The organism is Pseudomonas sp. 3MAES_34.3B (assembly GCF_058145875.1).
The window spans coordinates 1-54354 of sequence record NZ_CM176960.1; the positions used below are offsets into that span (position 1 = coordinate 1).

55 protein-coding genes (1 of these 55 only partly in view) are annotated in these 54354 nt (G+C 60.4%); 29 read left to right on the forward strand and 26 right to left on the reverse strand.

Annotation, left to right across the window (positions count from 1 at the left end; translation table 11 throughout):
* The 4 genes from dnaA to gyrB are packed head-to-tail and all read left to right on the forward strand — an operon-like array spanning position 1 to position 6168.
* Entirely contained in the window at positions 1–1485 is a 1485-nt protein-coding gene (dnaA, locus tag AC3Z8Y_RS00005; RefSeq protein ID WP_490087925.1) for a chromosomal replication initiator protein DnaA, read from the forward strand.
* Between the two features lie 41 nt (positions 1486–1526).
* On the forward strand, positions 1527–2630 hold the full coding sequence (gene dnaN / locus AC3Z8Y_RS00010; protein WP_490087926.1) for a DNA polymerase III subunit beta: 1104 nt from the start codon (positions 1527–1529) through the stop codon (positions 2628–2630).
* Between the two features lie 10 nt (positions 2631–2640).
* Positions 2641–3744, forward strand: coding sequence for a DNA replication/repair protein RecF (gene recF, locus AC3Z8Y_RS00015; RefSeq protein WP_490087927.1), 1104 nt, complete (start codon positions 2641–2643; stop codon positions 3742–3744).
* Positions 3745–3747: 3 nt separating this feature from the next.
* Positions 3748–6168, forward strand: a complete 2421-nt coding sequence (gene gyrB, locus AC3Z8Y_RS00020) for a DNA topoisomerase (ATP-hydrolyzing) subunit B (protein WP_490087928.1) — start codon at positions 3748–3750, stop codon at positions 6166–6168.
* A gap of 62 nt (positions 6169–6230) precedes the next feature.
* Here the strand turns inward: gyrB and AC3Z8Y_RS00025 are convergent, their stop codons facing one another.
* The 3 genes from AC3Z8Y_RS00025 to AC3Z8Y_RS00035 all read right to left on the reverse strand — a co-directional run bounded on the left by AC3Z8Y_RS00025 (position 6231) and on the right by AC3Z8Y_RS00035 (position 8974).
* Positions 6231–7325 (reverse strand): hypothetical protein, encoded by a 1095-nt coding sequence (locus AC3Z8Y_RS00025; RefSeq protein ID WP_490087929.1) that lies wholly within the window; start codon positions 7323–7325, stop codon positions 6231–6233.
* A 98-nt stretch (positions 7326–7423) separates the two neighbouring features.
* Positions 7424–7912 (reverse strand): Lrp/AsnC family transcriptional regulator, encoded by a 489-nt coding sequence (locus tag AC3Z8Y_RS00030; protein WP_181111189.1) that lies wholly within the window; start codon positions 7910–7912, stop codon positions 7424–7426.
* 174 nt (positions 7913–8086) lie between these two features.
* Positions 8087–8974: a LysR family transcriptional regulator gene (locus AC3Z8Y_RS00035; protein WP_490087930.1), complete on the reverse strand. Its 888-nt coding sequence runs from the start codon at positions 8972–8974 to the stop codon at positions 8087–8089.
* A 145-nt stretch (positions 8975–9119) separates the two neighbouring features.
* Between AC3Z8Y_RS00035 and AC3Z8Y_RS00040 the strand changes: the two genes are divergently transcribed.
* Positions 9120–10781 (forward strand): GMC family oxidoreductase, encoded by a 1662-nt coding sequence (locus AC3Z8Y_RS00040; protein WP_490087931.1) that lies wholly within the window; start codon positions 9120–9122, stop codon positions 10779–10781.
* A gap of 127 nt (positions 10782–10908) precedes the next feature.
* Positions 10909–12531 carry an MFS transporter gene (locus AC3Z8Y_RS00045; RefSeq protein WP_490087932.1) on the forward strand — a complete coding sequence of 541 codons (1623 nt, stop codon included), beginning with the start codon at positions 10909–10911 and terminating at the stop codon, positions 12529–12531.
* Positions 12532–12707: 176 nt separating this feature from the next.
* On the opposite strand, the gene AC3Z8Y_RS00050 is transcribed toward AC3Z8Y_RS00045, so the two are convergent.
* From AC3Z8Y_RS00050 to glyQ, 4 genes are read right to left on the reverse strand one after another with little or no spacing between them, the layout of a single operon-like run.
* Positions 12708–13472 carry a lysophospholipid acyltransferase family protein gene (locus tag AC3Z8Y_RS00050; RefSeq protein ID WP_490087933.1) on the reverse strand — a complete coding sequence of 255 codons (765 nt, stop codon included), beginning with the start codon at positions 13470–13472 and terminating at the stop codon, positions 12708–12710.
* Between the two features lie 50 nt (positions 13473–13522).
* Positions 13523–14068, reverse strand: coding sequence for a D-glycero-beta-D-manno-heptose 1,7-bisphosphate 7-phosphatase (gene gmhB, locus AC3Z8Y_RS00055; RefSeq protein ID WP_490087934.1), 546 nt, complete (start codon positions 14066–14068; stop codon positions 13523–13525).
* A gap of 3 nt (positions 14069–14071) precedes the next feature.
* Entirely contained in the window at positions 14072–16126 is a 2055-nt protein-coding gene (gene glyS / locus AC3Z8Y_RS00060) for a glycine--tRNA ligase subunit beta (RefSeq protein WP_490087935.1), read from the reverse strand.
* Positions 16123–17070 (reverse strand): glycine--tRNA ligase subunit alpha, encoded by a 948-nt coding sequence (glyQ, locus tag AC3Z8Y_RS00065; RefSeq protein ID WP_490087936.1) that lies wholly within the window; start codon positions 17068–17070, stop codon positions 16123–16125. Before glyQ ends, glyS begins: the two co-directional genes overlap by 4 nt.
* 79 nt (positions 17071–17149) lie before the next feature.
* Between glyQ and AC3Z8Y_RS00070 the strand changes: the two genes are divergently transcribed.
* Together AC3Z8Y_RS00070 and AC3Z8Y_RS00075 are read left to right on the forward strand one after the other, a co-directional pair.
* Entirely contained in the window at positions 17150–17719 is a 570-nt protein-coding gene (locus AC3Z8Y_RS00070; protein ID WP_490087937.1) for a DNA-3-methyladenine glycosylase I, read from the forward strand.
* Between the two features lie 31 nt (positions 17720–17750).
* The gene (locus AC3Z8Y_RS00075) at positions 17751–18638 is read left to right on the forward strand and encodes a lysophospholipid acyltransferase (protein ID WP_490087938.1); all 888 of its coding nucleotides are present in this window, start codon (positions 17751–17753) and stop codon (positions 18636–18638) included.
* 3 nt (positions 18639–18641) lie between these two features.
* Here the strand turns inward: AC3Z8Y_RS00075 and AC3Z8Y_RS00080 are convergent, their stop codons facing one another.
* The 5 genes from AC3Z8Y_RS00080 to def are packed head-to-tail and all read right to left on the reverse strand — an operon-like array spanning position 18642 to position 23157.
* Positions 18642–18953 (reverse strand): tetratricopeptide repeat protein, encoded by a 312-nt coding sequence (locus tag AC3Z8Y_RS00080; RefSeq protein WP_490087939.1) that lies wholly within the window; start codon positions 18951–18953, stop codon positions 18642–18644.
* A 10-nt stretch (positions 18954–18963) separates the two neighbouring features.
* Complete coding sequence (trkA, locus tag AC3Z8Y_RS00085; RefSeq protein ID WP_181111200.1) at positions 18964–20337, reverse strand: Trk system potassium transporter TrkA; 1374 nt, start codon at positions 20335–20337, stop codon at positions 18964–18966.
* Positions 20338–20348: 11 nt separating this feature from the next.
* Positions 20349–21662: a 16S rRNA (cytosine(967)-C(5))-methyltransferase RsmB gene (gene rsmB / locus AC3Z8Y_RS00090; protein ID WP_490087940.1), complete on the reverse strand. Its 1314-nt coding sequence runs from the start codon at positions 21660–21662 to the stop codon at positions 20349–20351.
* A complete protein-coding gene (gene fmt / locus AC3Z8Y_RS00095; protein WP_490087941.1) occupies positions 21659–22591 on the reverse strand; it encodes a methionyl-tRNA formyltransferase in 933 nt (310 codons plus the stop codon). Before fmt ends, rsmB begins: the two co-directional genes overlap by 4 nt.
* Before the next feature lie 59 nt (positions 22592–22650).
* Positions 22651–23157: a peptide deformylase gene (def, locus tag AC3Z8Y_RS00100; RefSeq protein WP_181111203.1), complete on the reverse strand. Its 507-nt coding sequence runs from the start codon at positions 23155–23157 to the stop codon at positions 22651–22653.
* A gap of 157 nt (positions 23158–23314) precedes the next feature.
* Between def and AC3Z8Y_RS00105 the strand changes: the two genes are divergently transcribed.
* The 3 genes from AC3Z8Y_RS00105 to tsaC all read left to right on the forward strand — a co-directional run bounded on the left by AC3Z8Y_RS00105 (position 23315) and on the right by tsaC (position 26134).
* Positions 23315–24340, forward strand: a complete 1026-nt coding sequence (locus AC3Z8Y_RS00105; protein WP_490087942.1) for a LysM peptidoglycan-binding domain-containing protein — start codon at positions 23315–23317, stop codon at positions 24338–24340.
* 77 nt (positions 24341–24417) lie between these two features.
* Positions 24418–25542, forward strand: coding sequence for a DNA-processing protein DprA (gene dprA / locus AC3Z8Y_RS00110; RefSeq protein WP_490087943.1), 1125 nt, complete (start codon positions 24418–24420; stop codon positions 25540–25542).
* 37 nt (positions 25543–25579) lie between these two features.
* Positions 25580–26134 carry an L-threonylcarbamoyladenylate synthase type 1 TsaC gene (tsaC, locus tag AC3Z8Y_RS00115; RefSeq protein WP_181111206.1) on the forward strand — a complete coding sequence of 185 codons (555 nt, stop codon included), beginning with the start codon at positions 25580–25582 and terminating at the stop codon, positions 26132–26134.
* A gap of 26 nt (positions 26135–26160) precedes the next feature.
* Here the strand turns inward: tsaC and AC3Z8Y_RS00120 are convergent, their stop codons facing one another.
* The gene (locus AC3Z8Y_RS00120) at positions 26161–27135 is read right to left on the reverse strand and encodes an NADPH:quinone reductase (protein WP_490087944.1); all 975 of its coding nucleotides are present in this window, start codon (positions 27133–27135) and stop codon (positions 26161–26163) included.
* 153 nt (positions 27136–27288) lie between these two features.
* On the opposite strand from AC3Z8Y_RS00120, the gene hemF reads away from it, so the two are divergent.
* Positions 27289–28224 carry an oxygen-dependent coproporphyrinogen oxidase gene (gene hemF / locus AC3Z8Y_RS00125; protein WP_490087945.1) on the forward strand — a complete coding sequence of 312 codons (936 nt, stop codon included), beginning with the start codon at positions 27289–27291 and terminating at the stop codon, positions 28222–28224.
* A 174-nt stretch (positions 28225–28398) separates the two neighbouring features.
* Positions 28399–29214: a shikimate dehydrogenase gene (gene aroE, locus AC3Z8Y_RS00130; RefSeq protein ID WP_490087946.1), complete on the forward strand. Its 816-nt coding sequence runs from the start codon at positions 28399–28401 to the stop codon at positions 29212–29214.
* Positions 29215–29231: 17 nt separating this feature from the next.
* On the opposite strand, the gene choX is transcribed toward aroE, so the two are convergent.
* Positions 29232–30152: a choline ABC transporter substrate-binding protein gene (gene choX / locus AC3Z8Y_RS00135; protein WP_490087947.1), complete on the reverse strand. Its 921-nt coding sequence runs from the start codon at positions 30150–30152 to the stop codon at positions 29232–29234.
* Positions 30149–31705: a choline-sulfatase gene (gene betC / locus AC3Z8Y_RS00140; RefSeq protein WP_490087948.1), complete on the reverse strand. Its 1557-nt coding sequence runs from the start codon at positions 31703–31705 to the stop codon at positions 30149–30151. The genes choX and betC overlap by 4 nt, the downstream gene beginning before the upstream one ends.
* Positions 31706–31802: 97 nt before the next feature.
* Between betC and AC3Z8Y_RS00145 the strand changes: the two genes are divergently transcribed.
* Both AC3Z8Y_RS00145 and AC3Z8Y_RS00150 read left to right on the forward strand, forming a co-directional pair.
* On the forward strand, positions 31803–32711 hold the full coding sequence (locus tag AC3Z8Y_RS00145; protein WP_490087949.1) for a choline sulfate utilization transcriptional regulator: 909 nt from the start codon (positions 31803–31805) through the stop codon (positions 32709–32711).
* Positions 32708–33208 (forward strand): hypothetical protein, encoded by a 501-nt coding sequence (locus AC3Z8Y_RS00150; protein WP_490087950.1) that lies wholly within the window; start codon positions 32708–32710, stop codon positions 33206–33208. Before AC3Z8Y_RS00145 ends, AC3Z8Y_RS00150 begins: the two co-directional genes overlap by 4 nt.
* Here the strand turns inward: AC3Z8Y_RS00150 and AC3Z8Y_RS00155 are convergent.
* The 3 genes from AC3Z8Y_RS00155 to trpB form a co-directional block, all read right to left on the reverse strand.
* A complete protein-coding gene (locus tag AC3Z8Y_RS00155; protein ID WP_490087951.1) occupies positions 33189–33650 on the reverse strand; it encodes an anti-virulence regulator CigR family protein in 462 nt (153 codons plus the stop codon). The two genes, AC3Z8Y_RS00150 and AC3Z8Y_RS00155, sit on opposite strands and share 20 nt — an antisense overlap.
* Before the next feature lie 105 nt (positions 33651–33755).
* Positions 33756–34571, reverse strand: a complete 816-nt coding sequence (gene trpA / locus AC3Z8Y_RS00160) for a tryptophan synthase subunit alpha (protein WP_490087952.1) — start codon at positions 34569–34571, stop codon at positions 33756–33758.
* Positions 34568–35788, reverse strand: a complete 1221-nt coding sequence (trpB, locus tag AC3Z8Y_RS00165; protein WP_490087953.1) for a tryptophan synthase subunit beta — start codon at positions 35786–35788, stop codon at positions 34568–34570. Before trpB ends, trpA begins: the two co-directional genes overlap by 4 nt.
* A 102-nt stretch (positions 35789–35890) precedes the next feature.
* On the opposite strand from trpB, the gene AC3Z8Y_RS00170 reads away from it, so the two are divergent.
* Positions 35891–36811, forward strand: coding sequence for a LysR family transcriptional regulator (locus AC3Z8Y_RS00170; RefSeq protein WP_490087954.1), 921 nt, complete (start codon positions 35891–35893; stop codon positions 36809–36811).
* Here the strand turns inward: AC3Z8Y_RS00170 and AC3Z8Y_RS00175 are convergent.
* Positions 36784–37110 (reverse strand): ElaB/YgaM/YqjD family protein, encoded by a 327-nt coding sequence (locus AC3Z8Y_RS00175; protein ID WP_490087955.1) that lies wholly within the window; start codon positions 37108–37110, stop codon positions 36784–36786. The two genes, AC3Z8Y_RS00170 and AC3Z8Y_RS00175, sit on opposite strands and share 28 nt — an antisense overlap.
* 159 nt (positions 37111–37269) lie before the next feature.
* Between AC3Z8Y_RS00175 and AC3Z8Y_RS00180 the strand changes: the two genes are divergently transcribed.
* A complete protein-coding gene (locus AC3Z8Y_RS00180; RefSeq protein WP_181111219.1) occupies positions 37270–37485 on the forward strand; it encodes a dodecin in 216 nt (71 codons plus the stop codon).
* Positions 37486–37571: 86 nt separating this feature from the next.
* Positions 37572–37793, forward strand: coding sequence for a DUF1161 domain-containing protein (locus AC3Z8Y_RS00185; protein WP_181111220.1), 222 nt, complete (start codon positions 37572–37574; stop codon positions 37791–37793).
* Positions 37794–37839: 46 nt separating this feature from the next.
* Here the strand turns inward: AC3Z8Y_RS00185 and AC3Z8Y_RS00190 are convergent, their stop codons facing one another.
* Positions 37840–38841, reverse strand: coding sequence for an LLM class flavin-dependent oxidoreductase (locus AC3Z8Y_RS00190; RefSeq protein ID WP_490087956.1), 1002 nt, complete (start codon positions 38839–38841; stop codon positions 37840–37842).
* Between the two features lie 148 nt (positions 38842–38989).
* Between AC3Z8Y_RS00190 and AC3Z8Y_RS00195 the strand changes: the two genes are divergently transcribed.
* Both AC3Z8Y_RS00195 and AC3Z8Y_RS00200 read left to right on the forward strand, forming a co-directional pair.
* Positions 38990–39415, forward strand: coding sequence for an OsmC family protein (locus AC3Z8Y_RS00195; protein ID WP_490087957.1), 426 nt, complete (start codon positions 38990–38992; stop codon positions 39413–39415).
* A complete protein-coding gene (locus tag AC3Z8Y_RS00200; protein ID WP_490087958.1) occupies positions 39399–39671 on the forward strand; it encodes a DUF1161 domain-containing protein in 273 nt (90 codons plus the stop codon). Before AC3Z8Y_RS00195 ends, AC3Z8Y_RS00200 begins: the two co-directional genes overlap by 17 nt.
* 26 nt (positions 39672–39697) lie before the next feature.
* On the opposite strand, the gene AC3Z8Y_RS00205 is transcribed toward AC3Z8Y_RS00200, so the two are convergent.
* On the reverse strand, positions 39698–40111 hold the full coding sequence (locus AC3Z8Y_RS00205) for a PA0061/PA0062 family lipoprotein (RefSeq protein ID WP_490087959.1): 414 nt from the start codon (positions 40109–40111) through the stop codon (positions 39698–39700).
* 47 nt (positions 40112–40158) lie between these two features.
* A complete protein-coding gene (locus AC3Z8Y_RS00210; protein ID WP_181111225.1) occupies positions 40159–40572 on the reverse strand; it encodes a PA0061/PA0062 family lipoprotein in 414 nt (137 codons plus the stop codon).
* A gap of 73 nt (positions 40573–40645) precedes the next feature.
* On the opposite strand from AC3Z8Y_RS00210, the gene AC3Z8Y_RS00215 reads away from it, so the two are divergent.
* On the forward strand, positions 40646–41740 hold the full coding sequence (locus AC3Z8Y_RS00215) for an aminopeptidase (protein ID WP_490087960.1): 1095 nt from the start codon (positions 40646–40648) through the stop codon (positions 41738–41740).
* Here AC3Z8Y_RS00215 and AC3Z8Y_RS00220 read toward each other — a convergent pair.
* Both AC3Z8Y_RS00220 and AC3Z8Y_RS00225 read right to left on the reverse strand, forming a co-directional pair.
* A complete protein-coding gene (locus tag AC3Z8Y_RS00220) occupies positions 41708–42364 on the reverse strand; it encodes an HAD family hydrolase (protein ID WP_490087961.1) in 657 nt (218 codons plus the stop codon). The two genes, AC3Z8Y_RS00215 and AC3Z8Y_RS00220, sit on opposite strands and share 33 nt — an antisense overlap.
* Before the next feature lie 5 nt (positions 42365–42369).
* Positions 42370–42924, reverse strand: a complete 555-nt coding sequence (locus AC3Z8Y_RS00225; protein WP_490090084.1) for a gamma carbonic anhydrase family protein — start codon at positions 42922–42924, stop codon at positions 42370–42372.
* A 100-nt stretch (positions 42925–43024) separates the two neighbouring features.
* Here AC3Z8Y_RS00225 and prlC point away from each other — a divergent pair, with 100 nt between their 5' ends.
* Positions 43025–45073: an oligopeptidase A gene (prlC, locus tag AC3Z8Y_RS00230; RefSeq protein ID WP_490087962.1), complete on the forward strand. Its 2049-nt coding sequence runs from the start codon at positions 43025–43027 to the stop codon at positions 45071–45073.
* Positions 45073–45345 (forward strand): YheV family putative zinc ribbon protein, encoded by a 273-nt coding sequence (locus tag AC3Z8Y_RS00235; RefSeq protein WP_490087963.1) that lies wholly within the window; start codon positions 45073–45075, stop codon positions 45343–45345. The genes prlC and AC3Z8Y_RS00235 overlap by 1 nt, the downstream gene beginning before the upstream one ends.
* A 51-nt stretch (positions 45346–45396) precedes the next feature.
* Here the strand turns inward: AC3Z8Y_RS00235 and AC3Z8Y_RS00240 are convergent, their stop codons facing one another.
* A complete protein-coding gene (locus tag AC3Z8Y_RS00240) occupies positions 45397–46110 on the reverse strand; it encodes a FadR/GntR family transcriptional regulator (protein ID WP_490087964.1) in 714 nt (237 codons plus the stop codon).
* 259 nt (positions 46111–46369) lie between these two features.
* On the opposite strand from AC3Z8Y_RS00240, the gene AC3Z8Y_RS00245 reads away from it, so the two are divergent.
* From AC3Z8Y_RS00245 to AC3Z8Y_RS00265, 5 genes are all read left to right on the forward strand, one after another.
* Positions 46370–47725, forward strand: a complete 1356-nt coding sequence (locus AC3Z8Y_RS00245) for an MFS transporter (protein WP_490087965.1) — start codon at positions 46370–46372, stop codon at positions 47723–47725.
* Between the two features lie 28 nt (positions 47726–47753).
* The gene (gene gudD, locus AC3Z8Y_RS00250; RefSeq protein WP_490087966.1) at positions 47754–49100 is read left to right on the forward strand and encodes a glucarate dehydratase; all 1347 of its coding nucleotides are present in this window, start codon (positions 47754–47756) and stop codon (positions 49098–49100) included.
* Positions 49101–49168: 68 nt separating this feature from the next.
* Complete coding sequence (locus tag AC3Z8Y_RS00255; protein ID WP_490087967.1) at positions 49169–50227, forward strand: PA0069 family radical SAM protein; 1059 nt, start codon at positions 49169–49171, stop codon at positions 50225–50227.
* Positions 50228–50473: 246 nt separating this feature from the next.
* Positions 50474–51193: a carbonic anhydrase gene (locus AC3Z8Y_RS00260; protein WP_181111234.1), complete on the forward strand. Its 720-nt coding sequence runs from the start codon at positions 50474–50476 to the stop codon at positions 51191–51193.
* Between the two features lie 237 nt (positions 51194–51430).
* A complete protein-coding gene (locus AC3Z8Y_RS00265; RefSeq protein ID WP_490090085.1) occupies positions 51431–52924 on the forward strand; it encodes a SulP family inorganic anion transporter in 1494 nt (497 codons plus the stop codon).
* 5 nt (positions 52925–52929) lie between these two features.
* Here AC3Z8Y_RS00265 and AC3Z8Y_RS00270 read toward each other — a convergent pair whose 3' ends face one another.
* Entirely contained in the window at positions 52930–53574 is a 645-nt protein-coding gene (locus tag AC3Z8Y_RS00270; protein ID WP_490087968.1) for a hypothetical protein, read from the reverse strand.
* A 207-nt stretch (positions 53575–53781) separates the two neighbouring features.
* Here AC3Z8Y_RS00270 and AC3Z8Y_RS00275 point away from each other — a divergent pair, with 207 nt between their 5' ends.
* A protein-coding gene (locus AC3Z8Y_RS00275; RefSeq protein WP_490087969.1) for an SCO family protein crosses the window boundary here: on the forward strand, positions 53782–54354 show its 5' portion. Its footprint extends 60 nt past the window's final position; only the first 573 of its 633 coding nucleotides appear in the window; its start codon is at positions 53782–53784; the stop codon falls past the right edge of the window.

Below are 54354 nucleotides of genomic sequence, written 5' to 3' on the forward strand. Positions count from 1 at the left end.
GTGTCAGTGGAAATCTGGCAGCAGTGCGTGGAATTGCTCCGCGAGGAACTGCCTGCTCAACTGTTCAATACCTGGATACGTCCGCTCCAGGCGGAGGCGGAAGGTGACGAGTTGCGCATCTATGCGCCTAACCGCTTCGTCCTGGATTGGGTCAATGAGAAGTACCTGGGTCGCTTGCTCGAGTTGATGGCGGAACGGGGCGAGGGTTCGGCACCTGCCCTTTCGCTGTTGATCGGTAGCCGTCGCAGTTCTGCTCCGCGCACCGCTGCCAATGCGCCCCTGGCGGCCGCCTCCATGCCAGCGCCTGCGCCAGCCTCTGTTCAGCCTGCTGCCCCGGCGCCGATACCGGCTGCGCCGAAAGCTGCCGATCCGGAGCCATCCCGGGACAGCTTCGATCCAATGAACGCTCCAACCACTGCACGAAGCGAAACGCGCAGTGTTCAGGTTGAAGGTGCGCTCAAGCACACCAGTTACCTCAACCGTACCTTTACCTTCGAAAATTTCGTGGAAGGCAAATCAAACCAGTTGGCGCGAGCAGCGGCATGGCAGGTGGCAGATAACCCCAAGCACGGATACAACCCTCTGTTCCTTTATGGCGGGGTCGGCCTGGGTAAAACGCACCTCATGCATGCAGTGGGCAACCATCTGCTCAAGAAAAATCCAAATGCCAAGGTGGTGTACCTGCATTCGGAGCGATTCGTTGCGGACATGGTCAAGGCGTTGCAATTGAACGCTATCAATGAGTTCAAGCGCTTTTATCGGTCCGTTGACGCGCTGCTGATCGATGACATTCAGTTTTTCGCGCGCAAGGAACGGTCTCAGGAAGAGTTCTTCCATACCTTCAACGCCTTGCTGGAGGGTGGCCAGCAGGTCATCCTCACCAGCGATCGTTATCCCAAGGAAATCGAGGGCCTTGAAGAGCGGTTGAAATCGCGTTTCGGCTGGGGTCTGACGGTTGCCGTCGAACCTCCGGAGCTGGAGACGAGGGTTGCGATCCTCATGAAGAAAGCTGACCAGGCCAAGGTTGACCTGCCTCACGATGCCGCATTCTTCATTGCCCAGCGTATCCGCTCTAATGTGCGCGAGCTTGAAGGCGCCCTCAAGCGGGTGATCGCTCATGCGCACTTCATGGGACGGGACATCACTATTGAGTTGATCCGCGAGTCCTTGAAGGACCTTCTCGCACTGCAGGACAAACTGGTCAGTGTGGATAACATTCAGCGCACAGTTGCTGAGTACTACAAGATCAAGATATCCGATCTGCTTTCCAAGCGTCGGTCGCGATCGGTCGCCCGACCTCGCCAGGTCGCGATGGCCCTGTCCAAGGAACTGACCAATCACAGCTTGCCAGAAATCGGCGATGTGTTCGGCGGACGGGATCATACGACGGTCCTGCATGCCTGCAGAAAGATCAACGAGTTGAAAGAATCTGACGCGGATATTCGCGAGGATTACAAGAACCTGCTCCGTACGCTTACCACTTGACGCTTACGTAGCTGCCACGAAAAAGGCCAGGAACTGACGCCATGCATTTTTCCATTCAACGAGAGGCGCTCCTCAAGCCTCTGCAACTGGTTGCTGGGGTGGTAGAACGCCGCCAGACGCTGCCTGTGCTTTCCAACGTGTTGCTGGTAGTCCAGGGGCAGCAGCTTTCCCTTACCGGTACCGATCTGGAAGTTGAGCTCGTAGGCCGCGTGCAGTTGGAAGAACCTGCGGAACCGGGCGAAATCACCGTGCCGGCCCGCAAGCTGATGGACATTTGCAAAAGCCTTCCCGCTGATGCACAGATTGACGTACGTCTGGATGAGCAAAAGCTTCTGGTAAAGGCAGGTCGCAGTCGCTTCACTTTATCCACATTGCCCGCCAGCGACTTCCCTACGGCCGAAGAAGGTCAAGGTTCACTCACGTGCACCCTTGCCCAAGGCAAGCTGCGTCGCTTGATCGAGCGCACCGGGTTTGCCATGGCCCAACAAGACGTACGTTATTACCTGAACGGGATGTTGCTGGAGGTTTCGACCGGGTTGATTCGTGCGGTCGCCACAGACGGCCACCGGCTGGCCATGTGCTCGATGACTGCTGATCTTGGTCAGGCCGACAAGCACCAGGTTATCGTGCCTCGCAAGGGTATTCTTGAGCTCGCGCGTTTGCTCACCGATCCAGACGGTACCGTCAGCATCGTACTGGGCATGCATCACATTCGTGCCACTACCGGTGAGTTCACGTTCACTTCCAAACTGGTTGACGGCAAATTCCCAGATTACGAGCGTGTGCTGCCCAAAGGCGGTGACAAGGTTGTGCTCGGTGACCGCCAAGCTTTGAAGGAGGCATTCAGCCGTACCGCCATTCTTTCAAACGAAAAATACCGTGGTATCCGGTTGCAGCTTGGCGCTGGCCAGCTGAAGATTCAGGCGAACAATCCAGAGCAGGAAGAGGCTGAGGAAGAAATCAGCGTCGACTATAGCGGTGGTAGCCTGGAGATCGGCTTCAACGTCAGTTACCTTCTGGATGTACTCGGTGTAATGACAACAGAGCAGGTACGGTTGGTGCTCTCCGATTCCAACAGTAGCGCGTTGCTTCAGGAAGCTGATAATGACGACTCTTCCTACGTCGTGATGCCGATGCGGCTTTGATCGCTTATTAATGTCCCTCTCCCGTGTTTCTGTCACTGCGGTGCGTAATCTGCACCCAGTGACATTGTTGCCCTCCCCTCGGATAAACATCCTCCATGGTGCCAACGGCAGCGGTAAAACCAGCGTCCTTGAAGCTATCCATCTGCTTGCCTTGGCCCGCTCCTTCCGCAGCACCCGCCTTCAGCCGGTAATCCAATACGAACAACCCGCCTGTACTGTGTTCGGTCAGGTTTTGGTTGAGAATGACCGCGTATGCAACCTAGGCGTATCTCGCCAGCGGGATGGCGACTTCTTAATCCGTATTGACGGCGAAAATGCCCGCAGCGCTGCACAGCTGGCCGAAGTGCTTCCTTTGCAGTTGATCAACCCGGATAGCTTCAGGCTTCTGGAGGGTGCCCCTAAGGTGAGGCGGCAGTTCCTGGATTGGGGAGTGTTCCACGTGGAACCTCGGTTTCTCCCCGTTTGGCAGCGGCTGCAGAAGGCTTTGAAGCAACGGAACTCATGGCTGCGGCATGGTACAATAGACGCCGTTTCGCAGGCCGCTTGGGACCGGGAGCTGCTGTCGGCCAGTGCGCAGATTGATGAATTCAGACGATCATATATCCAGCAGCTCAAGCCTGTATTTGATCAGATCCTCGGTGAGCTGGTTGATCTACCAGGTCTGTCTCTGAGTTATTTCCGCGGCTGGGACAAGGACCGTGAATTGAGCGAGGTGCTAGCCAGTTCGTTATTGCGCGACCGGCAGCTGGGGCATACGCATTCAGGGCCACAGCGCGCCGATTTACGGCTCCGCCAGGGTAGCCATAACGCTGCCGAAACTCTCTCCCGAGGCCAACAGAAACTGGTGGTCTGCGCTCTACGTATCGCTCAAGGCCACCTGTTAAGCCAAGTCCGCAGAAGTCAGTGTGTTTATCTGGTAGACGACCTGCCCTCTGAACTTGACGAGCAGCACCGTAGAGCTCTTTGCCGGCTGCTTGAAGAACTGAAATGTCAGGTGTTCATCACCTGCGTTAACCACGAATTCCTGGGTAATGATTGGCATGAAGATACGGAGGTATCGTTGTTCCACGTGGAACATGGCCACATCACTCAGACCTCGAAACATCAGGAGTGAAGCATGAGCGACAACCAGACATATGACTCCTCTAGCATCAAGGTACTGAAAGGCCTGGATGCGGTTCGCAAGCGCCCCGGTATGTACATCGGCGACACAGACGATGGAAGCGGCCTGCACCACATGGTGTTCGAGGTGCTGGACAACTCAATTGACGAAGCACTGGCGGGTCACTGTGACGACATCACTGTAACCATTCACCCAGACGAGTCCATCTCCGTTCGCGACAACGGCCGCGGCATTCCGGTAGACGTGCATAAAGAAGAAGGCGTCTCCGCAGCGGAAGTCATCATGACCGTCCTGCATGCCGGCGGTAAATTCGATGACAATTCGTACAAGGTTTCCGGTGGCCTCCACGGTGTAGGTGTGTCGGTTGTAAACGCCTTGTCCGAATCCTTGCTCCTGACCGTGCGCCGCAGTGGCAAAATCTGGGAGCAGCACTACGTTCACGGCGTGCCGCAAGAACCGATGAAGGTTGTTGGGGAAAGCGAAACTACGGGTACCGAAATCCATTTCAAACCGTCAGCTGACACCTTCAAGAACATTCACTTCAGCTGGGATATCCTGGCGAAGCGAATCCGTGAGTTGTCGTTCCTCAATTCGGGGGTCGGGATCTTCCTGAAAGACGAGCGCAGTGGCAAAGAAGAATTCTTCAAATATGAAGGCGGCCTGCGCGCATTCGTTGAATACCTGAACACCAACAAGACCACGGTCAACCAGCAGGTCTTCCACTTTACCGTGCAGCGCGAAGACGGCGTGGGCGTAGAAATCGCCTTGCAGTGGAACGACGGGTTCAACGAGAACCTCCTCTGCTTCACCAACAACATCCCGCAACGCGACGGCGGTACCCACCTCGTAGGCTTCCGCTCGGCCCTCACCCGGAACCTCAATACCTATATTGAGCAGGAAGGCCTGTCGAAGAAGCACAAGGTGGCAACCACGGGTGATGACGCCCGCGAAGGGCTTACAGCGATCATCTCGGTTAAAGTGCCAGATCCCAAGTTCAGTTCACAAACCAAAGACAAGCTGGTTTCTTCCGAAGTGAAGACCGCTGTCGAACAGGAAATGGGTAAATATTTCTCCGACTTCCTGTTGGAGAACCCGAACGAAGCGAAGGCAGTGGTCGGCAAGATGATCGACGCCGCTCGTGCACGCGAAGCAGCCCGCAAGGCCCGTGAAATGACCCGCCGCAAGGGCGCCCTGGACATTGCAGGCTTACCGGGCAAGCTGGCGGATTGTCAGGAAAAGGACCCTGCCCTTTCTGAACTGTACCTGGTGGAGGGTGACTCTGCAGGTGGGTCAGCCAAACAAGGCCGCAATCGTCGTACCCAGGCTATCCTTCCGCTGAAGGGTAAGATCCTCAACGTTGAAAAAGCACGCTTCGACAAGATGATTGCCTCGCAAGAGGTGGGCACGCTGATCACCGCGCTCGGCTGTGGCATTGGTCGTGACGAATACAATATCGATAAATTGCGTTACCACAACATCATCATCATGACCGACGCTGATGTGGACGGTTCGCACATTCGTACCCTGCTGCTGACCTTCTTCTTCCGTCAGCTGCCGGAGCTTATCGAACGGGGCTATGTGTACATTGCCCAGCCACCGCTTTATAAGGTGAAAAAGGGGAAGCAGGAACAGTACATCAAGGACGACGAGGCGATGGAGGAATACCTCACTCAAACCGCCCTTGAGGACGCCAGCCTGCACTTAGGGGAAGACGCGCCAGGTATCAAGGGCGAAGCCCTGGAGCGCCTGGTGAACGACTACCGCATGGTCATGAAAACCCTCAAGCGGCTGTCTCGTTTGTATCCACAGGAAATCACTGAGCACTTCGTTTACTTGCCACCTGTATCGCTCGAGCAACTGGGCGACCATGCGGCAATGCAGGAATGGCTGGAGCGTTTTGCCAATCGCTTGAAGCGGTCGGAGAAGTCAGGCCTTACCTACAAAGCGACCCTGCGCGAAGATCGCGAGCGCAGCGTTTGGCTGCCTGAGGTTGAGGTGCTGTCGCATGGCTTGGCAAGCTACGTAACCTTCAACCGGGACTTCTTCGGTAGCAATGATTACCGTACCGTAACGGCCCTGGGAGCTCAGCTGAACAGCTTGCTCGACGAAGGCGCATACGTTCAGCGCGGTGAGCGTAAAAAGCCCGTAAGCGAGTTCAAGGAAGCCTTGGACTGGCTGATGACCGAGACGGCCAAGCGTTTCAGCATTCAGCGCTATAAAGGGCTTGGTGAGATGAACCCTGATCAGCTCTGGGAAACTACGATGGACCCAACGGTACGTCGTATGTTGAAGGTCACCATCGAAGACGCCATTGGCGCGGATCAGATTTTCAATACCTTGATGGGCGATGCTGTGGAGCCTCGCCGCGATTTCATCGAGAGCAATGCGCTAGCGGTGTCCAACCTGGACTTCTAACCCCTACCAGGCCGACACCCAAAACCCCAGCTTACGCTGGGGTTTTTTTATGCATTGTCGGGTCATATACCAGTATTCAAGTCCTCCCGGATGGTCGCCTTCGGCTGCCCGGGCCAAGTCCCGGTAAGGTCAATATGCATTACACCCGCTGGCCATTGCGCTACAGGGACCGCCCAGGAAAGGGTTTGCCGAACATCCTTGAACACACCCTTGAACACCAGCTCTAGTTGCAACTCCTGCGCGTTTACAGGAATGTTGGCAAAGCTGCCGGAAAGCCCGCCGGAGATGGTCGTTACCGGCTCATTCACACGCTTGCCGTCTACGCTGTAGCTGAGCTTGGCCTTGGTGATGTACGTTGTTGCTTTACTGGCCTTGCTATCCAGAAAGAGCGACAAGCCGTTGATTCGCCCGCGCCACGCCGGCAGCACAGTACGCCCTTCGAAGGACGAAAACGCAAATGCCACCGGGATCAGCTCGCCAGCCACCTCCCCTTCCGCTGCAGGCCAGACGTGCTTGTCCAACGAACGAGTTTCCCGGCTGTAGCTATAGCTGGCGCGTACGGAGCCGCCAGGGCCTTTGTCCCCCAGCAGGGCGTGCAGGCCTTTGACGGTCCCTCCCAAGGTATAGGAAGCGTCCTTATCGTTCGCGCCGATGTTGAGCCCGCTGCTCGCGTACACGACCTCGGTAATAACACCGAAGCCTTGAGCGATCTTGCCATTCTGGGCGAAGCCTACCTTTTCCGCCGCCGCCAATAGCCAAGCATATTGGTCGTTCAGAATCCCCAAGTCAGTGACCGCTACCTCTTTGGCGATGGCGAATTCGGAGGCGATCGAATCTTTGTTTTGAAAGCGCCACACGAATTCAACTTCTGGTTTGAGGCTCAGCCCCGAGTGGGGATCGACTATAGAGGCTTCACCCTTTACGTCCGCCTGCTGCCGGCTTACGCCTTCACTGCTGAGCTTCCAACTCGAAGAAACCAGCTTCTCCTTCACCGAAAGAGAAGGAACGGTTTCCCCTACCAACTTGAAGGCCCCAGTGGAGGTGTCTACGAAGCCGACCGCCCCAGGTTGGATATTCGGAGCTAATGCCCAGTTACCCCAAAGGTTTGGCCGGCTTTGGCGTATCAGATGTGTAAATCGATTGTTCCAGTCCGACATGGTGCACTCCCTTGCGTTTACCAACGAGGGAGCAACCTACCGTTTTCCATACTGGTTCGCGGAGCTGGAACCTGTTCCCCGCTGCCAGGGTCAGTGGGCTATTCTCCGATCATCAGCCCATTTGGAGGCAGGGGCAGCGCGGTTTTATAGCGAACCTGCTTGAGTGCAAAGCTTGAGCGGATATTGGCGACGCCAGGGAACCGCGTGAGGTGATTGATGATAAAACGCTCCAATGCGTGTATGTCTGGAACCAGAACACGGATCAGGTAATCCGCATCGCCGCTCATCAAGTAGCACTCCATTACTTCAGGACGCTGAGAAATAGCCTCTTCAAAGCGCGCCAGGGCCCCGTCCACTTGTTTCTCGAGGCTGACGTGAATAAACACATTGACGTGCAGGCCGAGCATCTCTGGGGCGAGAAGCGTCACCTGCTGCTTTATCAACCCAAGCTCCTCCATCGCTTTAACCCGATTGAAGCATGGCGTAGATGAGAGGTTTACCGTGCGTGCTAGCTCTGCGTTTGTGATACGCGCGTTGTCCTGCAGCGCGTTAAGGATGGAGATATCAGTTCTATCCAGCTTACGCATGGGGTTTTCCTTCAATGCAAAATACGTCCATGACCGTTTTATGGCATTAAGCCATTAGCCACAGCTACTGTTTCTTGTCGTTTTTGGGATGTATTACGTACCACACAGTACGGTATCTAATACAGGTCTCACTGGAGTAAAAGCAGGAACCTTGGTACAGCTGTACAGATCCGGTTAGCTTGCCAAAAGCACGGATGCCTCCCGGTCGCAAAGCTCCATGAGAAAGTCCCAGACCACGCGAAGCCTCACCGACTTATGTAGCTCTTTACGGGTACTTATCCAATACGTTCTCTGGATGCTCTCGGCAGGTAGCACCCGGCGCAATTGGCTGTCTTGGGCCGCCATGTATTGCGGGAGTACTGCGATGCCAAGCCCGGCATGGGCAGCCAGCTGCTGGGCGAGCACGCTTGTGCTGCGAAAAACCACATTGGGTGACCGACAGAAGGCGTTAAGTAGCAACAATTGCTGGCTGAACAGCAAATCGTCTACGTAGCCGATCCATTGATGTTGGCTCAGTTGGTCCCGGTGCTGCAGGGGAGGCGCAGCCGCCAGGTAGGCGGGGCTGGCATAGAGGCCCAGTCGATAATCACTGAGCTTGCGCGTAATCAGCATGTCCGCCTCCGGGCGTTCGAGATGGATGCTGATTTCTGCCTCTCGGTTGAGGATGTTGACGAAACGCGGCACCGCGACCAGCTCGACCTGAAGCCCAGGGTACCGTTCGAAGAGCTGCGGCATGCGAGGGGTGATAAAGCAGACGCCTATGCCTTCCGCCGTACCCAAGCGGATCTTTCCCAGCGGCATGATTGACTGGGTGATTTCTTCCTGCGCCATCAGCGCAGAGTTTTCCATGGCTTCGGCATGCCGGAGCAGTGCATTGCCGGCTGGCGTAAGTTCGTAGCCTTGGGCTTGCTGCACGAACAACGCAGTGCCCAAGGTGCGCTCGATGCGCTCGATATGGCGGGCAACCGTGCTATGGGTGGTATTGAGCCGTTTGGCGGCGGCAAGCAGGCGCCCGCTGCGATGGAGCTCGAGAAAAAAACGGACGTCGTCCCAGTCGAACATAGCCACTCCAATAATTATCGTTGTAAATCAGGAGGCTGTTCATGCTGTGCAAAAACGCACAGCCATTGGGTAAAAACTATCGTTTTCAAACCGCGTTTAATCAATACCATGAGGTAAAGAACAATAAAAATACGAGGCGTAGCGCATGTCGAATGCCCAGGATACATACGATTACATCATCGTTGGCGCCGGCCCGGCCGGTTGCCTGCTGGCTAACCGGCTATCTGCGAACCCCGAGCACCGGGTGCTTCTGCTCGAAGCCGGCGGTGAAGATAACTACGCCTGGATACATATCCCGGTCGGCTATTTGTTCTGCATCGGCAACCCGCGCACCGACTGGTGCTTCAAAACCCAACCCCAAAATGGCCTGCATGGGCGTTCGCTGAATTACCCCAGGGGCAAGGTATTGGGAGGGTGTTCCTCCATCAACGGCATGATCTACATGCGTGGCCAGGCGCGAGATTATGATGGCTGGGCAGCGTTGGGGAACGCGGGCTGGAGCTGGAACGACGTGCTGCCCCTCTTCCGCAAGACCGAGCTTCACGCTTCAGGCGGGAATGACTGGCACGGCGAAACCGGCGAATGGCGAGTGGAGCCCCAGCGTTACCGCTGGCCGATCCTGGATGCGTTCCGAGAAGCAGCCGGGCAGGCGGGCATCGAGCCTGTGGATGATTTCAATCGCGGCGATAACGAAGGCTGTGGATATTTCCACGTGAACCAGCGCGCAGGCGTGCGATGGAATTCTTCCAAGGCGTTTTTGCGGCCGGTACTCAAACGAACAAACCTGAAGGTATTGACCAAAGTTGCTGTGGATAAACTACTGTTTGACGGCGACCGAGCAAGCGGTGTCGAAGCTGACTGGCTAGGCAGCAAACGTTCGTTCGCAGCCAGTCGAGAGGTGATCCTCAGTGCTGGCTCCATCGGGTCCCCCACTATCCTGCAACGCTCCGGTATCGGCCCTCGCCCGTTACTCGAAAAACTCGATATTCCTGTGCGTGTAGAAGCGCCGGGGGTGGGTACGAACTTACAAGACCACCTGCAACTGCGGTTGATCTATCAGGTCGAGAACGTACGTACGCTCAATCAGGTTGCCAATAGCCTGTGGGGGAAATGCGGCATGGGGCTGCGCTACCTCTATGACCGCAGCGGCCCATTGGCCATGGCACCGAGCCAGCTGGGCGCCTTCGTTCGCTCCGATCCCAGCCAGCCCAGCGCCAACCTTCAGTACCACGTACAGCCCTTGTCCCTGGACCGGTTTGGCGAGCCCTTGCACCGCTTCGCAGCCTTCACGGCCTCTGTGTGTAACCTGCGCCCCAAGAGCCGGGGCCGGGTGGAAATCACTTCCCGTAACCCAAGCGACGCGCCTTTGATAGACCCTCGATACCTGAGCCATCCGGATGACCTGCGCGTTGCGGCCGATGCCATTCGGGTAACCCGTACTATCGTTGAAGGCGCCGCGCTCGCACCCTTCAAACCGGTCGAGTACCTCCCGGGTGCTTCCTTCCAGTCGCAGGAAGAACTCGAAACAGCGGCGGGTACTGTTGGAACGACTATATTCCACCCGGTTGGCACCTGCCGCATGGGGGTGGACGCCGAAGCGGTAGTGGACCCAGAGCTTCGGGTCAGGGGTGTTCGAGCGCTTCGCATTGCCGATGCTTCGATCATGCCGCTGATTGTTTCCGGAAATACCTGCTCCCCTACACTCATGATCGCCGAGAAAGCGGCAGAGCTATTGCTACGCTCCCCTGGGGCTGAAGAGGTAACCGTGCCGGCTCGTGCTGAACGGGTGCCTGTGGCGGCGCTCTGATCCGCAGCGTGCACTAACTATCGAAGGAACGAAGCAACGAAGCAGTAAGCGCACCGGCGCAGTCAGCCGGGCAGACAGTGGAACAACAAGAAAAATCACTGCGCCCTTTGGGCCGAGGACAGGACCAATGACCGACTACACGCAGCCACAGGCCGCACAGGTGGTGCCCAACGCAGCCAGGGAAGAGCGGAAAATCATTTTCGCGTCGTCGCTGGGTACGGTGTTCGAGTGGTATGACTTCTTTCTCTATGGCGCCTTGGCGGCGGTTATCAGCAAACAGTTTTTCGCCGGTGTGAACGACACTACGGCGTTTATCTTCGCGCTGATGGCGTTTGCTGCCGGATTCCTGGTCAGGCCCTTCGGCGCATTGGTATTCGGGCGGCTCGGGGACATGATCGGCCGTAAGTACACGTTTCTGGTCACCATCGTGTTGATGGGGCTCTCGACCTTCGCGGTAGGCCTGTTACCGACCTACGCCAGCATTGGCCTGGCGGCGCCGGTAATTCTTATCGTGCTGCGCATGCTTCAAGGCCTGGCACTGGGAGGCGAATATGGCGGCGCAGCCACTTACGTGGCCGAGCATGCCCCGGCAAACAAACGCGGGCACCATACCGGGTGGATTCAATCGACCGCCACCCTCGGGCTGCTGCTTTCGCTGGTTGTGGTTGCGGGATGCCGATACGTGAGTGGAGACCAGTTTGAAACCTGGGGCTGGCGGCTGCCGTTCCTGCTCTCCATCGTGTTGTTGGGCATTTCCACATGGATTCGCTTGAGCCTGCATGAGTCGCCCGCCTTTACCAAAATGAAGGCCGAAGGCAAGGTGAGCAAGGCGCCTATCCGCGAATCCTTCGGCTCGTGGGCCAACCTCAAGATCGTGCTGACTGCACTGTTCAGCATCAATGCGGGGCAGGCCGTGACCTTCTACACCGCGCAGTTCTATGTGATGTTCTTTCTCACCCAGATGCTGAAACTCGACCCTGCGCAGGCCACCAACCTGATGATCATCAGCGTGATCATTGGCGCACCCTTCTTTGTATTCTTCGGTTGGCTGTCCGATCGCGTGGGCCGCAAGCCAATCCTCATGCTGGGCCTGCTACTGGCGACGGTCTTGTATTTCCCACTGTTCAAAGCGCTGAGCCATTACGCTAATCCGCAGATTGACCAAGCAACCCGGCAAGCGCCCATCGTGGTAATGGCGGACCCTGACACCTGCACCTTCCAGTTTGACCCGGTAGGAAAGGCCCGTTTTGACAGCCCCTGTGACAAGGTCAAAACCTTGCTGGTAAAAGCGGGCGTACCTTACACCTCTCAGGCGGCGGTTGCCGGCAGCGCGGTTGTGGTTACCGTAGGGCAAACCCGTATCGAGGGCTATGACGAAGCGGCCTTGCGCGGCGCTATCACAGGGGCCGGCTACCCGACCAAAGCGGAGCCAGCCCAGGTCAACCAGCCGATGGTAGTGGGCATTATCGTAGCGCTGATTCTGATCGCGACCATGACCTATGGCCCGCTGGCCGCGGTGATGGTCGAACTCTTCCCGACCCGCATCCGGTATACCTCGATGTCGCTGCCTTATCACATCGGTAATGGTTGGTTCGGCGGCTTCTTGCCTACCGTCTCGTTCGCGCTGGTGGTGTATACGGGAGATATTTACTACGGGTTGTGGTACCCGATTACCGTCACGGCGGTGAGCCTGGTAGTTGGCTTGATCAGCCTGAGGGAAACGCGACACGTGGATCTGGATAACGCCTGAATACATCCAGCCCTGCCAACCGTGCCCGCCCGTTCTGGCGGGCACTTTCGCTAGAGGCAGAAAAACTTATGCACGTTTTTGAGCCGATTTTCCGCTTGAGATAAAGCTTTCTATTTCAGTGAGTTAAAGCCGTTTCCAGGAAACGGCAAGAAAAACTGCTCACAAGTTATCCACAATTAGACCGGGTTGCCGGTATCCACCGTTGCCACGATAGAACCCATCTCACGTTGGGCATTGGCAATCCAGGCGGCGGCTCTGTCGTTGAGCTCAGCGGTTGCGCGCGGCCCGCTGCCTTCAGCGTACATGGGAGCGCCGATCATCACGTCGATCACGCCGGAGCGCTTGGCCCAGCCATCCTTGGGCCAGAACTTGCCGGCATTGTGAGCGATCGGCAACACCGGCAGCCCGGCATTCACCGCCAAGGCAGCGCCACTGCGGGTGAACTTGCCCATAGTGCCGTAAGGCACTCGGGTACCTTCAGGAAAGATCAGCACCCAAACCCTGTCCTTGAGCAATACATCGCCTTTGGTTGCGACCTGCCGCAAAGCTTCCTTGGGGTTCTCCCGATTGATCGCGATCGGCCGAAGCATCGCCATTGCCCAACCAAAGAAAGGCACGTACAGCAGTTCCTTTTTAAGCACCTGGCTCAACGGTTGGAAATAGGCGGAAAGGAAAAAGGTTTCCCAGGTGCTTTGATGATTCGACAGGATCACGCAAGGGGTAGCCGGCACGTTTTCCGCGCCAGTTATGCGTACCCGAATGTTCAAAAACACCCGGGTAAGCAGCAATGCGAAGCGGCACCAGTAGACGTTGATAAACCGGTAGCGCGCCGGGAATTTAAGAAATGGGCACACGAAAAAGCCGATCGTGCACCAGATCAATGCACTTAGGGCCAGCAAAACGTAGAAGAGTGTGATTCTGATGGCCTGCAATGCGGACATGGCGTTGTTACCGTACGGGCCGGCCCCGCGTGAAGTGGCCGGCGCCTGTTTCAGGGGGCAATGCCCGGGTTGATAAGTGCCCTGGCCACGGCGGCCAGGTCATCGAATTGCAGGGTGCCTTCTGGCAGCACTCCCTTGGCGGTGCCCTGCCCCTTGCCGGTTTTCACCAGCACCGGGCGCGCGCCCGCCGCAACGGCCGCGGCCAGATCGCTGCGGCTATCGCCTACAAACCACACATCAGCTCGGCCTGCACCGTAATGCTCCCCTATGGCCAACAGCATGCCCGGTAGCGGTTTGCGACATTCACACCCATCATCGGGACCATGGGGGCAGTAGAGAATGACCCCCACAGCGCCGCCTTTTTCGGCCACCAGCTCGCGCAGTCGCGCATGCATGGCGTCCAGGGTCGCCAGCGAATAATAGCCCCTGGCAATCCCAGATTGGTTAGTCGCGACCGCCACTGTCCATCCGGCCTCGCTCAACGCGGCAATCGCCTCGATCGAGCCCGGGATAGGGACCCATTCCTCCACGGATTTGATGTACGCGTCGGAGTCGTGGTTGATGACCCCATCCCGGTCGAGGATAAGCAGTTTCACGGCTCAGCCCAGCACGGAGATGTCGGCCACGCCCAGGAACAAACCGCGCAGCCTGGCGAGCAGGGCATAACGGTTAGCGCGAACGCTCGGGTCCTCGGCATTGACCATCACTGCCTCGAAGAACGCATCCACAGGCTCGCGCAGGGCGGCGAGACGGGTAAGCGCTTCGTTGTACTGGCGTGCCTGCGCCATCGGTTGAACCGCGTGGTCGGCCTGTTGGATGGCCGAATACAGGGAAAACTCGTGGGCGTTATCGAAGTACTTGGGCTCCACAGTGGCCGCTACCGCACCTTCTGCCTTGCCCAGCAGGTTCGATACCCGCTTGTTTACCGCGGCCAGCGCTTCGGCTTCCGGCAAGCGGCGGAACGCTTGCACCGCCTGCACGCGCTGATCGAAGTCCAGCGCCGAGCCCGGCTTGAGGGCACGCACGGCTAGGTAGCTGGCAACATCCACGCCTTCATCTTCGTAACGCGCACGCAGGCGGTCGAAGACAAACTCCAGCACCTGTTCGGCCAGGGCGGTGGAGTCCACCTTCGCGCCGTACAGGGCCACGGCGAAATTCACTGCTTCGGCCAGGTCCAGGTCCAGTTGCTTGTCGATCAAAATGCGAAGCACGCCCAGTGCAGCACGGCGCAAGGCGTAGGGGTCTTTGCTACCGGTGGGCAACATGCCGATACCGAAGATACCGGTGAGGGTATCGAGCTTGTCGGCGATTGCCACGGCCGCGCCAGTCAGTGACTGCGGCAATTCGGCACCGGCGCCACGGGGCATGTACTGTTCGTTCAGTGCCTGCGCTACATCCTGCGGCTCGCCGTCGTTTAGCGCGTAGTAGTAGCCCGCGATGCCCTGCATCTCGGGGAACTCGCCAACCATTTCGGTCGCCAGGTCGCATTTGCTCAGCAGGCCGGCGCGGGCGGCGCGCTGGGCATCGCCACCAATGCGTGGCGCGATGAATGCAGCCAGTTTCGACACCCGAACGGCTTTGTCATAGACACTGCCGAGCTGCGCCTGGAACACCACGTTCTGCAGGCGCGCATTGAAGCTTTCCAGTGGCTGCTTCTTGTCCTGATTGAAGAAGAACTCAGCGTCGGTCAGGCGCGGGCGCACGACCTTTTCGTTGCCCTGGACGATCTGCGTGGGGTCACGGCTTTCGATGTTCGCCACGGTAATGAACCGCGGCAACAACTTGCCTTCGGCGTCCAGCAGGCAGAAGTACTTCTGGTTGTCCTGCATGGTGGTAATCAGTGCTTCCTGCGGCACCTGCAGGAAGCGCTCTTCGAAAGAGCACACCAGTGGCACTGGCCATTCCACAAGCGAGGCGACTTCATCCAGCAGGGCAGGCGGCACGATCGCCGTACCTTCTTGCTGTACGGCAAGTTCGTCCACGCGCTTGCGAATGATCTCGCGGCGCTCGGCCAGGTCTGCCAGCACATAGGCCTTGCGCAGGTCATCGGCGTAACTGGCCGGCGAGCCGATCAACACGTTGTCCGGATGATGGAAGCGATGGCCGCGGGACGTTCGCCCGGCCCGCTGTGCGAGCAGTGTGCAATCCACCACCTGGTCGCCCAGCAGCATCACCAGCCACTGGGTTGGGCGCACGAACTCGTCCTTGCGCACGCCCCAGCGCATGCGCTTGGGAATCGGCAGGTCGTTGAGCGAATCCTCTACGATGGTGGGCAGCAGGCTGATGGTCGGCTTGCCGGTGATCGTCTGGCTGTACCGCAGCTTGGGACCGCTCTGGTCGATTTCGCTGATATCCACGCCGCACTTGCGGGCGAACCCGAGGGCGGCCTGGGTGGGATTGCCGTCTGCGTCGAACGCTGCCTGGCGCGGCGGGCCGTCCAGGTTGACGCTGCGGTCTGCCTGCTGCGTGTCCAGGCCGGTGACGAGCACTGCCAGGCGCCGAGGCGCGGCATAGTAACGGCTAGCGGTGTAGTTCAGCCCTGCGGCCTGAAGGCCCTTCTGAATGCCGGCAAGGAAGGCTTCGCCCAGGGTGGCGAGCGCCTTGGGTGGCAGTTCTTCGGTGCCAAGTTCAACCAGAAAATCTTGCGCACTCATTGTGCAGCCTCCAGCTTAGCCAACACTTCATCTCGCAGTTCAGGGGTTGCCATCGGGAAGCCCAGGCGTGCCCGGGCGTGCAGATAACTTTGGGCCACGGCGCGGGCCAGTGCGCGTACCCGCAAGATGTAACGCTGGCGCTCGGTGACAGAAATCGCCCGGCGCGCATCCAGCAGGTTGAAGGTATGCGATGCCTTGAGCACCATTTCGTAGGTCGGCAGCGGCAGTTGCAGTTCGATCAGGCGGTTGGCTTCGCTTTCATAAAAGTCGAACAATTCGAACAGCTTCTCGACGTTGGCGTGCTCGAAGTTGTAGGTCGACTGCTCCACCTCGTTCTGATGGAACACGTCTCCATAGGTAACCTTGCCGAACGCGCCGTCGGTCCACACCAGGTCGTAGACCGAGTCCACCCCTTGCAGGTACATCGCCAGGCGCTCGAGGCCGTAGGTGATCTCGCCAGTGACCGGGTAGCACTCGATACCGCCTACCTGCTGGAAGTAAGTGAACTGCGTCACTTCCATACCGTTGAGCCACACTTCCCAGCCCAGGCCCCACGCGCCAAGCGTGGGCGATTCCCAGTTATCTTCCACGAAGCGAACGTCGTGCACGGTCGGGTCCAGCCCGATATGACGCAGCGAGCCAAGGTACAGCTCCTGGAAGTTTTCCGGGTTCGGCTTGAGTACCACCTGGAACTGGTAGTAGTGCTGAAGGCGGTTGGGGTTCTCGCCGTAGCGGCCATCGCCCGGGCGACGGCTCGGTTGCACGTAGGCTGCGTTCCAGTTCTCCGGGCCTACGGCACGAAGGAAGGTGGCGGTGTGAAAGGTGCCCGCGCCTACTTCCATATCGTAAGGCTGAAGCACCACGCAACCTTGCTCTGCCCAGTACTGTTGCAAGGCCAGAATCAAGTCTTGGAAGGTACGCACGGCTGGCGTAGGCTGGTTCACAAATTCACCTGTATCTTGGGCTGCGAATTAAAGAGCGGGAGTATACCCCGAATCGTCTGCCCCACTAGCCCGGAGCTTTATGCCACGCTGCTTTTGGTGTACCACCGACCCGCTTTACGAGCAGTACCACGACCATGAATGGGGCCTTGCGCTGCGTGATCCGCAGCGCCTGTTCGAGTTGCTGGTGCTTGAAGGGTTCCAGGCAGGGTTGTCCTGGATCACCATCCTCAAGAAGCGCCAGCGTTATCGCGAGGTCCTTTTTGCCTTCGATCCCCAGCGCCTTGCACGTATGACCGATGCCGAGATCGAGATTCGCATGCAGGACGCAGGCATCATCCGCAACCGCATGAAGCTCAATGCCGCCCGGCAAAACGCCCAGGCCTGGCTGCGGCTTGAAGACCCGGTGGGCTTCTTGTGGTCCTTCGTGGGCGGCCAACCGAAGATCAACCATTTTGCCGACCGCAGCGAAATCCCTACCCAGACACCCGAAGCCCAGGCCATGAGCAAGGCCCTGAAGAAGGCTGGGTTCAGCTTCGTCGGCCCGACCATTTGCTATGCCTTCATGCAGGCATCGGGGATGGTCATGGACCACACCACCGACTGCGACCGCTACCGGGCATTATGCGAAGCGCCGCCCGTGCTGGGGTAGAATGGCCGGCTCGTTATCAGGGGATTGAACTGTGGAAAACTTCAAGGGCGCCTTGATGGTGGGCGTGCTCAAGGCTTTTGCCTCGTTGCCGTGGGGTGGCGTGCAGAAGGTAGGCGCCGCCATCGGCTGGCTGATGTGGAAGCTGCCCAACCGTTCCCGGGACGTGGTGCGGATCAACCTCGCCAAGTGTTTCCCCGAACTGTCGCCAGCCGAACGCGAGCAACTGACCGGGGCGAGCCTCAAAGGTATCGGCCGCTCGTTTACCGAAAGCGCTTGTGCCTGGATCTGGCCAGCCGAACGTTCGCTCGCGTTGATTCGTGAAGTTGAAGGCCTGGAAGTACTTGAGGCGGCGCTCGCCAGCGGCAAAGGGGTCGTTGGCATCACCAGCCACCTGGGTAACTGGGAAGTGCTCAACCATTTCTATTGCAGCCAGTGCAAACCGATCATTTTCTATCGCCCACCCAAGCTCAAGGCTGTGGATGAACTGCTGCGCAAACAGCGGGTGCAGTTGGGCAATCGCGTGGCGGCTTCTACCAAGGAAGGCATCCTCAGCGTGATCAAGGAAGTGCGCAAGGGTGGCCAGGTGGGCATTCCAGCAGACCCGGAGCCGGCCGAGTCCGCGGGGGTATTCGTGCCCTTCCTGGGTACGCAAGCGCTCACCAGCAAGTTCGTGCCTAACATGCTCGCTGGCGGCAAAGCGGTCGGGGTGTTCCTCCACGCCGTGCGCCTGGCGGATGGCTCAGGCTTCAAGGTGATGCTCAAGGCAGCACCAGAGGCCATGTACAGCACCAACGTGGAAACCTCCGCCGCAGCCATGAGCCAGGTAGTGGAAGCGTATGTAAGGGCGTACCCGGATCAGTACATGTGGAGCATGAAGCGCTTCAAGAAGCGGCCGCCAGGTGAGGCGCGTTGGTACTGAGCCTCAGGCGTTGCGCTCAAGCTTGCGGATAAACACGCTCATCTCTTTTTCCGCCTGCTTGTCACCCTTGGCCTGCGCCGCCGCTATCCCCTGCTCCCAGGCGGCGCGCGCGGCCACGGGATCACCCTGCTGCTGCAGTGCCTTGCCGAGCAGTTTCCAGGCAGCGGAGTAGCTTGGGTCTTGCGCTACGCACTGTTGCAAGTGCTCAGCCGCTGTTGTCCAGTTGGCTGCATCAAGGTAGCCCTTTCCAAGCCCAAACCGCAGAAGTGGGTTATCCACACCCTTGGCGAGCATTTTTTCCAGGGATTCGATCATCGCTTTACCTTCAGAAGAAACTCAGCCCAACGTGGAACAACTTTTCCACATCGCGAATGTATTTTTTATCCACAACGAACAGGATCACGTGGTCCCCGGTTTCAATTACGGTGTCTGCCCGGGCAATGATCACCTCCTGGTCCCGGATGATCGCACCGATGGAAGTGCCCGGGGGCATAGGGATCGTTTCAAGCGCGCGGCCCACCACCTTGCTCGAACGTGCGTCGCCGTGAGCGATGGCCTCAATGGCTTCGGCAGCGCCGCGGCGCAATGAGTGCACGCTGACGATGTCGCCGCGACGCACGTGCGTGAGCAAACTGCCAATGGTTGCCAACTGAGGGTTGATGGCGATATCGATTTCACCGCCTTGAACCAGGTCCACATAGGCCGCGTTGTTGATAAGTGTCATCACCTTTCGCGCGCCGAGCCGCTTGGCCAGCAGCGACGACATGATGTTGGCTTCGTCATCGTTGGTCAGCGCTACGAAAATGTCCGCGTCGGCGATATTTTCTTCGACCATCAGGTCCCGGTCCGAGGCGCTGCCCTGTAGCACCACGGTGCTGTTGAGGCTTTCGGACAGGTAACGGCAGCGGGCCGGGCTCATTTCGATGATCTTGACCTGGTACCTGCTTTCGATAGCTTCCGCGAGCCGCTCGCCAATATGCCCGCCCCCGGCGATCACCACCCGCTTGTTGTTTTCATCCAGCCTACGCAGTTCGCCCATCACGGCGCGGATATCTGCCTTGGCGGCGATGAAGAAGACTTCGTCGTCGGCCTCTATCACCGTGTCACCGCGTGGCAGGATCGGCCGGTCGCGGCGGAAGATCGCGGCCACGCGCGTTTCCACATTGGGCATGTGGTGGCGGATCTGCCGCAATTGCTGGCCCACCAGCGGGCCACCGTAGTAGGCGCGTACCGCAACCAGCTGGGCCTTGCCGCCGGCAAAGTCGATGACTTGAAGCGCGCCGGGGTGTTCGATCAGCCGCTTGATGTAATGGGTAACCACCTGTTCCGGGCTGATCAGCACGTCCACCGGGATGGCTTCGTTGGCGAACAGGTCGGCGCGGGTGAGATACGCCGCCTCGCGAACCCGCGCAATGCGCCGCGGGGTATGGAACAGCGTATAGGCCACCTGGCACGCGACCATGTTGGTTTCGTCGCTGTTGGTGACCGCCACGAGCATGTCGGCATCGTCGGCGCCGGCCTGCCGCAACACGGTTGGGAACGAAGCCTTGCCCTGCACCGTACGAATGTCCAGCCGGTCGCCCAGGCTGCGCAGGCGTTCGCCGTCAGTGTCGACGATGGTGATGTCGTTGGCTTCGCCGGCCAGATGCTCCGCTAGGGTGCCGCCTACCTGGCCAGCACCAAGAATGATGATTTTCACGATCAGCTCGCTCAGCGGCCGCCAGTGGCGGCGATCTTCATGAGTTTGGCGTAATAAAACCCGTCGTGCCCGCCGTTTTGTGGGAACAGTTGGCGCCCGTGGGGTTGGGCAATTCCGGCTTCGGTGTCCAGGCTCAGCTCGCGGGCGCCGGGCGTGCGTTCCAGGAAGGCGGCAATGGTGTCACTGTTTTCCATCGGCAGTACCGAGCAGGTGGCGTACAGCAGGATGCCGCCAACTTCCAGCGTGCTCCACATGGCATCGAGCAATTCGCCCTGAAGGCTGGCCAGCGCGGGAATATCATCGGCCTGGCGGGTAAGCTTGATATCAGGGTGGCGGCGGATAACGCCAGTGGCCGAACAGGGCGCATCCAGCAGGATCCGCTGGAAAGGCTTGCCATCCCACCACGCAGCGAGGTCTCGCCCATCGGCAGCGCGCAGATCCGCTGTAAGGCCCAGACGCGCCAGGTTCTCCTCCACCCGCGTCAAACGCTTCGCTTCCAGGTCTATCCCCAGTACGTAGCCCAGGCCTGGCATGCTTTCGAGTACGTGGCAGGTTTTGCCACCCGGCGCACAGCAGGCATCCAGTACCCGCTGGCCAGGCTTGAGTTCGAGCAAACCAGCGGCCAGTTGCGCGGCTTCGTCTTGCACGCTTACCCAGCCCTCGGCAAAGCCCGGCAGGCCAGTCACATCGGTAGCGGCAGCAAGCGTGATGCCATCTGGGCTGAAGCGGCACGCCGTGGCTTCGATCCCAGCCTGGCCGAGTTGCGCAAGATAGCCGTCCCGGGTTTGCAGGCGGCGATTCACCCGCAGCGTCAGCGGTGGATGTTCATTATTGGCGGCGCACAGGCTTTCCCACTGCTCGGGCCAGGCAGCCTTGAAGGCTTTCTGCAGCCAGCGAGGGTGGGCGGTACGCACCACAGGGTCTCGCTCCAGGCTCGCAAGCACAGCCTCGCCTTCACGCTGTGCCCGCCGCAGCACGGCATTCAGCAGGCCTTTGGCCCAGGTTTTTTTCAGCTTGTCGGCACAGCCGACCGTTTCCGCGATGGCCGCATGCGCAGGCACACGCGTGTAAAACAGTTGGTAAAGGCCCAGCAGCAGCAAGGCGTATACATCTGCATCGGCGGCTTTGAATGGCTTTTGCAGCAGTTGCTCAGCCAGCAAGGCCAGGCGAGGTTCCCAGCGGGCGGTGCCGAACGCCAGCTCCTGAACCAGGCCCCGGTCGCGCCCATCCACCCGCTCAAGTTGCGCGGGCAGCGCGCTGTTGAGCGAGGCCTTGCCACTGAGCACTGCCGCCAGGGCGCGGGCTGCCGCCAGTCGCGGGCTCATTGGCCCAGTACCGTGCCGGTGCTGAAGAGCGCTTGCCGGCTGTTGTAGAGGTCACTGAAGGCCAACGGTTTGCCGCCTGGAAGTTGCAGGCGCGAGAGGGACAGCGCGCCTTCGCCACAGGCCACGGTGAGGCCGCCCTTGTCGGCAGCGATGATCTCACCTGGTGTGCCTGCGCCTGCCACGGTGCGAGCGTTCAATACCTTGAGCGCCTCGCCGTTCAGCAGGCTGTGAGAGATCGGCCACGGGTTGAATGCGCGTATCTGGCGCTCCAGGTCAATTGCCGAGCGGGCCCAGTCGATACGGGCCTCGTCCTTGTTGAGCTTATGCGCATAGGTAGCGTCGGCATCGTTTTGTGCCTCGCCTTCCAGTGTTCCAGCCGCCAGCCCTTCAATGGCTTCGAGTACAGCGACAGGCCCTAACTGGGCCAGGCGATCGTGCAGGCTGCCGCCCGTGTCCTCGGCGCCGATGGGCGTGGTCACTTTCAACAGCATCGGGCCCGTATCCAGGCCCGCCTCCATACGCATCACGGTCACGCCGCTCAGGCTGTCGCCGGCTTCGATAGCCCGCTGGATCGGGGCCGCGCCGCGCCAGCGAGGCAACAGGGAGGCATGGCTGTTGATGCAGCCCAGGCGAGGAATATCCAGCACGGCCTGAGGCAGGATAAGCCCGTAGGCCACTACTACCATGAGGTCCGGGGCCAGCGCGGCAAGCTCTGCCTGGGCCTCCGGGTTACGCAGGGTCTGAGGCTGGTAAACCGGTATGCCATGGGCTTGGGCCAATTGTTTGACCGGGCTGGGCATCAGTTTCTGGCCGCGCCCGGCGGGGCGATCCGGCTGGGTATAGACGGCCACCACCTGGTGAGCACCGCCAAGCAGGGCTTGCAGGTGTTCGGCTGCGAAGTCTGGGGTACCGGCAAAAACTAGGCGCATGAGCTTCTCGCTGAAATGAAAAGGGCTTGCCGAAGCAAGCCCTTGGGCGGAGGGGGTAATCACGCCTGCTGGCGGTGCTGTTTCTCGAGTTTTTTCTTGATCCGGTCCCGCTTGAGCGTGGACAGGTAATCGACGAACAGCTTGCCATTCAGGTGATCGCATTCATGCTGAATGCAAACGGCGAGCAACCCCTCGGCAATGAGTTCGTAAGGCTTGCCGTCCCGATCGAGCGCCTTGACCTTGACCTTCTGCGGGCGATCGACGTTTTCGTAGAAGCCCGGAACGGACAGGCAACCTTCCTGGTACTGGTCCATTTCGTCGGTGAGCGACTCGAACTCGGGGTTGATGAAAACCCGGGGCTCGCTGCGGTCTTCGCTAAGGTCCATCACCACCACGCGCTTGTGCACATTCACCTGAGTGGCGGCCAGCCCGATGCCGGGTGCCTCGTACATGGTTTCAAACATGTCGTCGATCAGCGTGCGCAGCTCGTCGTCCACAACCGTGACCGGCTTGGCGATGGTGCGCAGGCGCGGGTCCGGAAATTCGAGGATGTTTAAAATAGCCATATGCTTTAGTGCTGCACTGTAAGGTAAAGTCAGTGGGAATGGCGCCGAGCGCTTGTTGAGCAGCTGCTGCTCATGGAAAGCCCGCCGAGGGCAAGGCGATCAGCCGGAACCGGCGGCCGGGTTTGACGAATGCGTACATGATAAAGGGATTCACGGCATGAGGAAATCATTACTCGCCCTGCTGCTGCTCGCCGGCGCAAGCTTTGCCCACGGTGAAGAGCTGCTGCGCGAGGGCCATCCGCAGCGTTATACCGTGGTGCAGGGCGATACCTTATGGGACATCGCCGGCAAGTTTCTCAACCAGCCCTGGCAGTGGCCGCACATCTGGCATGCCAACCCGCAGATTGCCAACCCGGACCTTATCTACCCGGGTGATTCGCTGGTGCTCGGCATGGTCAATGGCCAGCCGCAGCTGTTCCTCGAGCGAGGGCAATCTCGCGGGACGATAAAACTGTCACCTCATGTACGCGCCACGCCGGTAGCCGAGGCAGTGCCGAGTATTCCGCTGGGCGCGATCAATGCGTTCCTGATCAGCAACCGGATCGTCGACGACGCCTCGGTGTTCGACACAGCGCCTTACATTGTCGCGGGCAATCAGGAACGGGTGCTGAGCGGTATGGGCGACCGTATCTACGCCCGTGGGCAGTTCGACCCCGCCCACACGGTGTATGGCATTTTCCGTCAGGGCAAGGTGTACACCGACCCTGATACCCAGGAAGTGCTGGGTATCAACGCGGACAACATCGGCGGCGGGGAAGTGGTTGCCACCGAAGGCGATATCGCTACCTTGAACCTGCAGCGTTCCACTGCGGAGGTGCGGCTGGGAGACCGGTTGTTCACCAGCGAAGAGCATGCGGTGAATTCCACCTTTTTCCCCAGCCCGCCTGCAGCCGCGATCGAGGGCCGGATCATTGATGTGCCGAGAGGCGTCACCCAGATTGGCAAATACGATGTGGTGACGCTGGACAAGGGGCAGCGGGATGGCCTGGAAGAAGGGAACGTGCTGGCGATCTACAAGACCGGCGAAACCGTCCGCGATCGTATCAGCGGTGATCAGGTGAAGGTCCCGGACGAGCGCGCCGGGTTGGTGATGGTGTTCCGCACCTATCAGAAGTTGAGCTATGGTCTGGTGCTTACCGCCAACCGTTCACTGGCGGTACAAGACAAGGTTCGTAACCCGTAAGCCATATCAGAAAGTTATAAACATAGTTATCCACAGCCTGAACACAGGCTGTGGAGGCCAGGATCAAGGACGATCACATGCCACTGTTCACACCGCACTTGCCGCCATCGGCGGAGCTAGAGGCGCGCCTGCGCTTGCACCGCTTGCCTGAAACTGGGCCGATTCATTTTCGAAAGTTGATCGACGCGTTTGGCTCAGCGCATGCCGCGCTCAGCGCGCCCACTGCGGCTTGGCGTTCGCTGGGGTTGTCCCAGATGGCAGCGAACGCTCGTCACGACACGATCGTGCGAGACGCCGCCACTGCGGCGCTGCACTGGCTGGATGGCCCCGACCACCATTTGCTGGCCTTTGATAGCCCTGACTACCCGGCCCTGCTGAATGAAATCTCCAACCCGCCGCCGCTGCTGTTCGTCGCGGGGAAGCCAGCGCTGCTGGAGCGGCCTCAACTGGCGATCGTTGGGAGCCGACGGGCTTCGGCACCCGGGCTGGATACTGCGAAGGCTTTCTCGCGTTGCCTGGCCAGCGCGGGGTTTGTGGTGACGTCCGGGCTGGCCATGGGTATCGACGGCGCAGCTCACCGTGCGGCGCTGGAGGTTGGTGGGGCCACCGTAGCTGTGCTGGGTAGTGGCCTCGAACAACTTTATCCACAGCGCCATCGCCGGCTTGCCGACGCGATGCTGGCGAACGATGGTGCCCTGGTTTCAGAGTTTCCAATCGAAATGGCGCCCACACGCGAAACTTTTCCACAACGCAACCGCATCATCAGTGGGCTGTCGCTCGGTGTGCTGGTAGTGGAAGCAAACATTGCCAGCGGCTCGCTGATCACCGCGCGGCTGGCCGCTGAACAAGGCCGGGAAGTGTTTGCCATTCCGGGTTCCATCCACCATCCGGGCATGAAAGGCTGCCACCAGTTGATACGAGACGGCGCGCAACTGGTGGAGTCGGTACAGCACATTCTTGAGGGCCTGCGCGGATGGCAGGGGCAGCTTCCCGCCGAAAGCATCGAACCGTCTGCCGAAGCGCTTGCCGAAGCGCCCAGTGACCCTTTGGTCCGCCGGTTGCTGGCTGCTCCGCAAACCGCCGAGCAATTGGCCCATAGCCTGGGTTGGCCTCTGCCGAAGGTACTGGCCGCGCTTACCGAGCATGAGTTGGCGGGGCGGGCGGCATGTGAAGCGGGACGTTGGTTTGGACGCCCCGGCTAGTTACACTGCGCAACATTCAGCTTGGGAGGAAGCGACAATGGAAAGCAGTTGGCGTGTGCAACAGGCCGCGCGGGAAATCCGTGCCGGTGCGGTGATTGCCTACCCAACCGAGGCCGTATGGGGGTTGGGGTGCGATCCATGGGACGAAGACGCCGTGTATCGCCTGCTCGCGATCAAGGGGCGCTCCGTTGAGAAAGGCGTGATACTCATCGCCGACAACATCCGGCAGTTCGATTTCCTTTTCGAGGATTATCCCCAGGACTGGCTGGACAAGATGTCCAGTACCTGGCCTGGCCCCAATACCTGGCTGGTGCCCCATCGGGACCTGCTGCCGGCGTGGATTACCGGCCAACATGACAGCGTAGCGGTGCGGGTCAGCGATCATCCGCTGGTGCGCGAGCTGTGCGCACTGGTTGGGCCATTGGTTTCAACCTCCGCCAACCCTCAAGGTCGCCCGCCAGCACGCAGCCGGCTGCGCGTGGAGCAATACTTCCGAGGCCAGGTGGACATGGTCCTGGGCGGCGCCCTGGGCGGCCGCAAAAGCCCAAGCGTAATCCGTGACCTGCGCAGCGGCGAGGTGGTGCGGCCCTGAGCCCAGGGCCGCAGCGCTTCATTGGCTCAAGGCAGCAACACACTCGAGCCTGTGGTCTTGCGACCAGAGAGCTCGGTGTGCGCCTTGGCCGCATCTGCCAATGCATAGCGCTGGTTGATGTCGACGTTCAGCTTGCCGCTGGCAATCATTTCGAACAGTTCATCCGCCATGCCCTGCAGTGCGCCCGGTACGGCATAGGTGCCTAAGGTGGGGCGGGTCACGTACAGCGAGCCTTTACCGGCCAGCACGCCCAGGTTTACCCCACTCACGGCGCCGGAAGCATTGCCGAAGCTTACCAACAAGCCTCTCGGCGCCACGCAATCCAGAGACACCTCCCAGGTATCCTTCCCTACCCCGTCATACACCACCGGGCATTTTTTGCCGTCGGTGAGTTCGAGCACGCGTTTGGCCACGTCTTCATGGCTGTAGTCGATGACTTCCCAGGCGCCGGCGGCCTTGGCTTTCTCGGCTTTTTCCGCGGAGCTCACGGTGCCGATCACCTTGGCGCCCAGGGCCGACGCCCATTGACAGGCCAGCAGGCCAACCCCACCGGCAGCGGCGTGGAAGAGGATGGTTTCGCCACTTTGCAGCCTGTAGGTCTGGCGCAACAGGTATTGAACCGTCAGCCCCTTGAGCATCACGGCGGCGGCCTGCTCGAAGCTGATCGATTCTGGCAGCTTGACCACGCTGGCGGCGGGAAGTAGATGAACTTCGCTGTAAGCGCCAAGCGGCCCCCCGGCATAGGCAACACGATCGCCCACCTGCAGGGTGGTAACCTCAGCCCCCACGGCTTCGACCACGCCCGCCGCTTCGGTACCCAGCCCGGACGGAAACGCTGGCGCCGGGTACAGCCCGCTGCGGTAGTAGGTATCGATGTAGTTGAGGCCAATGGCATGGTTGCGCACGCGAACGTCCAGCGGGCCGGGCTCGGCCGGCTGGAAATCGACGAGCTCAAGTACCTCGGGGCCGCCATTGCTGGAAAACTGAATACGCCTTGCCATCGGTTGCTTCCTCTGTTTTCTCGAACGAAGCGCCTATCGGACGCCTTTCCATAGACCGGCGTCAACTGCCAGGGCGAGTACGGATGGTATGCTACGCGCCGATTTCATGGCCGTGGCCCACGGTCGTTGGCGTAGGCGTGCACGAGGTAACCGATGAACACTCGCACCGAGGCCGTGAAGGCCTATCTGCTCGAGCTGCAGGACCGCATTTGCAAGGCGTTGGAAGATGAAGACGGCGGCGCGCGCTTCATTGAGGATGCCTGGACGCGGCCGGCGGGTGGCGGCGGCCGTACCCGGGTCCTGGACAACGGCACGGTCATCGAGAAAGGCGGCGTGAACTTCTCTCACGTTCACGGCACAGGCCTGCCGCCATCGGCCAGCGCGCACCGGCCCGAGTTGGCAGGGCGCTCTTTCGAGGCGTTGGGCGTGTCGCTCGTCATGCACCCTCACAATCCCCATGTGCCTACCTCCCATGCCAACGTGCGTTTCTTCATCGCTGAAAAAGAAGGCGAAGATCCAGTGTGGTGGTTTGGCGGAGGCTTCGACCTCACGCCCTACTATGCCTACGAAGAGGACTGCGTTCATTGGCACCAAGTCGCGGAGCGTGCCTGCGCGCCCTTTGGTGACGATGTGTACCTGCGCTACAAGGCCTGGTGCGATCGCTACTTCCACCTCAAGCACCGCAATGAACCCCGGGGTATTGGCGGCTTGTTCTTCGATGACCTGAACAGCTGGGATTTCGACACCAGCTTCGCCTTCATGCGGGCCATTGGCGATGCCTACATCCAGGCATGGCTGCCGATCGTGCAGCGGCGCCGCGAAGCCCCGTGGACCGAGCAACAGAAAGCCTTCCAGGAATTCCGCCGGGGCCGCTACGTAGAGTTCAACCTGGTGTACGACCGAGGCACACTGTTCGGCTTGCAGTCCGGCGGGCGTACCGAATCCATCCTCATGTCCTTGCCGCCAACGGTACGGTGGGGTTATGACTGGAAGCCAGAACCTGGCAGCGAAGAAGCCAGGCTGACCGAGTACTTCCTGCAAGACCGCGACTGGCTGGGCCTGGCCCCTGCCGTAGGCCTGGAACCCTAAGCGTGTTATGCCCTGTGGGAAGCGGGCGAAGCTCGCGAAAAAAAATGATCAGAACTGTTCGCGAGCTTCGCCCGCTTCCCACAGGGAACTGTCAGGCACCGAACAGGCCATAAATCACCGCAGAAATTACCCAGAGATTCAATGGGATAATTTTGCTCTACTGAGAGCTGAGGCATGGACCGTTACGTTGTATTCGGCAACCCGATAGCGCACAGCAAGTCGCCTTACATTCATCAGCGTTTCGCCGAGCAAACCGGCCAGGTACTGGAGTACACCACACTGCTCGCGCCCCTGGATGGCTTCAGTACCACCGCCAAGGCTTTTTTTGAGAGCGGCCGTGGCGGCAACGTGACGGTACCGTTCAAGGAAGAGGCCTGGCGGTTGTGTGATGTGCTCACCCCACGCGCGGAGCGAGCGGGCGCCGTGAATATGCTGAGCCGCCTCGAAGACGGCCGCCTGCGTGGGGACAACACTGACGGCGAAGGCTTGGTACGCGACCTGGTGCATAATTGCGGAGTGACCCTGGAGGGCGCGCGCATCCTGCTATTAGGCGCGGGCGGTGCGGCCCGTGGCGTGATCGAGCCCCTTCTGGAGCAGCGCCCGGTATCGTTGGTGATCGCCAACCGTACCCTCGACAAAGCCGAAGGCCTCGCCGAGCTGTTTGGTGCGCTGGGGCCGATTTCTGCTGCGGCATTCGAGGCAGTCGACGGGGCGGTGGATGTCATCATCAATGCCACGGCGGCCAGCCTTGCGGGAGAAGTGCCGCCATTGCCCGTCAGCGTGATCAAACCCGGGCATACGGTGTGCTACGACATGATGTATGGCAGCACGGCCACAGCTTTCAGCGCGTGGGCGCTGGAGCTGGGCGCCGCGAAAGCGCTGGACGGGCTGGGAATGCTGGTGGAACAAGCGGCGGTCGCCTTCCGATACTGGCGTGGCGTGGAAGTGGCCACCGCGCCGGTACTCGTTGAGCTGCGCCAGGGCGTTTGAGCCCTGGCGATAGCCCCTTACAGCTTCGCGGCTACGGCAGGCAAGGCTTCCTTGCCGTCCATGGTCTTGAGGCCTGTCAGCCAGCCCTGGAGTACTTCGGGGTGCGCCTTGAGCCAGGTTTTGGCGGCCTCTGCATTGCTGACCTTCTTGTCAACCACGTCGGCCATGATTGCGTTCTCCATGTCCTGGGTGAACTTCATCTGGCTGAACAGCTTGGCTACCTCCGGGCAGGCGTCGGCGTACCCGTTACGGGTCAAGGTATACACGCTGCCGGTTTTACCGAAATACGCTTCGCCGCCGGTGAGGTAGTGCATCTTCAGTTTCACGTTCATGGGGTGGGGGGTCCAGCCCAGGAACGTCACGAAACGCTCACGCTTCACCGCGCGTTCTACCTCCGAAAGCATGGCTTGTTCGCTCGACTCCACAAGCTTCCATTGCCCCAGGTCGAAGTCGTTCTTCTTGATCATCTCGGCAATGGACTGGTTGGCTGGCGCGCCGGAGCCGATGCCGTAGATCTTCTTGTCGAACTTGTCGGCGAATTTGCTCAGGTCTTTGAAATCATGTACCCCCGCGGCGTACACGTAATCAGGTACCGCCAGCGTGAATTCCGTGCCTTTGAGGTTTTCGGCAAGCTGGGTGACTTTGCCGGATGCAACAAACTGGTCATAAAAGCCTTGTTGTGCTGGCATCCAGTTGCCAAGGAACACGTCTATCTGCCCGTCGCGCAGGCCACCATAGGCAATAGGCACCGCGAGCGCGTCCACCTTGGTCTTGTAGCCCATGCCCTCAAGCACGATACCGGCCATAGCGTTGGTGGCGGCGATATCGCTCCATCCGGGGTCGGCCATCCGGACCGGGCTGCAGCTCTCCGCCGCCTGGGCGGCCGATGTCGCCACGCCAAGGCTGGCGAGCAAAAGCACTGTGGATAAGGTCTTCATGGTCTTCCCCCTTCGTTCTCGTTTAATTGGCAGGGTTGCGGAAAACGCGCCTTGCGCTCCAGATCGTCCAGGTCGATGTGGTTGCGCATGTACTGCTGACTGGCGTCCACCAGTGGCTGGTGGTCCCAGCTCTTCAGCGTGCCCATTGCCAGTGCCTGACCAACCAGGCGGCGGCGCCGTTGGCTGGCCAGCACTTGGCGGTGAATCTGTGGCATATCCCATTTCGCCTGTGCCTCTTCAACGAAAGCGCTGAAAACCTGGGCGTGGTCCGCCGAGTCGGCAAGGTTCTCCCGTTCGGCCGGGTCATTGCTCAGGTCGTATAGCAGGCATGGGTCGGTTTCACTGTAAATGAATTTGTAGGGACCGCGGCGGATCATCATCAACGGGCTCACGGTACCCTCGGCCATGTACTCGCCGAAGGCCTCATCATGCCCAGCCTGACCTTGCAGGTGGGGCAGCAGCGAGCGGCCATCCAAGGGTAGATCAGGTACGGTCTGGCCACCGGCCAGTTCTACCAATGTGGGCAGCAGGTCGGCTGTGGATACACTGGCGGAGACTCGGGAAGGCTTGAACGTCCCGGGTGCCCACACCAGCAATGGCACGCGCGCCGCCATCTCGAACCAGTGCATCTTGTACCAAAGGCCCCGCTCTCCGAGCATGTCACCGTGATCGCCACTGAATACGATCACGGTGTCTTCGATCAAGCCGGTGCTTTCCAGCACCGCCAGCAAGGTACCTACCTGATCATCGATGTAACTGCAGGCGCCGAAGTAGGCTCGGCGGGCGTCACGCACCTTGTGGTCAGGTAATGGCTTGCCCCACAGGTCGTAGACCTTCAACAGCCGTTGCGAGTGGGGATCGAGGGCCTCTTGTGGCGGTACGTTCCCGGGCAGCGGAATGTCGCTGTCGCTGTAGCGGTCCCACCAGGCTTTCGGGATCGTGTAGGGGTCATGGGGGTGTGTCATGGACACCGTGAGGCAGAACGGCTTGCCGTCGCCCTTGCGCACATGGTCATAAAGGTATTGGCGCGCCCTGAATACCACCTCATCGTCGAAGTCGAGCTGATTGGTGCGCACGCAGGGGCCGGCTTGCAATACCGACGACATATTGTGGTACCAGCTGGGGCGCACGTCCGGTTCATCCCAGTTCACTGCCCAGCCGTAGTCGGCCGGGTAGATGTCGCTGGTCAGGCGCTCTTCGTAGCCGTGCAGCTGGTCCGGGCCGCAGAAGTGCATCTTTCCGGACAACGCGGTGTGATAGCCCAGCCGGCGCAGGTAATGGGCATAGGTCGGAACATCCGCAGGAAAGTCCGCTGCATTGTCATAGGCACCAATGCGGCTGGGGAGCTGGCCGCTGACCAACGTGAAGCGCGAGGGGGCGCATAGCGGGCTGTTGCAATAGGCGGAATCAAAAACCACCCCGCCCTCAGCCAGCCGGGAGAGGTTGGGCATCTTGATCGGCGACGCCTGATAGAACGGCAGCAATGGGGCCGCCATCTGGTCGGCCATGATGAACAGAATATTCTTGCGCTTCCCCGAGCCTACGCGTTCCATAGACAGACCTTATGCCAAAGTGCTTCCAGCCAGCATGGGGCGGCGTGGTAATGCGCGTAAATCCCGCTTCGGCTAATGTCTAGGATAAGTGGAGCTTATGTTTGAGCAACTGGGAGGGTTGTCGCTGGATACCTTGCGCACGTTCGAGGCGGCGGCGCGCTATTCAAGCTTCACGGCAGCTGCCGTTGAACTGGGCACCTCGCAGCCTGCGGTAAGCCAGCAGATCAAGCGCCTCGAAGGGCAACTCAAGGTGCGCCTGTTTGACCGGGTATACCGCGGCATCGCCCTTACCGAAGCAGGTGAGCGGTTATTCCTGCAGGTTGGCGAGGGGCTGCGCACCTTGGAAGAGGGGTTGCTGGAGGCCACGAACGACGGCCAGCATGAGGTGCTGCAAGTGGCCACCGACTTCGCTTTTGCCGCCTATTGGCTGATGCCCCGCCTGCACCGGTTTCACCAAAGCCATCCCCATGTTGATGTAAGCATCGTGACGGGGGATCGCACCCACGGCGTTTTGCGCACAGACACCGACATTGCGATCGTTTTCGGTGATGGCCGCTTCCCTGGCCACACCGAGAGCCGCTGGTTGTTTGATGAAGAGGTGTTTCCGGTGTGCAGCCCGGCCTTGCTCAAGGGGCAGGACCTGCCGCTGCCTCCCCAGGCGCTGTGTGGCTTCCCGCTGCTTCACTTGCGCAGTGGCCAGGGTAATCGTTGGTTTGATTGGGCCGGCGTGTTTCAAAAACTGGGCATTGCGACGCCGCCTGCGCCTGGCCAACTGCGGTTCGACAACTACACATTGTTGATCCAGGCCGCCATCGGTGGGCAGGGTGTTGCGATCGGCTGGCGGCACCTGGTGGATGGCTTGCTTGAACAGCAACTGCTGTGCCGGCCAGTCAGCGCAAGTGTACGTTCCAACCTGGGCTACCACCTTGTGCTTCCCTCACGAAAGCGGCGCGGCCGAATGATCGACCGCTTCGTTGACTGGCTGATGGCGGAGCAAGCGCCATGAGCGCAGGTTCCGGCGGCCTGTTTGCATTGGAAGCGCGGGCCTTCAGGCTAGCCCGCTGGTGCAGCCATAATTTTTGGGTATTGCGTGGGCCGAGCGGTGAGTGGCTGGGCGAGTTGCATGGGTTGGCTACCAATCGCCGTAATGGCCGCCCCGTGCCCATCGGGTATGCCCGCTGGCATGCCCTGAAGGGTTGGCACTTCACCGCAGCCGAAGGCCTGACACTGTGCCGGCCGAACCAGCCGTTTCAACACGTGTACCTGGGTGACGAGGCTGACGTAGCTGGGCGCTGGCAAGCTGCCCTGCGCTGCCTGCACGCCATCAATGCTCAAGACATTGACTACCCGCGTGGCGGGGTGCGCCTGTGGGGCGGGACGTGCAACAGCAATTCGGTATTCAGCACCTTCGCTATTGCCATGGGCCTGGTGCCCCCGCGTTTCCCTGGCCTTTGGCAGCCAGGGCTTGGGCGCCCGATAGCGGTTACTCGAGTACGCCGTTGAGAATTTCGTAAACGATGCCGGTACCCACGGCAATCAGCACAACGTCGGTGCCCAGGCGGCGCCACTCGTAACCGTCATAGTGGGGCAGGCGGGAAAGCGCGTTACGGTCCAGGCGGTGGCCATACCCTTGGGGCAGTGGCCGGCCCTTCGCAACCTGGATACCTGGCGGAAGCGGTGTGCCCCGGCCGAAATCCGTACGGTGCTCGCGGATGGTGTCACGCACCGGGCTGAAATCCTGGGGAGGGCGAGCGCCGTGGCCCTGGTTGCCGCGCTGGCCATTCTGGCTGTGGCCCTGGGCTTCGCCATGGCCGTTGCCCTGATTATGTTGCTGCGGGCCACCTTGCTGCTGGTTGTCCGGGCCAGGGGCGGCTTGGGCCAGTGGCATGCCCAAGGTGATCAAGGTGCCCAGGGCAACGGCAATGAGGGAGCGGGACGTGTTCATGGAGTTCCTCTGCAGATACAGCAAGGGAGCGAACATCGCTCCCTCTGGTCGTGCCCGTTAGTCTCTGAAAACCAACGGCAATTCCTCTGTATCAGGAACTTTACCTTAGGCCGGTTTGCGCGCCTCACGAACGCCTTCGGCCAGCTCGCTGCACAGGGCCAATACATCCTTCACCGCCTGCGCAGGGCTGCTGGCCTTGGCGATTTTGTCCACCAGCGCCGAACCTACCACTACGCCGTCTGCCAGCCGGGCAATGGCGGCCGCCTGCTCAGGTGTGCGGATGCCGAAGCCGACGCTGATCGGCAGCGGGGTATGCCGGCGAAGGCGCGCAATGGCAGCGGTCACGTGCTCGGTGGTAGCCGAGCCAGCACCGGTCACGCCGGCAACCGATACGTAGTACACAAAGCCGGAGCTGCGCTCCAGCACGCGGGGCAAGCGGCTGTCATCGGTGGTGGGAGTGGTGAGGCGAATGAAGTCGATGCCCGCTGCCTGAGCTGGCGTAGCCAGTTCGGCGTCGTGCTCGGGCGGCAGGTCCACGATGATCAAGCCATCCACGCCCACTTCACGGGCTTGCGCCACGAATGCTTCCACGCCAAAGCGGTGGATTGGGTTGTAGTAACCCATGAGCACCAACGGTGTAGTGGTGTCGGTTTCGCGGAAGGCTTGCACCATGTCCAGGGTTTTTGCGAGGGTTTGCCCGGCGTCCAGTGCGCGCAGCGTGGCCAGCTGGATGGCGACGCCATCGGCCATCGGATCGGTGAACGGCATGCCCAGCTCGATCACGTCGGCGCCCGCAGCCGGAAGGCCCTTGAGGATTTCCAGCGAAGCATCGAAGCCAGGGTCGCCTGCGGTCACGAAGGTGACCAGCGCGGCACGCCCTTCGGCTTTGAGGTCGGCGAAACGTTTTTCGAGACGGCTCATGCCTGGTTCTCCTGCTGGGCAGCCATGTGGTTCATCACGGTTTGCATGTCTTTATCACCACGGCCCGAAAGGCACACCACCATCAAATGTTCCTTGGGCAAGGTAGGCGCGCGGCGGATCGCTTCGGCCAGGGCGTGGGCCGTTTCCAGGGCGGGAATGATGCCTTCGGTGCGGCACGTGACGTGGAACGCGGCCAGCGCTTCGTCATCGGTGATGCTTACGTATTCCACGCGCTTGATCTCGTGCAACCAGGCGTGTTCCGGGCCGATACCGGGGTAGTCCAGGCCGGCGGAAATGGAATGGGCGTCGGTGATCTGGCCGTCGCCGTCCTGCAGCAGGTAGGTACGGTTACCGTGGAGCACGCCCGGCACCCCGCCGTTGAGGCTGGCAGCGTGCTTGTCGGTGTTCACGCCATGGCCGCCCGCCTCCACGCCGATGATCTGCACATTGGTATCGTCCAGGAACGGGTGGAACAGGCCCATCGCGTTGGAGCCGCCACCCACACAGGCCACCAGGCTATCGGGCAGGCGACCTTCTTTTTCCTGTAGCTGCTCACGGGTTTCCTTGCCGATGATCGACTGGAAATCCCGAACCATGGCGGGGTATGGGTGCGGCCCGGCCACGGTACCAATCAGGTAGAAGGTGTCTTCCACATTGGTAACCCAGTCGCGCAGCGCCTCGTTCATGGCGTCTTTCAAAGTGCCCGTGCCTGCGGTGACGGGTACGATTTCAGCTCCAAGCAGGCGCATGCGGAACACGTTGGCCTGTTGGCGCTCGATGTCGGTGGCACCCATGTAGATCACGCACGGCAAGCCGAAGCGGGCAGCGACGGTGGCAGTGGCCACGCCGTGCATGCCAGCGCCGGTCTCGGCAATCAGGCGTTTTTTGCCCATGCGCTTGGCCAACAACACCTGGCCGATGCAGTTGTTCACCTTATGGGCGCCGGTGTGGTTGAGCTCTTCACGCTTGAAGTAGATCTTCGCGCCGCCGCAGTAGTCGGTGAGCCGCTCGGCGAAGTACAGCGGGTTCGGCCGGCCGATATAGTCGCGCTGGAAATACGCCAACTGTTCAAGAAAGGCTGGATCCTGCTTGGCGGCTTCGTATTCGCGAGCCAGGTCCAGTACCAGGGGCATCAGGGTTTCAGCGACGTAACGGCCGCCGAAGGCGCCGAACAGGCCGTTGGCGTCCGGGCCGTTGCGCAAGGTTTGAGCAGTCATGGCGAATTCCAGGGCAGATGACAGATGCCTTTACTCTAGCCGCGACACGCCCATTGGAAAACCGATAAGATCGCAACAACCTGTAAGGAAAACTCACAGATCATGAGCCGTGACCTTCCCTCTCTCAATGCGCTCAGGGCCTTCGAAGCGACTGCCCGCCTCGGTAGCCTGAGCCAGGCGGCGCGCCAGCTGAACGTGACTCATGGGGCGATCAGCCGGCAACTCAAGGCATTGGAAGCCGAGCTGGGGATTGCGCTGTTCGCCAAGGATGGGCGTGGCCTGAAACTCACCGAGGCGGGGCTGCGGCTGCGTGAAGCCAGCAGCCAGGCATTCGACCGGCTGCGTGAGGTGTGCGCGGAGTTGGCGGTTGCTGATGCGAACGCGCCCTTCGTGCTCGGCTGTTCGGGTAGTTTGTTGGCCCGATGGTTTATCCCCAGGCTGGGGCGTTTGAATGCCGAACTGCCAGACCTGCGTTTGCATTTGTCCGCCGGGGAAGGCGACCTGGACCCCAAAAGCCCGGGTATCGATGCCCTGCTGGTGTATGCCGAGCCACCGTGGCCTGCTGAGGTGGACGTACATGAACTCATCGACGAGCGAATTGGCCCGGTGGTCAGCCCCCACTATGCCGGGTTCAGCGGGCTGATCGGCGCACCGCCACAGGCTGTGTTGAGCGAAGGGTTGCTGCAGACGGTTTCGCGGCCCCAGGCGTGGCCGAACTGGGCATTGTCACAAGGGGTGGAGCCGTCGAAGCTGGCCTTCAGCCAGAGCTTCGAGCACCTCTATTACCTGCTCGAAGCAGCGGTCGCCGGCCTTGGCGTGGCCATCGCACCGCAGGCGCTGGTTGCAGATGACCTGCAGGCCGGGCGCCTGGTTGCGCCCTGGGGGTTCACGCAAACGCCGGCCTGCCTTGCTTTGTGGGTGCCCCAACGGCGGGCGGGCCGTCGTGCCGAACGCCTTGCGGGCTGGTTACGGCTCGAGCTGGCCCGTCAGGCCGATCAGTGGGAACGCTTGCAGAGCAGGTAAGCGGCGATCAAGCCAACAGCGCCGACGGCGATCCCTGCGGTAGTGAGTGGATGCTCCTGGGCATACTCTTTGGTGGCCAGGCTGGTTTCGCGGGTTCTGACCTTCACGTCTTCATACACGTCGGCCAGCAGGCTACGGGAATGCTTCAGTGCTGTCTCGGCGTTTGCCCGCAGGGCTTTGAGCGTTTTACGGGACTCTTCGGACGCGTCGCCCTTGAGGCCTTCCAGCGAACGAAGCAGGCTTTCGATTTCTGCTTCCATGCTTTGCAGCGATGCCTTGCGCAGCGAATTATTGGCCATGGTTCACTCCTGCTGTGGTAGTTGCGGTGTAAGAGTCCGACTGCACCGCTTCGTAAAAGTGCGGCACCTGTGAACTTTTGCCGCTCCTCGAGGCACAGATGTAAACGGCGCCACCGGCCAGTTGCCGATGGCGGTCCTACTGACCGAGGAGCTGCGCATATGAGTGATCATCACACCTATAAAAAGATCGACCTCGTAGGGTCGTCCACCACCAGCATCGACGATGCCATCAAGAATGCCATCGCCGAGGCGGCGAAAACCATCCAGAACCTGGAATGGTTCGAGGTGACCGAAACACGTGGTCATATTGAAGATGGGCAAGTTAAGCACTTTCAGGTCACCCTGAAAGTCGGTTTCAGGATTAACAATAGCTGATCGGCTTCGGGGGGTACGCCGCCGAAAGGAGGGGGCTGCTGGCAGCTCCGCCGACTTTGTTCAAATCGACTCAAGGACCGTGAACGATGAAAAAAGTCTTGTTGGCAACTGTACTGTTCGGCCTGGCAGGTAGCGCCCTGGCGGCGGGCAAGCCATGCGATGAACTTAAAAGCGAAATCGACGCAAAGATCCAGGCCAAGGGTGCCTCCGGATATTCACTCGAGGTCGTGGACAAGGGCAGCGCGGCGGACGGCAAGGTGGTAGGCACCTGCGAAGGCGGTACCAAGGAAATCGTCTACAAGCGTTGATACCGGCGCGCCACCGTGCCCGGCCGTGGGCACGGTGGTTTCAAGGTTACCCCCGCATCAACTGGCCGAGCAGCTCGTAAGAGCGTATCCGGTCCGCGTGCTCATACAGGTCAGAGGTAAAGATCAACTCATCGGCCTGGGTCTGCTCCAGCAGCACCTCCAGCTTCGCGCGGATCTTCAATGGGCTGCCGATCATGGCCATGCCCAGGAAGCTTCCCACCGCATCCTTTTCATGAGGTAGCCAAAGCCCTTGCATGGTCTCGACCGGAGGCTGAAGCATCAGGGTTTCGCCACGGATCAGGTTGAGAATGCGCTGGTACACCGAGGTAGCCAGGTAATCGGCACGGTCATCACTGTCGGCCGCCACCAGCGGAATTCCCAACATTACGTAGGGCTTGTCCAGGTACTGGGAAGGCGTGAAGTGGTCCCGATAGATACGAATGGCTTCGTGCATCAGCCGAGGGGCGAAATGCGAGGCGAACGCGTAAGGCAGGCCGAGCATACCCGCCAGTTGAGCGCTGAACAGGCTGGAACCCAACAGCCAGACAGGAACCTGCGTGTCGGTGCCGGGCACCGCAACCACGCGCTGGCCTGGTGTGCGTGGGCCCAGATACTGGAGCAGTTCCTCGACGTCTTGCGGAAAATCGTCCGCGCTGCCGCTGCGTTCGCGGCGCAAGGCGCGTGCGGTCATTTGATCCGAGCCGGGCGCGCGGCCCAGCCCCAGGTCGATACGGCCGGGGTACAGGCTCTCCAGCGTGCCGAACTGCTCGGCGATTACCAGCGGCGCATGGTTAGGCAGCATCACGCCGCCAGAGCCCACTCGGATGGAGGACGTACCTCCTGCGATGTAGCCCAGCAGCACGGCGGTTGCCGAGCTGGCGATGCCGTCCATGTTGTGGTGCTCGGCTACCCAGAAGCGGTTGTAGCCAAAGCGCTCCAGGTGCTGGGCCAGGTCCAGCGAGTTGCGCAGCGCCTGGGATGGGCCGGTTTCCTTGCGCACGGGCACCAGGTCCAGTGCCGAGTATTTGATGTCAGTCAGTGATTTCATAAGCACTCCAAAAAAGAGACACCCCCGCGCCTTTTTCTTGTCTGGTGAACACATTGAACGCTTTGACCCGCTTTCGCAAATATGTGCTGAACTTGCATTGGCGCTCCGCTCTCTCAAACCAGACGGTTCCAACAACGAGGAAACAGCAATGATCAAAACAGCATCCGCAGTGTGGAAAGGTAGCCTGAAGGACGGCCAGGGCGAGATTTCCACCGAAACCGGCGTGCTCAAAAGCGCCCCGTACGGCTTCAAGGCCCGTTTCGAGAACGGCCCGGGCACCAACCCGGAAGAGCTGATCGGCGCCGCCCATGCCGGTTGCTTCTCGATGGCGCTGTCGATGATCCTTGGCGAAGCCAACCTGACCGCCGACCGTATCGATACCACCGCGCAGGTGACGCTCGACAAACTGGCTGATGGCTTTGCAATCACCAAGGTTCACCTGATCCTGAAGGCTTCCATTCCAGGCGCCAGCGAAGAGCAGTTCCAAGAGCTGGCAGGCAAGGCCAAGGCCGGTTGCCCTGTGTCCAAGGTGCTTGCAGGCGCCGAGATCACCCTCGATGCATCGCTGGTTTAAGCACGCTGCACCCGGCGCTGTAGCCGGCGCCTCGTTGGCTGGGGCAATCGCCCTGGCCTTCGCCCTGCCGGCCACCGCGGCGCCCAGGGATTGCGCCGAGCTCAAAGCAGAGATCGAAGCGAAGATTCAAGCCCAGGGCGTGGTGGCTTATACCCTCGAAGTGGTGCCCGTGGCCGAGGTGAAAGATCCCGCCATGGTAGTGGGCAGTTGCGCCAACGGCACCCAGCGCATCATTTATCAGAAGAACGACACCTGAGGCTCAGGCCCCCGGGGGCCTCTAGCCTAGAACAGGCAGTTCACCTGGCGCTCGGTCGCCAGTTTTGTGCCCTGCGCATCGTAGAGGAAGCCGAAGGTTTGCAGCCCCAGGTTGCGGGCTTCGAAGCGATACCGCTGGCCGGCCTGGAAGCTGTCATAGCGCAGGCTGATATAGCAGATACGTTCCGATGGCTGCATCAGTGGAAGCCCGCCCGTGGTGACTTCGTAGTCGAAGCGCACCTGCAGCTCATGGCCGCCAGGCGCAAACTGAAAGTAGCGCCCATCTTCCAGCCGCTGATTATCCAGCCGTTCGGCCATTACCATTTTCCCGGTGCGGGTGAACATCTCAACCCAGGCCTGATGCGGATCATGCGCCGGTACTGGCGAGGTTGTGCATGCCGTGAGGAGCATACCGAGGAGTAACAAGGCATAACGGTGCATAGGCGTGTTCCCAGGGAAGCGCCTTCAGCATACCCCAAGGAAAGCTGTCACGCCCGCTGGCAACCGGCCGGTTGAGCGCGGCCTACCAAGCGGCGCTGCTGGTCATAGAGCTTGGCCCACGGGGTAAAGCCCAGGCTGCCTGCTTCCAGTTGGTAACGCTCGCCGGCGTTGAAGTTGCTGTATTTGATGTTCAGCTGGCAGTCGCGGGATAGCGGCGCCGCTTGCGGCCCGATATTGCTGGGGGCGACGGTGAACTGGTAGCGCACGGTCAGCTCATGGCTGCCAGGCTCGACCTCGAAGTAACGGTTGTCATCCAGTGCCTGCGCGTCCACCTCTTGAGCATGCAGGGCATTGTCTTCAGGTACCTGCAAATCGACCCACGCCTGGTTCGGGTCGGGCTTGGGCAACCCCATGCATCCGGTAAGGGTAAGGGCAGCGGCAAGCAGGAAGATTTCACGCATTGGAGGCTCCAGGCAGGCATGATAGGGCGCTGAAACCAGGCCCCGAAAGGGCCCCTTCAAGGCGACCTGACGCATGTTCGGATTTATTGTGGGGCGTTCACGCCACGGCTCACTCGACCGCTTTTTCAAAGGTTTGGTTCCCGCGCTGGGTTTTTTCCTGCTGAGCGGTTGCAGCACGCTGGACTACTACCAGCAGTTGGCGCGAGGGCAGCTGAACCTGCTGCGCGCCCGTGAGCCGGTGGCCCGGGTGATCGAGGATTCCGGCCGTGACCCTGCCTTGCGGGCCCGCCTGGCGGAAGCGGAGAAGGCGCGAGCGTTCGCAAGCCAGCAGTTGGGCTTGCCCGATAACCGAAGCTATCGGCTTTACGCAGACATCCATCGCCCGTTCGTGGTGTGGAACGTGTTCGCCACCCGGGAATTTTCCCTGGACCCGGTTCAGTATTGTTTCCCCATTGCCGGTTGCGTTGCCTACCGCGGGTACTACGAGCAAGGCCGCGCCCGCGGTGCAGCAGCCTTGCTGCGCCAACAGGGGTTGGATGTGTATATGGGCGGGGTGGAAGCGTATTCCACGTTGGGATGGTTTGATGACCCTATCGTCAGCTCCATGATGAACTGGGGCGACGAGCGACTGGCTACGCTGATCTTCCATGAGTTGGCGCACCAGCAGGTGTATGTGCCCGGCGACACGCCGTTCAACGAATCATTCGCGACATTCGTGGAGCAGGAAGGCACACGGCAGTGGCACGCGGCGCGGGGGTTGCCGCCACAGGAGGGCAACCAGAACGTGCGCAGGGACGCCTTCGTGCAAAGGGTGCTGGGCCTGCGCGAACGGCTTGGCGCACTGTACGCGCAGCCGCTGTCGCCACAGGCCCTGCGTGAGGGCAAGAAGGCTGAAATAGAGAACTTCAGGCAGGCCTACCGCCACATGAGGGATACAGAGTGGGGCGGCAAAGGCGCCTATGATGCCTGGGTGGAGGCCCCCATCAACAATGCCAAACTGCTGCCCTTCGGGCTTTACGACCAGTGGGTGCCGGCGTTTGCCGCGCTCTACCAGCAAAGCGGAGCGCAGTGGCCGGCCTTCTACAAGGCCGTCCGTGGCCTGGCTGCGCTTGCACCGGCCCAGCGCCAGCAGGCACTACAAGCGTTGCTCGGCAAAGGCCCGGTGTAGTTCGGTCACGGTAGCGAAGTGGAATTCCGGCGCCTGGGCACTCAGCTCCTCCGTACTGCCAAAGCCATACCCCACGGAAACCGCTGCGAGGCCGTTCTGCCGCGCCCCGATCAGGTCATGCTTGCGGTCACCGATCATCAACGTATGGGCAGGGTCCAGCTGCTCTGTTGCCAGAAGGTGGGCGATAAGCTCGACCTTGTTGGTGCGGGTGCCGTCCAGCTCGCTGCCGTAGATAACCTTGAAGTGCCGATCGAAGCCGAAGTGGCGAGCGATTTCGCGGGCGAACTCCCAGGGCTTGGAGGTTGCCACGAACAGCTCGCGGCCCTGCCCGCGCAATGTGTCGAGCAGTTCGATAATGCCCTCGAACACTTCGTTTTCGTACAGGCCGGTTACCTTGAAGCGTTCGCGGTAGAAGTTTACCGCGTCCCAGGCACGGGGCTCATCGAAGCCGTAGAACTGCATGAGCGCTTCCAGCAACGGTGGTCCGATAAAGTGCTCGAGCTTGCGCAGGTCGGGCTCGTCGATACCCAGCTGTGCGAGTGCGTACTGGATGGAGCGGGTGATCCCTTCCCGCGGGTCGGTAAGGGTGCCGTCCAGGTCGAACAAAATGTTTTGGTAGTGCATGCACATCACTCGGCGGGCGGTTGATCAAAGCCTTCGGCCAGGTGCTGGTCCTTGAGCTTTACGTAATTGCCAGCGGTATAGCTGAAGAAGGCGCGTTCCTTCTCGGTCAATGGGCGCGCCTGCTTGACCGGGCTGCCGATATACAGGAAGCCGCTCGCCAACGTTTTGCCAGGCGGAACCAGGCTGCCAGCGCCGATGATCACTTCATCCTCCACCACCGCGCCATCCATCACCGTGCTACCCATGCCGACCAGAATGCGGCTGCCCAAGGTGCAGCCATGCAGGATCACCTTATGGCCGATCGTCACTTCGTCACCAATGGTGAGCGGGAAGCCACCTTCGTTGAAAGGCCCGGCATGGGTAATGTGCAGCACGCTGCCATCCTGCACGCTGGTGCGCTTGCCGATTCGAATGCGGTGCATATCGCCACGAATCACGGTCAAAGGCCAGACGGAGCTGTCCTCGCCGATTTCTACGTCCCCGATGACCACGGCGCTGGCATCGACAAAGGCCCTGGGGCCCACAACGGGGCGTGCCCCGGCGAATGTGCGAATCACGATAGTTTCCTTCTGCTGGGACAATAGCGGCCGCCAATGCTGCGGTGGCCGCTGATTGTAATTAAGATGACCGGTGTTTCTTCTCAAGCCAAGGTGTGTGACCGTGACCGAGACCAATCCGCTGCTCCAGCCCTACGACCTGCCGCCGTTTTCGGCGATTCTCCCTGAGCACGTGCAGCCGGCTATCGAGCGTATTCTCGCGGATAACCGTGCCGCGGTCAGCGCGATCCTCGAACGCCAGGGCAATGCACCTACCTGGGAGGGCCTGGTGCTGGCCCTTGATGAGCTCAACGACCGCCTCGGCGCGGCCTGGAGCCCGGTAAGCCACCTCAATGCCGTGTGCAACAGCCCCGAGCTGCGCCAGGCCTATGAAGCATGCCTGCCCGCGCTCAGCGCCTACTCCACCGAGCTGGGCCAGAACCGTCAGCTGTTCGAAGCCTTCCAGGCTTTGGCCAGCAGCCCCGAAAGCGAGCATTTCGATCTGGCGCAGAAAACCATTCTTGAGCATTCGCTTCGGGACTTCCGCTTGTCCGGCATCGATCTGCCGCCTGAGCAACAGAAGCGCTATGCCGAAGTGCAGAGCAAGCTGTCTGAGCTGGGCAGCAAGTTTTCCAACCAGTTACTCGATGCCACCCAGGCCTGGACCAAACACGTCACCGACGAGCGCACGCTGGCCGGCCTTACCGATTCGGCGCGCGCGCAAATGGCCGCAGCAGCGCAGGCAAAAGGCCTGGGTGGCTGGCTGATTACGCTCGAATTCCCAAGCTATTACGCCGTGATGACCTATGCCGAAGACCGCGCGTTGCGCGAAGAAGTGTATGTCGCCTACTGCACGCGGGCTTCCGAGCAGGGCCCGAATGCCGGTCAGAATGACAATGGCCCGGTGATGGAGGAAATTCTCGGCCTGCGCCAAGAGCTGGCCCACCTGCTGGGCTTTGCCAACTATGCGGAGCTGAGCCTGGCTACCAAGATGGCGGATTCCAGTGATCAAGTGCTGGGCTTCCTCCGTGACCTGGCCCAACGCAGCAAACCCTTTGCCGAGAAGGACCTGGCGCAACTCAAGGCTTACGCGGCCGAGCAGGGTTGCCCGGACCTTCAAAGCTGGGACAGCGGCTACTACGGTGAGAAGCTGCGCGAACAGCGCTACAGCGTTTCCCAGGAAACCCTGCGTGCCTACTTCCCGGTGGATAAGGTGCTGAGCGGGTTGTTTGCGATCGTGCAACGCCTCTATGGCATCGAAATCAATGAGCAGAAGGGCTTCGACAGCTGGCATCCTGATGTACGGCTGTTCGAGATCAAGGAAAACGGCGAGCACGTGGGCCGGTTCTTCTTCGACCTGTACGCCCGCGCCAACAAGCGTGGTGGGGCCTGGATGGACGGTGCCAAGGACCGTCGCCGTACCGCACACGGTAGCCTGCAGAGCCCCGTCGCCAACCTGGTGTGCAATTTCAACCCGGCGGCACCGGGCAAGCCGGCGCTGCTGACCCACGACGAAGTGACCACCCTCTTCCACGAGTTCGGCCATGGGCTGCATCATTTGCTCACCCGCATCGAGCACGCTGGCGTATCAGGGATCAACGGCGTGGCTTGGGATGCCGTAGAGCTGCCGAGCCAGTTCATGGAGAACTGGTGCTGGGAGCCGGAAGGCCTGGCGCTGATCTCCGGCCACTACCAAACCGGTGAGCCATTGCCGCAAGACCTGCTGGAGAAGATGCTGGCCGCCAAGAACTTCCAGTCGGGCCTGATGATGGTTCGCCAGCTCGAATTCTCCCTTTTCGACTTCGAGCTGCACGCCACCCACGGTGACGGCCGTACGCCGCTGCAGGTGCTCGAGCAGATCCGCGATCAGGTATCGGTCATGCGCCCGCCGGCGTACAACCGCTTCCCTAACAGCTTCTCGCATATCTTCGCCGGCGGTTATGCGGCGGGCTATTACAGCTACAAGTGGGCGGAAGTACTGTCGGCTGATGCGTTCTCGCGCTTCGAGGAAGACGGGGTACTCAATCCGGAAACCGGCCGTGCCTTCCGCGAAGCCATCCTGGCCCGTGGTGGGTCGCAGGCGCCGCTCGTGCTGTTCGTGGACTTCCGCGGCCGTGAACCTTCGATCGATGCGCTGCTGCGGCACAGCGGCCTGGTGGAAGAGGCAGCGTAATGGAGGCGGTAGTGACCAAGACCAAAAAGCGCTTCATCGCCGGGGCGGTATGCCCGGCATGCAGCGAGATGGACAAACTCATGATGTGGAGCGAAGACGACGTTCCGCACCGTGAATGCGTGGCCTGTGGCTACTCCGACACGCTGAATGCCCAAGGGCAGTCCATCCCGCGAGAGCTGGGTACCCGGGTGAACCAGGCGGAGCCCAAGCCTGCAAAGCCCAAAGTGCAGACCGTGCAGTTCTTCCCCAACCCCAAGCTCAAGAAGCCCTGAGCCTAAGCCGGCCCGGTCATCGCCAAGGGGTGGTGCTACGGGCTTGGCTTATCACGGCCCCGCGTGAAACCGCTCCATGCTGTTGCTCAAATGCAGCAGCATGGCGGCGCGGGCGGCGTCGGCGTCCTGCCGGCGAATGGCTTGATAAATGGCTTCGTGCTCGGCTTGGGCCATCTTTCCCAATTGGCTGAAATCTTCGCTGCCGCGCTCCTGGGTATTGAGCTGAGTGCGCGGGATCAACGACGCGCCAAGGTGCATCAGCATGTCGGGAAAGCAGTTATTGCCCGTAGCCTGAGCGATCAACAGATGGAAGCGCCGGTCGGCGTCCACACAGCTATCGTTGTTTGCCAGCAGCCGCCCGTAGTCATCTAGTGCCTCGCGCATCTGCGCCAGCTGCGCATCTGTGCGGCGCCGGGCGGCGAGCGATGCCGCCTGGGTTTCCAGGCCCATGCGAAGCTCTAGCACGCTGCGCACATTGGTCAGCGTGTCCACGTTAAGCCGAAGCCCCGCGTGCGCCCGCCGCTCCAACACAAACGTACCCACGCCATGGCGCGTTTCCACCAGCCCTGCGGCCTGAAGTTTCGACAGGGCTTCGCGTACTACGGTGCGACTCACCCCGTGCTCGCTGACGATTGCCGTTTCGGAGGGCAATTTCTGCCCGGTGGCGAAATCGCCTTGCAAGATGCGTTGGGTCAGTTCGTTGACCAGATCATGGGCCAGGTTGGGCGTGCGACGTCGTGCCTGAGGAGCGCTATCCGGGGCCATAGTGCGTGTCCTGGAGAAATGGCAGTCATATTACCACTGGCGCCGCAGAACGTTGACCTTGTATGACAACACACCAATATTTGGCTGTTGCCACGATGCTGTTTCAGAAATAACCCTTGAATTGCTGAGCGGGCGTTGTTCGGCTGGATTTGCAGTTGTATGATGTCTGGCAGCGAGTCGCCGCTACGGCTGCCGACGCCGCGCTTTCAGGCGCACCGCGCCTTTCCCCGCATAAAAATAAACAGTGGGAGTATCGAATGTGAGCAATCCAAGCCTGGTCGCCAGTGGCGACGTGAATCCAGTGCTGGCGCGCGCCGTTGCGAAGGTAAAACAGCGGGTGCTGCCGTTGTTTGTCATCATGTTCATCGTCAATTACATTGACCGCGTGAACATCGGCTTCGTGCGTACCCATCTCGAGCATGACCTTGGCATCGGTGCCGCTGCCTACGGCTTCGGCGCGGGGCTGTTCTTCATCGGTTATGCGCTGTTCGAAGTGCCGTCCAACATGCTGCTTCAACGCGTAGGCGCGCGGCTATGGCTTACCCGCATCATGTTCACCTGGGGCATCGTCGCCACGATGATGGCGTTCATCCAGACCGAAACCCATTTCTATATCCTTCGCTTCCTGCTCGGCATCGCCGAGGCCGGGTTCTTCCCCGGGGTGATCTATTACTTCACTCGCTGGTTGCCTGGCGTAGAGCGCGGCAAAGCCATCGCCATCTTCCTCAGCGGTTCGGCACTCGCTTCGTTGATCTCCGGCCCGCTGTCCGGTGCGTTGCTCGGGATCGAAGGGCTGAACATGCACGGCTGGCAATGGATGTTCCTGATCGAAGGGCTGGCGTCGGTGTGCCTGTGCTTCGTGGTGTGGTTCTGGCTGGATTCCAAGCCGCACGATGCCAAGTGGTTGGCCGCAGAGGAACAAGATGCGCTGGTAAATGCCATCGAGCAGGAACAGCGTGAGCGCGAGGCCATGACCACGGTCAAGCCGACCGTAGGCCAGCTATTGAAAGATGGCCAGATCCTGCTGTTCTGCGCGTTGTACTTCTGCATTCAGTTGACGATCTACGCGGCGACCTTCTGGCTGCCCAGCATCATCAAAAAAATGGGTGACCTTACCGACTTCCAGGTAGGCCTGTTCAACTCCATCCCCTGGTTGATCTCGATCATCGCCATGTATGGCTTCGCCGCTGCGTCCGGCAAGTGGAAGTTCCAGCAGGCCTGGGTTGCCTGCGCGCTGCTGATTGCCGCACTGGGCATGTTCCTGTCCACCACCGGCGGGCCGATCTTTGCGTTCGTGGCGGTGTGCTTCGCCGCAATCGGGTTCAAGTCGGCCTCCTCGTTGTTCTGGCCTATTCCTCAGGCCTACCTCGATGCCCGGATCGCCGCCGCGGTCATTGCCCTGATCAACTCGCTGGGCAATCTCGGGGGCTTCTTCGCGCCTGCGACTTTTGGCTTTCTCGAACAGCAGACCGGCTCGATCGTAGGAGGCCTGTACGGTTTGGCCGGCACGTCGATCCTGGCCGCGATCCTGGTGTTCTTCGCCAAGACGCGACCCAACAGCCAGGATGCCCTGCCCCATGAGCCTGCCGGCCCCGCGCTTGGCAAGACCCACTGAGCCTCACGAACCCGACAAGGACATGACCATGAACGATTTTTCCCGCGTAGCCGGCCAGGCGCCCATCGTGACCGAGTTGCAGGTAATCCCGGTGGCTGGGCACGACAGCATGTTGCTTAACCTCAGCGGCGCCCATGGGCCCTTCTTTACCCGCAATATCGTGATTCTGAAGGACAACGCAGGGCACATTGGGGTTGGCGAAGTGCCTGGTGGCGAGCGCATCCGTGAAACCCTCGAAGATGCTCGCAGCCTGGTTGTAGGGCAGCCTATCGGTAACTATCAGCAGATTCTTAACCGCATGCGCGAGGCCTTTGCCGCTCGAGACAGCGCCGGCCGTGGCCTGCAAACGTTCGACCTGCGCATTACCATCCACGCCGTCACTGCCATGGAAGCCGCGCTCCTGGACCTTCTGGGTCAATTCCTTGAAGTGCCGGTCGCCGCTTTGCTGGGTGAAGGTCAGCAGCGCGACGCCGTGAAGATGCTGGGGTACCTCTTCTATATCGGTGACCGCAACCAGACCGATCTGGGCTACCGCACCGAAACCGAGGGCGATGACTGGTTCCGCCTGCGCAATGAAAAAGCCCTTACGCCGCAAGCGGTGGTACGCCTGGCCGAAGCGGCAAAGGCGCGGTATGGCTTCAACGATTTCAAACTCAAGGGCGGCGTGCTGCGTGGCGAGGAAGAGATCGAGGCGGTAACGGCGCTGGCCGAGCGCTTCCCGGATGCGCGCATTACGCTGGACCCTAACGGGGCCTGGTCACTCAAGGAAGCTATCCGCCTGTGCCGGGACCAGCACCATGTGCTGGCGTATGCTGAAGACCCCTGCGGCGCAGAGGACGGGTATTCAGGCCGCGAGGTGATGGCTGAGTTCCGCCGGGCAACCGGCCTGCCGACCGCAACTAACATGATCGCCACCGACTGGCGGCAGATGGGCCATGCAATCCAGTCCCAGGCAGTGGATATTCCCTTGGCGGACCCGCATTTCTGGACGATGCAGGGCTCTGTGCGGGTGGCACAGATGTGTAACGACTGGGGCCTTACCTGGGGTTCGCATTCCAACAACCACTTCGACATCTCTCTCGCGATGTTCACGCAGGTTGCCGCTGCGGCGCCGGGCGATATCACCGCGATCGACACGCACTGGATCTGGCAGGACGGCCAACGGCTGACCCGCGAGCCTTTGCAGATCATCGACGGCCACGTGCAGGTACCGAAAAAGCCTGGGCTGGGTGTCGATATCGACATGGATGCCGTGGCTCATGCCCATGAGTTGTACAAAGGCATGGGCCTTGGCGCGCGAGACGACGCGGTTGCCATGCAGTTCCTCATTCCGAACTGGCGCTTCGACAATAAGCGGCCCTGCCTGGTGCGGTAACCGACGAGGGGCAAGCGAGACCCTGGCTGGGCGTTTATACTGTATCCATATACAGCATAGGGGCCCGCATGTTACCCAGAGCGCCGCAGCGTGGCCGTGGCACGGTCAGCAATCCGGATAACCGTTTCCACGGCCGTCAATCGGTCGCCGAGGATGATGGCTGGTATCAAGAGGTACCGGCCACCGTCCACACCGAGGTACGGATCGAACACGCCAAGAGCATCATTGCTCGCAATACCTCACCGGACATACCCTTCGACCGCTCCATCAACCCTTACCGGGGTTGCGAGCATGGGTGTATCTACTGCTTCGCGCGACCGACGCATGCCTACTGGGACATGTCGCCGGGCCTGGATTTCGAAACCCGCCTGATTGCCAAGACCAACGCCGCCGAGCGGCTTGAAGAAGCCTTGAGCAAGCCAGGCTACCGCTGTGCGCCAATAGCCCTGGGCGCCAATACCGATCCCTACCAGCCTATCGAGCAGCAATACCGGATCACCCGGCAATTGCTGGAAACCCTGCTTCGTTACCGGCACCCGGTTACCATCACCACAAAGGGGGCGATGGTGCTGCGCGACCTTGACCTGCTTCAGGAAATGGCCGCATTGCGGCTGGTAAGGGTGATGGTCAGCCTTACCACGCTTGACGATGAGCTCAAGCGAACCCTGGAGCCCCGGGCTGCCTCTGGTGGTGCGCGTTTGCGGGCGATCCGGGTACTTGCGCAAGCAGGGGTGCCGGTAGGCGCCATCTGCGCCCCGATCATTCCCATGATCAACGACCATGAATTGGAAGCGATGCTCCAGGCCGCAGCCGAGGCTGGGGCGCGCAGTGCGCACTACGTGCTGCTGCGGCTTCCGCTGGAAGTCGCGCCTCTGTTCGAGGAATGGCTGGGTGTTCATTATCCGCAACGCGCGGCCCATGTATTGAGCCTCATCCGCCAAAGCCGGGGCGGTGAGCTGTATAACTCGCAGTTTGGCGCACGGATGAAAGGCGAAGGCGTGTTTGCTCAGCTTATCGCCCGTCGTTTCGCTGCTGCGGTCAAGAAGGCGGGCCTGGGCCACCGGGAAGATCAACCCTTGGATTGCTCGTTGTTCTGCCCGCCCGGGCGGCAGTTGGCCTTATTGTGATAAGCCCGGCGTTTAATATATAAAGCGCGAAAGCAAACTGCCACTAACGAACCTTACTAGTGGCATTGCGCCGCTTGTCAGTCTCGAAAAGGCGCTCATAAACTTCAGCTTTAATTAAGAAACTCGACCTAATATCAGATTTGTCTTATCCGGTCACAGTTTCTGTAATACGGAATTTTAAGCTTTCGGTGTAGGATTTTTCTCCCGACCTGAGTGGGACTTTTCCTACCATCAAGAGGATGCAGCATGGACCCGAAGGATCAACCGTTACCCGACCCCTCCACAGTGGCCGAAAGCGCGGAGCAGGCGCTGCAACATATCGTCGACGGTTTCCGGCATTTCCATCAGGAAGTCTTCCCTGAACAGCAAGCGCTGTTCAAGAAGCTGGCCACCGCGCAAAAGCCACGGGCAATGTTCATTACCTGTGCCGATTCGCGCATCGTGCCGGAGCTCATCACCAACAGTTCGCCTGGCGACTTGTTCGTAACCCGCAACGTAGGCAACGTAGTCCCCCCTTATGGGCAAATGAACGGAGGCGTTTCCACCGCGCTTGAATACGCAGTGATGGCGCTTGGCGTGCAGCACGTGATCATTTGCGGCCATTCCGACTGCGGCGCGATGCGCGCGGTGCTGAACCCGGACAGCCTCGAGAAGATGCCCACCGTGAAGGCCTGGCTGCGCCACGCCGAAGTCGCAAAGACCGTGGTGCACGAAAACTGCCATTGCGCGACTGAAGCCGAAACCATGGCCGTACTCACCGAAGAAAACGTGATCGCCCAGCTTCAACACCTTCGTACCCACCCCTCTGTCGCGGCCCGCATTGCCAGCGGTCACCTGTTTATCCACGGGTGGGTGTACAACATCGAAACCAGCGAAATCAAAGCGTACGACGCAGAGCGAGATTGCTTCCTGCCTCTGGATGGTCCACATCCAACTCCAAGCGCAACCCCGAAAGGCCGTTTCTAGAACGGTTCATCAGTCATAGGCCATGGGAACTACGCCAGGCGTGGTTCAGGCCGTTTCCGTTTAATAAGAACAATCAACGAACGGGTCAACTTGCGTAGCGTCTGGGTGCCCGGCGGTTGCCGCGTGCCCGGCACAATGCCGGTATGCCTGATGTAACGGTACGGCCGCGGCCTGAAGTAAGTTCAGGAGAGCGACGTGAATATTGCGCAAATCAAGGCGGCCCTGCCGCGCGAACTGATGGCTTCGGTCGTGGTTTTCCTCGTGGCATTGCCCTTGTGCATGGGGATTGCTATTGCCTCGGGCGTGCCGCCCGCAAAAGGATTGATTACCGGCATCGTGGGCGGCCTGGTAGTGGGCTTTCTTGCAGGTTCGCCGTTGCAGGTAAGCGGCCCCGCAGCCGGCTTGGCCGTATTGGTTTTCGAACTGGTCCGCCAGCACGGCCTGGCCATGTTGGGGCCTATCTTGCTGCTGGCCGGCGTTCTGCAGTTTGCGGCAGGCCGGTTTCGCCTTGGCTGCTGGTTCCGGGTGACGGCGCCCGCGGTGGTGTACGGCATGCTGGCGGGTATCGGTGTGTTGATTGTGCTTTCGCAGGTGCATGTAATGCTCGACCAGTCACCGCAGCCGTCGGGTGTGGCCAACTTGCTGCAATTTCCCGGCGCGGTCAGCGAGGCCATGCCGGCCCTTGGTGGTGGCCTGGGTTGGCAAGCCGGGATGCTCGGCGTGCTCACCATTGCCATCATGTGGGCGTGGGAAAAGCTACGCCCTGCCCGCCTGCGATTCGTACCGGGTGCCTTGCTGGGTGTAGCCACGGCGACGGCGCTCAGTATTATTCTCCCGCTGCAGGTAAAGCGTGTGGAAGTGCCCGCCAACCTTGCCGATGCCATCGACCTGCTCAAGCCGGCCGACTTGATGGCCCTGGCGGACCCTACCCTCTTGATTGCCGCTGTTGCCTTGGCTTTTATTGCCAGCGCGGAAACATTGCTATCGGCAGCCGCAGTAGATCGCATGCACAGTGGAGTGCGGTCGGATTTCGACCGTGAGCTGTCGGCTCAAGGGGTGGGCAACATGCTCTGCGGCCTGCTTGGGGCCTTGCCCATGACGGGCGTGATTGTACGCAGCTCCGCCAACGTACAGGCGGGCGCGCAAACCCGCGCCTCGGCAATCCTGCATGGCCTTTGGTTGCTGGCGTTCGTTGTAGTGTTGTCCAGCGTGCTGCAGCAGATTCCAGTGGCCAGCCTGGCCGGTGTGCTGGTGTTCACCGGCGTGAAGCTGGTGGACTTCAAGGCCTTCCGCGGGCTGGGACGTTATGGGCGCATGCCGATGTTCACCTACGCCGCTACAGCGCTGGCCATCGTATTCACGGACCTGCTGACCGGCGTGCTGCTGGGCTTCGCCCTTACGCTGCTGAAGCTGGCGCTGAAAGCCGCGCGCTTGAAGATCGCCGTAGTACCTGCCGGCGAACGCCGGGTCGAACTGCGTCTCACCGGGTCGGCCACCTTTCTGAAAGTACCCGCGCTAACGAAAGCGCTGGGCACCATCGAGCCGGGTACAGAGGTGCATGTGCCGCTGGGCGGGCTGAGCTACATCGACCATTCGTGCCTGGAACTGCTGGAAGATTGGGGGCGGGCCAATCAGGCCAGCGGCTCCAGATTGATCATCGAAAGCCGCGGCCTCAAGCGCCGCGTCGAAGGCCGCCTGCGCACCAGCACAGGCTTGGGAGCAGGCGTTTAGAGCGCTCAGGCTACGTTGATCTCGATACCCAATTGCCTGGACAGGCAAGGCCAGCGTTTCCAGGCCGCGCCTGTCTCGGGGCTGGTGAGCTTGTCCTTGTACGCCTGAACGGTTTCCTGCTCGAACGCTTCGTCATCAAGCAGCTGGTCAATGGAGTGGTGCACCACTTCATCCAGCTCGTTCGCGAAGGGTTCGCCGATAAGGTTGTGAGCGATCAGGTTGGCCACGGTGGTATCCAGCGGAATCAACGGCTGGGCGAAGTGGCGGATATACAGGTCGTTTACCTCTTCCACCAGGCGGTGAGCCAGGTAGGCCTCGTCCAGCAGGCCGTCCAGGCCGTCATGGCCCGCGACCAGGGCCGGGGGCTGGAGGAAGTACTCCAGCGCGATATTCAGCACGGGCTGGATCTGCGCGCTGATGCCCGCATCGATCGCTACCTGAGCGGCAGCATCAATCAGGTCAGGCACCTGTTCGATATACGCATCGACGAAGCGGTGAAGGGTGGCCTCCGACTCGCTTTGGCCGTCATTCAGGCGAATGGAAGAGTGAAGGTCGGTAAGACGGCCATTCAAGAGGCCGGCAAGCTGGCCGGTTTGTGCCTCATGGTTGTGGGCACGCTTGATCAGCTCGCGCAATGCGGCGGTATTCATGTTTACTCCGGCTAATACGTTTGCGCAAAGCCCCTACGATAGTCGCCACCACGGTAGGGGTCAGATGAAATATTCATAACCCATCCGTGGTTATTTCCTTGAGTTATTGCAAAAAGCCATTATGGCTTCGAGAGTTCTAAGGGTGCGAGGCTTGCCCGGGGGCGTTGAATCCCCGTACCGTGTGGCATGCCTTTGGGAGCTGCTGAGATGACCCGCCTCGAAAAAGCCACCGCTGCCCTGATTGTAATTGTCGCCCTGGGGATCGGCTGGATGATCGAAAAGGCCATTAACCGCGACGGGCTGGACGAAAGTTCAGAGCTTCTGGAAGCTGGGGTTATCGTTCTTCCCCAAGGGCGCCCGATGCCTCGCCTGGACATGACCGATCAGGACGGGCACACCGTCGCGATGGACGGCCTTACCGGTACCTGGAGCGTGCTGTTCTTCGGCTATACCTTCTGCCCCGACATTTGCCCTACTACGCTTGCGCAGCTACGAGAGCTCGAACGCAAACTGCCTTCGGCATCCGCGCAGCGGCTACAGGTGTACTTCGTAAGTGTTGATCCGAACCGGGACACGCCGGCGCAAATGAAGGACTACCTCAGTTACTTCGACAAGAGCTTCAAAGGGCTGACGGCATCGGAGGCGGTGTTGACGCAATTTTCGACCGCAACCGGCATTCCCTACCTGCCGCCGGATACCACCAAACCCAATTACACTGTACAGCACAGCGGCAACCTGGCGGTCATAGGGCCGGACGGTCGGCTACGCGGGTTTATCCGC

Excerpts from the sequence above, each read along its gene's own strand:
- dprA (WP_490087943.1), top strand. The coding sequence starts at position 24,418 with ATGCCACTGTTCACACCGCACTTGCCGCCATCGGCGGAGCTAGAGGCG.
- AC3Z8Y_RS00200 (WP_490087958.1), top strand. The coding sequence starts at position 39,399 with ATGCATCGCTGGTTTAAGCACGCTGCACCCGGCGCTGTAGCCGGCGCC.
- glyS (WP_490087935.1), bottom strand. The coding sequence starts at position 16,126 with ATGAGTGCGCAAGATTTTCTGGTTGAACTTGGCACCGAAGAACTGCCA.
- AC3Z8Y_RS00195 (WP_490087957.1), top strand. The coding sequence starts at position 38,990 with ATGATCAAAACAGCATCCGCAGTGTGGAAAGGTAGCCTGAAGGACGGC.
- AC3Z8Y_RS00070 (WP_490087937.1), top strand. The coding sequence starts at position 17,150 with ATGCCACGCTGCTTTTGGTGTACCACCGACCCGCTTTACGAGCAGTAC.
- AC3Z8Y_RS00145 (WP_490087949.1), top strand. The coding sequence starts at position 31,803 with ATGTTTGAGCAACTGGGAGGGTTGTCGCTGGATACCTTGCGCACGTTC.
- AC3Z8Y_RS00040 (WP_490087931.1), top strand. The coding sequence starts at position 9,120 with ATGTCGAATGCCCAGGATACATACGATTACATCATCGTTGGCGCCGGC.
- recF (WP_490087927.1), top strand. The coding sequence starts at position 2,641 with ATGTCCCTCTCCCGTGTTTCTGTCACTGCGGTGCGTAATCTGCACCCA.
- AC3Z8Y_RS00215 (WP_490087960.1), top strand. The coding sequence starts at position 40,646 with ATGTTCGGATTTATTGTGGGGCGTTCACGCCACGGCTCACTCGACCGC.
- AC3Z8Y_RS00210 (WP_181111225.1), bottom strand. The coding sequence starts at position 40,572 with ATGCGTGAAATCTTCCTGCTTGCCGCTGCCCTTACCCTTACCGGATGC.
- AC3Z8Y_RS00270 (WP_490087968.1), bottom strand. The coding sequence starts at position 53,574 with ATGAATACCGCCGCATTGCGCGAGCTGATCAAGCGTGCCCACAACCAT.
- AC3Z8Y_RS00105 (WP_490087942.1), top strand. The coding sequence starts at position 23,315 with ATGAGGAAATCATTACTCGCCCTGCTGCTGCTCGCCGGCGCAAGCTTT.
- AC3Z8Y_RS00185 (WP_181111220.1), top strand. The coding sequence starts at position 37,572 with ATGAAAAAAGTCTTGTTGGCAACTGTACTGTTCGGCCTGGCAGGTAGC.
- AC3Z8Y_RS00155 (WP_490087951.1), bottom strand. The coding sequence starts at position 33,650 with ATGAACACGTCCCGCTCCCTCATTGCCGTTGCCCTGGGCACCTTGATC.
- betC (WP_490087948.1), bottom strand. The coding sequence starts at position 31,705 with ATGGAACGCGTAGGCTCGGGGAAGCGCAAGAATATTCTGTTCATCATG.
- AC3Z8Y_RS00190 (WP_490087956.1), bottom strand. The coding sequence starts at position 38,841 with ATGAAATCACTGACTGACATCAAATACTCGGCACTGGACCTGGTGCCC.
- hemF (WP_490087945.1), top strand. The coding sequence starts at position 27,289 with ATGAACACTCGCACCGAGGCCGTGAAGGCCTATCTGCTCGAGCTGCAG.
- choX (WP_490087947.1), bottom strand. The coding sequence starts at position 30,152 with ATGAAGACCTTATCCACAGTGCTTTTGCTCGCCAGCCTTGGCGTGGCG.
- AC3Z8Y_RS00255 (WP_490087967.1), top strand. The coding sequence starts at position 49,169 with ATGTTACCCAGAGCGCCGCAGCGTGGCCGTGGCACGGTCAGCAATCCG.
- trpA (WP_490087952.1), bottom strand. The coding sequence starts at position 34,571 with ATGAGCCGTCTCGAAAAACGTTTCGCCGACCTCAAAGCCGAAGGGCGT.
- aroE (WP_490087946.1), top strand. The coding sequence starts at position 28,399 with ATGGACCGTTACGTTGTATTCGGCAACCCGATAGCGCACAGCAAGTCG.
- AC3Z8Y_RS00220 (WP_490087961.1), bottom strand. The coding sequence starts at position 42,364 with ATGCACTACCAAAACATTTTGTTCGACCTGGACGGCACCCTTACCGAC.
- AC3Z8Y_RS00175 (WP_490087955.1), bottom strand. The coding sequence starts at position 37,110 with ATGGCCAATAATTCGCTGCGCAAGGCATCGCTGCAAAGCATGGAAGCA.
- AC3Z8Y_RS00260 (WP_181111234.1), top strand. The coding sequence starts at position 50,474 with ATGGACCCGAAGGATCAACCGTTACCCGACCCCTCCACAGTGGCCGAA.
- AC3Z8Y_RS00080 (WP_490087939.1), bottom strand. The coding sequence starts at position 18,953 with ATGATCGAATCCCTGGAAAAAATGCTCGCCAAGGGTGTGGATAACCCA.
- AC3Z8Y_RS00045 (WP_490087932.1), top strand. The coding sequence starts at position 10,909 with ATGACCGACTACACGCAGCCACAGGCCGCACAGGTGGTGCCCAACGCA.
- AC3Z8Y_RS00150 (WP_490087950.1), top strand. The coding sequence starts at position 32,708 with ATGAGCGCAGGTTCCGGCGGCCTGTTTGCATTGGAAGCGCGGGCCTTC.
- fmt (WP_490087941.1), bottom strand. The coding sequence starts at position 22,591 with ATGCGCCTAGTTTTTGCCGGTACCCCAGACTTCGCAGCCGAACACCTG.
- dnaN (WP_490087926.1), top strand. The coding sequence starts at position 1,527 with ATGCATTTTTCCATTCAACGAGAGGCGCTCCTCAAGCCTCTGCAACTG.
- AC3Z8Y_RS00030 (WP_181111189.1), bottom strand. The coding sequence starts at position 7,912 with ATGCGTAAGCTGGATAGAACTGATATCTCCATCCTTAACGCGCTGCAG.
- rsmB (WP_490087940.1), bottom strand. The coding sequence starts at position 21,662 with ATGAGCCCGCGACTGGCGGCAGCCCGCGCCCTGGCGGCAGTGCTCAGT.
- gudD (WP_490087966.1), top strand. The coding sequence starts at position 47,754 with ATGAACGATTTTTCCCGCGTAGCCGGCCAGGCGCCCATCGTGACCGAG.
- AC3Z8Y_RS00120 (WP_490087944.1), bottom strand. The coding sequence starts at position 27,135 with ATGGCAAGGCGTATTCAGTTTTCCAGCAATGGCGGCCCCGAGGTACTT.
- AC3Z8Y_RS00170 (WP_490087954.1), top strand. The coding sequence starts at position 35,891 with ATGAGCCGTGACCTTCCCTCTCTCAATGCGCTCAGGGCCTTCGAAGCG.
- gyrB (WP_490087928.1), top strand. The coding sequence starts at position 3,748 with ATGAGCGACAACCAGACATATGACTCCTCTAGCATCAAGGTACTGAAA.
- AC3Z8Y_RS00235 (WP_490087963.1), top strand. The coding sequence starts at position 45,073 with ATGGAGGCGGTAGTGACCAAGACCAAAAAGCGCTTCATCGCCGGGGCG.
- tsaC (WP_181111206.1), top strand. The coding sequence starts at position 25,580 with ATGGAAAGCAGTTGGCGTGTGCAACAGGCCGCGCGGGAAATCCGTGCC.
- AC3Z8Y_RS00265 (WP_490090085.1), top strand. The coding sequence starts at position 51,431 with ATGGCTTCGGTCGTGGTTTTCCTCGTGGCATTGCCCTTGTGCATGGGG.
- trpB (WP_490087953.1), bottom strand. The coding sequence starts at position 35,788 with ATGACTGCTCAAACCTTGCGCAACGGCCCGGACGCCAACGGCCTGTTC.
- AC3Z8Y_RS00035 (WP_490087930.1), bottom strand. The coding sequence starts at position 8,974 with ATGTTCGACTGGGACGACGTCCGTTTTTTTCTCGAGCTCCATCGCAGC.
- AC3Z8Y_RS00180 (WP_181111219.1), top strand. The coding sequence starts at position 37,270 with ATGAGTGATCATCACACCTATAAAAAGATCGACCTCGTAGGGTCGTCC.
- def (WP_181111203.1), bottom strand. The coding sequence starts at position 23,157 with ATGGCTATTTTAAACATCCTCGAATTTCCGGACCCGCGCCTGCGCACC.
- AC3Z8Y_RS00205 (WP_490087959.1), bottom strand. The coding sequence starts at position 40,111 with ATGCACCGTTATGCCTTGTTACTCCTCGGTATGCTCCTCACGGCATGC.
- AC3Z8Y_RS00050 (WP_490087933.1), bottom strand. The coding sequence starts at position 13,472 with ATGTCCGCATTGCAGGCCATCAGAATCACACTCTTCTACGTTTTGCTG.
- AC3Z8Y_RS00240 (WP_490087964.1), bottom strand. The coding sequence starts at position 46,110 with ATGGCCCCGGATAGCGCTCCTCAGGCACGACGTCGCACGCCCAACCTG.
- AC3Z8Y_RS00025 (WP_490087929.1), bottom strand. The coding sequence starts at position 7,325 with ATGTCGGACTGGAACAATCGATTTACACATCTGATACGCCAAAGCCGG.